48 protein-coding genes are annotated in these 54,811 nt (G+C 64.3%); 30 read left to right on the top strand and 18 right to left on the bottom strand.

Annotated features, from left to right (window positions below):
* Together ACYVHT_RS20355 and ACYVHT_RS20350 are read left to right on the top strand one after the other, a co-directional pair.
* A partial coding sequence (locus tag ACYVHT_RS20355) for a hypothetical protein (protein WP_460556474.1) occupies positions 1-197 on the top strand: 197 nt, incomplete at its 5' end.
* 98 nt (positions 198-295) lie between these two features.
* On the top strand, positions 296-715 hold the full coding sequence (locus ACYVHT_RS20350) for a hypothetical protein (RefSeq protein ID WP_460556471.1): 420 nt from the start codon (positions 296-298) through the stop codon (positions 713-715).
* Positions 716-851: 136 nt separating this feature from the next.
* On the opposite strand, the gene ACYVHT_RS20345 is transcribed toward ACYVHT_RS20350, so the two are convergent.
* Positions 852-2,579 carry a M14 family metallopeptidase gene (locus ACYVHT_RS20345; RefSeq protein WP_460556468.1) on the bottom strand — a complete coding sequence of 576 codons (1,728 nt, stop codon included), beginning with the start codon at positions 2,577-2,579 and terminating at the stop codon, positions 852-854.
* Between the two features lie 177 nt (positions 2,580-2,756).
* Here ACYVHT_RS20345 and surE point away from each other — a divergent pair, with 177 nt between their 5' ends.
* On the top strand, positions 2,757-3,614 hold the full coding sequence (gene surE / locus ACYVHT_RS20340) for a 5'/3'-nucleotidase SurE (RefSeq protein ID WP_460556465.1): 858 nt from the start codon (positions 2,757-2,759) through the stop codon (positions 3,612-3,614).
* Positions 3,615-3,699: 85 nt separating this feature from the next.
* Here surE and ACYVHT_RS20335 read toward each other — a convergent pair whose 3' ends face one another.
* The 3 genes from ACYVHT_RS20335 to ACYVHT_RS20325 all read right to left on the bottom strand — a co-directional run bounded on the left by ACYVHT_RS20335 (position 3,700) and on the right by ACYVHT_RS20325 (position 6,150).
* Entirely contained in the window at positions 3,700-3,945 is a 246-nt protein-coding gene (locus ACYVHT_RS20335) for a hypothetical protein (RefSeq protein ID WP_460556463.1), read from the bottom strand.
* 36 nt (positions 3,946-3,981) lie between these two features.
* A complete protein-coding gene (locus ACYVHT_RS20330; RefSeq protein ID WP_460556460.1) occupies positions 3,982-5,361 on the bottom strand; it encodes a sensor histidine kinase in 1,380 nt (459 codons plus the stop codon).
* Between the two features lie 108 nt (positions 5,362-5,469).
* Positions 5,470-6,150, bottom strand: coding sequence for a response regulator transcription factor (locus tag ACYVHT_RS20325; RefSeq protein WP_460556457.1), 681 nt, complete (start codon positions 6,148-6,150; stop codon positions 5,470-5,472).
* Positions 6,151-6,380: 230 nt separating this feature from the next.
* On the opposite strand from ACYVHT_RS20325, the gene ACYVHT_RS20320 reads away from it, so the two are divergent.
* Entirely contained in the window at positions 6,381-6,983 is a 603-nt protein-coding gene (locus ACYVHT_RS20320) for a phosphoglycerate mutase family protein (RefSeq protein ID WP_460556454.1), read from the top strand.
* Positions 6,984-7,092: 109 nt separating this feature from the next.
* On the top strand, positions 7,093-8,538 hold the full coding sequence (locus ACYVHT_RS20315; protein WP_460556451.1) for a zinc-binding metallopeptidase family protein: 1,446 nt from the start codon (positions 7,093-7,095) through the stop codon (positions 8,536-8,538).
* A gap of 165 nt (positions 8,539-8,703) precedes the next feature.
* Here the strand turns inward: ACYVHT_RS20315 and ACYVHT_RS20310 are convergent, their stop codons facing one another.
* Complete coding sequence (locus tag ACYVHT_RS20310) at positions 8,704-9,546, bottom strand: OmpA/MotB family protein (RefSeq protein WP_460556448.1); 843 nt, start codon at positions 9,544-9,546, stop codon at positions 8,704-8,706.
* Positions 9,547-9,690: 144 nt separating this feature from the next.
* On the opposite strand from ACYVHT_RS20310, the gene ACYVHT_RS20305 reads away from it, so the two are divergent.
* From ACYVHT_RS20305 to ACYVHT_RS20280, 6 genes are all read left to right on the top strand, one after another.
* Positions 9,691-11,499 carry a S8/S53 family peptidase gene (locus ACYVHT_RS20305; protein WP_460556445.1) on the top strand — a complete coding sequence of 603 codons (1,809 nt, stop codon included), beginning with the start codon at positions 9,691-9,693 and terminating at the stop codon, positions 11,497-11,499.
* Between the two features lie 26 nt (positions 11,500-11,525).
* A complete protein-coding gene (locus ACYVHT_RS20300) occupies positions 11,526-12,242 on the top strand; it encodes a hypothetical protein (RefSeq protein ID WP_460556442.1) in 717 nt (238 codons plus the stop codon).
* Positions 12,243-12,398: 156 nt separating this feature from the next.
* On the top strand, positions 12,399-13,019 hold the full coding sequence (locus tag ACYVHT_RS20295) for a hypothetical protein (protein WP_460556439.1): 621 nt from the start codon (positions 12,399-12,401) through the stop codon (positions 13,017-13,019).
* Positions 13,020-13,070: 51 nt separating this feature from the next.
* Positions 13,071-13,679, top strand: a complete 609-nt coding sequence (locus tag ACYVHT_RS20290; RefSeq protein WP_460556436.1) for a DUF4920 domain-containing protein — start codon at positions 13,071-13,073, stop codon at positions 13,677-13,679.
* Between the two features lie 143 nt (positions 13,680-13,822).
* Complete coding sequence (gene ligA / locus ACYVHT_RS20285) at positions 13,823-15,940, top strand: NAD-dependent DNA ligase LigA (protein ID WP_460556433.1); 2,118 nt, start codon at positions 13,823-13,825, stop codon at positions 15,938-15,940.
* Positions 15,941-16,068: 128 nt separating this feature from the next.
* Positions 16,069-16,593: a hypothetical protein gene (locus ACYVHT_RS20280; RefSeq protein ID WP_460556430.1), complete on the top strand. Its 525-nt coding sequence runs from the start codon at positions 16,069-16,071 to the stop codon at positions 16,591-16,593.
* Between the two features lie 75 nt (positions 16,594-16,668).
* Here ACYVHT_RS20280 and ACYVHT_RS20275 read toward each other — a convergent pair whose 3' ends face one another.
* Positions 16,669-17,007: a hypothetical protein gene (locus ACYVHT_RS20275; protein ID WP_460556427.1), complete on the bottom strand. Its 339-nt coding sequence runs from the start codon at positions 17,005-17,007 to the stop codon at positions 16,669-16,671.
* 12 nt (positions 17,008-17,019) lie between these two features.
* Positions 17,020-17,949 carry a polysaccharide deacetylase family protein gene (locus ACYVHT_RS20270; protein WP_460556424.1) on the bottom strand — a complete coding sequence of 310 codons (930 nt, stop codon included), beginning with the start codon at positions 17,947-17,949 and terminating at the stop codon, positions 17,020-17,022.
* Between the two features lie 129 nt (positions 17,950-18,078).
* Here ACYVHT_RS20270 and dapA point away from each other — a divergent pair, with 129 nt between their 5' ends.
* The gene (dapA, locus tag ACYVHT_RS20265; RefSeq protein WP_460556421.1) at positions 18,079-18,963 is read left to right on the top strand and encodes a 4-hydroxy-tetrahydrodipicolinate synthase; all 885 of its coding nucleotides are present in this window, start codon (positions 18,079-18,081) and stop codon (positions 18,961-18,963) included.
* Positions 18,964-19,038: 75 nt separating this feature from the next.
* Here the strand turns inward: dapA and ACYVHT_RS20260 are convergent, their stop codons facing one another.
* Together ACYVHT_RS20260 and ACYVHT_RS20255 are read right to left on the bottom strand one after the other, a co-directional pair.
* Positions 19,039-19,782, bottom strand: coding sequence for a (Fe-S)-binding protein (locus ACYVHT_RS20260; protein WP_460556418.1), 744 nt, complete (start codon positions 19,780-19,782; stop codon positions 19,039-19,041).
* A gap of 12 nt (positions 19,783-19,794) precedes the next feature.
* Complete coding sequence (locus tag ACYVHT_RS20255; protein WP_460556414.1) at positions 19,795-20,646, bottom strand: hydroxymethylglutaryl-CoA lyase; 852 nt, start codon at positions 20,644-20,646, stop codon at positions 19,795-19,797.
* 201 nt (positions 20,647-20,847) lie between these two features.
* Here ACYVHT_RS20255 and ACYVHT_RS20250 point away from each other — a divergent pair, with 201 nt between their 5' ends.
* The 4 genes from ACYVHT_RS20250 to ACYVHT_RS20235 all read left to right on the top strand — a co-directional run bounded on the left by ACYVHT_RS20250 (position 20,848) and on the right by ACYVHT_RS20235 (position 23,639).
* Positions 20,848-22,158 carry a peptidoglycan DD-metalloendopeptidase family protein gene (locus ACYVHT_RS20250; RefSeq protein ID WP_460556477.1) on the top strand — a complete coding sequence of 437 codons (1,311 nt, stop codon included), beginning with the start codon at positions 20,848-20,850 and terminating at the stop codon, positions 22,156-22,158.
* A 163-nt stretch (positions 22,159-22,321) separates the two neighbouring features.
* Positions 22,322-22,570, top strand: coding sequence for a hypothetical protein (locus ACYVHT_RS20245; RefSeq protein WP_460556411.1), 249 nt, complete (start codon positions 22,322-22,324; stop codon positions 22,568-22,570).
* Entirely contained in the window at positions 22,563-22,901 is a 339-nt protein-coding gene (locus tag ACYVHT_RS20240) for a hypothetical protein (protein WP_460556408.1), read from the top strand. Before ACYVHT_RS20245 ends, ACYVHT_RS20240 begins: the two co-directional genes overlap by 8 nt.
* Before the next feature lie 84 nt (positions 22,902-22,985).
* On the top strand, positions 22,986-23,639 hold the full coding sequence (locus ACYVHT_RS20235; protein ID WP_460556405.1) for a cytochrome c oxidase subunit 3: 654 nt from the start codon (positions 22,986-22,988) through the stop codon (positions 23,637-23,639).
* A gap of 48 nt (positions 23,640-23,687) precedes the next feature.
* On the opposite strand, the gene ACYVHT_RS20230 is transcribed toward ACYVHT_RS20235, so the two are convergent.
* Positions 23,688-25,943 (bottom strand): gliding motility-associated C-terminal domain-containing protein, encoded by a 2,256-nt coding sequence (locus ACYVHT_RS20230; protein ID WP_460556402.1) that lies wholly within the window; start codon positions 25,941-25,943, stop codon positions 23,688-23,690.
* Between the two features lie 211 nt (positions 25,944-26,154).
* On the opposite strand from ACYVHT_RS20230, the gene ACYVHT_RS20225 reads away from it, so the two are divergent.
* The gene (locus tag ACYVHT_RS20225) at positions 26,155-28,218 is read left to right on the top strand and encodes a M1 family aminopeptidase (protein WP_460556399.1); all 2,064 of its coding nucleotides are present in this window, start codon (positions 26,155-26,157) and stop codon (positions 28,216-28,218) included.
* Positions 28,219-28,295: 77 nt separating this feature from the next.
* Here ACYVHT_RS20225 and ACYVHT_RS20220 read toward each other — a convergent pair whose 3' ends face one another.
* The 3 genes from ACYVHT_RS20220 to ACYVHT_RS20210 form a co-directional block, all read right to left on the bottom strand.
* On the bottom strand, positions 28,296-28,931 hold the full coding sequence (locus ACYVHT_RS20220) for a hypothetical protein (protein ID WP_460556396.1): 636 nt from the start codon (positions 28,929-28,931) through the stop codon (positions 28,296-28,298).
* A 172-nt stretch (positions 28,932-29,103) separates the two neighbouring features.
* A complete protein-coding gene (locus ACYVHT_RS20215) occupies positions 29,104-29,544 on the bottom strand; it encodes a DUF2147 domain-containing protein (RefSeq protein WP_460556393.1) in 441 nt (146 codons plus the stop codon).
* A gap of 605 nt (positions 29,545-30,149) precedes the next feature.
* Positions 30,150-31,010 (bottom strand): C40 family peptidase, encoded by an 861-nt coding sequence (locus ACYVHT_RS20210; RefSeq protein WP_460556390.1) that lies wholly within the window; start codon positions 31,008-31,010, stop codon positions 30,150-30,152.
* A gap of 145 nt (positions 31,011-31,155) precedes the next feature.
* Between ACYVHT_RS20210 and ACYVHT_RS20205 the strand changes: the two genes are divergently transcribed.
* Both ACYVHT_RS20205 and ACYVHT_RS20200 read left to right on the top strand, forming a co-directional pair.
* Positions 31,156-32,982, top strand: coding sequence for a M61 family metallopeptidase (locus tag ACYVHT_RS20205; protein WP_460556387.1), 1,827 nt, complete (start codon positions 31,156-31,158; stop codon positions 32,980-32,982).
* A 335-nt stretch (positions 32,983-33,317) separates the two neighbouring features.
* Positions 33,318-38,231, top strand: coding sequence for a reprolysin-like metallopeptidase (locus tag ACYVHT_RS20200; RefSeq protein WP_460556384.1), 4,914 nt, complete (start codon positions 33,318-33,320; stop codon positions 38,229-38,231).
* Positions 38,232-38,312: 81 nt separating this feature from the next.
* Here ACYVHT_RS20200 and ACYVHT_RS20195 read toward each other — a convergent pair whose 3' ends face one another.
* The 4 genes from ACYVHT_RS20195 to ACYVHT_RS20180 form a co-directional block, all read right to left on the bottom strand.
* A complete protein-coding gene (locus tag ACYVHT_RS20195) occupies positions 38,313-40,271 on the bottom strand; it encodes a KUP/HAK/KT family potassium transporter (RefSeq protein WP_460556382.1) in 1,959 nt (652 codons plus the stop codon).
* A 176-nt stretch (positions 40,272-40,447) separates the two neighbouring features.
* Positions 40,448-40,891 (bottom strand): hypothetical protein, encoded by a 444-nt coding sequence (locus tag ACYVHT_RS20190; RefSeq protein ID WP_460556379.1) that lies wholly within the window; start codon positions 40,889-40,891, stop codon positions 40,448-40,450.
* Between the two features lie 267 nt (positions 40,892-41,158).
* Positions 41,159-41,785, bottom strand: coding sequence for a peptidylprolyl isomerase (locus tag ACYVHT_RS20185; protein WP_460556376.1), 627 nt, complete (start codon positions 41,783-41,785; stop codon positions 41,159-41,161).
* A gap of 223 nt (positions 41,786-42,008) precedes the next feature.
* Positions 42,009-42,143, bottom strand: a complete 135-nt coding sequence (locus tag ACYVHT_RS20180) for a hypothetical protein (RefSeq protein ID WP_460556373.1) — start codon at positions 42,141-42,143, stop codon at positions 42,009-42,011.
* 200 nt (positions 42,144-42,343) lie between these two features.
* Between ACYVHT_RS20180 and ACYVHT_RS20175 the strand changes: the two genes are divergently transcribed.
* From ACYVHT_RS20175 to ACYVHT_RS20165, 3 genes are all read left to right on the top strand, one after another.
* Positions 42,344-43,237, top strand: coding sequence for an ABC transporter ATP-binding protein (locus ACYVHT_RS20175; protein WP_460556370.1), 894 nt, complete (start codon positions 42,344-42,346; stop codon positions 43,235-43,237).
* Between the two features lie 3 nt (positions 43,238-43,240).
* Entirely contained in the window at positions 43,241-46,912 is a 3,672-nt protein-coding gene (locus tag ACYVHT_RS20170) for an ABC transporter permease/M1 family aminopeptidase (protein ID WP_460556366.1), read from the top strand.
* A 236-nt stretch (positions 46,913-47,148) separates the two neighbouring features.
* Complete coding sequence (locus ACYVHT_RS20165; protein WP_460556363.1) at positions 47,149-47,865, top strand: hypothetical protein; 717 nt, start codon at positions 47,149-47,151, stop codon at positions 47,863-47,865.
* Here the strand turns inward: ACYVHT_RS20165 and ACYVHT_RS20160 are convergent.
* The gene (locus tag ACYVHT_RS20160) at positions 47,852-48,478 is read right to left on the bottom strand and encodes a pseudouridine synthase family protein (protein ID WP_460556360.1); all 627 of its coding nucleotides are present in this window, start codon (positions 48,476-48,478) and stop codon (positions 47,852-47,854) included. The genes ACYVHT_RS20165 and ACYVHT_RS20160 overlap by 14 nt on opposite strands.
* Positions 48,479-48,754: 276 nt before the next feature.
* Here ACYVHT_RS20160 and ACYVHT_RS20155 point away from each other — a divergent pair, with 276 nt between their 5' ends.
* From ACYVHT_RS20155 to ACYVHT_RS20120, 8 genes are all read left to right on the top strand, one after another.
* Positions 48,755-49,429, top strand: coding sequence for a hypothetical protein (locus tag ACYVHT_RS20155; RefSeq protein WP_460556357.1), 675 nt, complete (start codon positions 48,755-48,757; stop codon positions 49,427-49,429).
* 175 nt (positions 49,430-49,604) lie between these two features.
* Positions 49,605-50,264 (top strand): hypothetical protein, encoded by a 660-nt coding sequence (locus ACYVHT_RS20150; protein WP_460556354.1) that lies wholly within the window; start codon positions 49,605-49,607, stop codon positions 50,262-50,264.
* Positions 50,243-51,049 carry a sensor histidine kinase gene (locus tag ACYVHT_RS20145; RefSeq protein ID WP_460556348.1) on the top strand — a complete coding sequence of 269 codons (807 nt, stop codon included), beginning with the start codon at positions 50,243-50,245 and terminating at the stop codon, positions 51,047-51,049. Before ACYVHT_RS20150 ends, ACYVHT_RS20145 begins: the two co-directional genes overlap by 22 nt.
* Before the next feature lie 34 nt (positions 51,050-51,083).
* Positions 51,084-51,758: a response regulator gene (locus ACYVHT_RS20140; RefSeq protein ID WP_460556345.1), complete on the top strand. Its 675-nt coding sequence runs from the start codon at positions 51,084-51,086 to the stop codon at positions 51,756-51,758.
* 518 nt (positions 51,759-52,276) lie between these two features.
* Positions 52,277-52,816: a phage tail protein gene (locus ACYVHT_RS20135; protein ID WP_460556342.1), complete on the top strand. Its 540-nt coding sequence runs from the start codon at positions 52,277-52,279 to the stop codon at positions 52,814-52,816.
* 41 nt (positions 52,817-52,857) lie between these two features.
* Entirely contained in the window at positions 52,858-53,397 is a 540-nt protein-coding gene (locus ACYVHT_RS20130) for a phage tail protein (protein WP_460556339.1), read from the top strand.
* A gap of 45 nt (positions 53,398-53,442) precedes the next feature.
* A complete protein-coding gene (locus ACYVHT_RS20125) occupies positions 53,443-53,991 on the top strand; it encodes a phage tail protein (RefSeq protein ID WP_460556336.1) in 549 nt (182 codons plus the stop codon).
* A gap of 123 nt (positions 53,992-54,114) precedes the next feature.
* Positions 54,115-54,811 (top strand): methionyl-tRNA formyltransferase (locus ACYVHT_RS20120; protein WP_460556334.1); only part of this gene is annotated, 697 nt, incomplete at its 3' end.

Here is a 54,811-nt window from a genome sequence, read left to right as displayed (position 1 = left end):
CGGCCGGGGAGGCCCCCGCCACGCCCGTGGCCGTGTGCCTGCGCTACGCCCAAACCGCGCTGGCGCTGGTGCCGCAGGCCCTGCCGCCCGAGGACCTGGCCCGCTGGCAGCTGGCCGAGGTGCGGGCCGCCGCCCTGGAAGCCGAAGCGGCGGCCCTGGCTGCCCTTTTGGCCGTGGGAACGGCCGTCCCAAAATAGGGCGCGGCGGTCCCAACAAAGGACGAAAAAAGCGCGGCCGTTGGGGCGGCTGCGTTCTAATTTGGCGGCTCACTTAACCCCCATTTTCAAGTACCCCTATGGCCGCAACCCTCACCTTGCTCACTACCCGCGCCGAGTGCGACGAAGCCCTGGAAAACCTCACCATCGAGCGCGAATCGTACGAGCACCGCTCCGGCAACATCGACTACGCCGACACCGTGGCCAGCCGCGCCGCCACCACCACGGCCGCCCGCCTGGCCAAAGCCACCGACGACGTGGCCCGCTACACCGCCGATGCCGCCCGCGCCGGCATCACGCCCGTCGAGAAGCGCCGCGCCCAGGCCGCCCTCATCACCGCCACCGCCACGCGCGACCGCCTGGCCCTGGCCACCACCACCCAAACCGGCTCCGAAGCCTACCTGTCGGAAGTCGATGCCGACCAGATAGAAGGACAGGTGGCCGTGCTCACCGCCCGCATCAACGAAGTGACGGCCCACCGCGCCACCCTGCCGGCGTAAGCTGGCCGCGTGCGAATGAAAAAGGCTGGCCCGGATGGGTCAGCCTTTTTTGTAGCGCGAACTTTTAGTGCGCGTCCCCATGCTATTCGGAGGCGTTCGGGTTTTCCGCTGGTGGGGCGCGGACTAAAAGTCCGCGCTACAGCTTGCCCTCGCCCAGCCAGCGTGCCACCGGGTAGCGGTTGTGGCCGGGCTCGTGGTAGGGGGAGCTTTGGTACACCCATTCCAGCTGGGCTTTGCCGTTCGATGCAAAAGCGGGGTTGTCCTTTTTGAGCTTTTCCAGGCGCTCGCGCAGGGCCGGGTCGCGGCGCAGCAGGTCGGCGGCCAGGTCTTCGAACACGTAGTCGGAGTAGTGCTCTTTCTGCTGCAGCACGCTGTCGAAAAAGCCCCAGGCGAAGAAGGAATCCGTGGCCTGCGGCTCCAGGGTTTCCATCAGGTAGCGCAGGGGCGCGCCCTCGCTGAGGTACACCACGAAGTCGCCCTGATGAAAAGTAGCCGTTTCCTGCCGGGTGCGCAGCTGTACCTGGCTGTGCACGTAGTGGCCCTCGAAGGGCCGGGGCGTGGTCTTGAAATCCTCGAAATAATAGACCTCCACCGGCACGCTCACGTCGTGGGCCAGCGGCTCCGGCGCGGCGCCGTTGCGGCGCAGAATGTCCAGCACCTCGCCCCAGGCTTTGGGAATGATATAGGCCGTGGGCCGGCTGGCCGTGGTGGTGGGCTGAAAGGTGTTGAAGTACTTCACCGGCCGCGTGAAGGGCTTGCTGCGGTCATAATACAGGCGCGGCTGCCCGCTGATGTCGCTGGGCTTGTGGCCGGCCTCGTAGCCGTGGAACTGCAGGGTTTCGTGCTGGCTGTCGTCGAGGGCCCAGGTGAGGGGAAAGGTCGTTTGGGTGGCCAGGTCGGCGGCGGCTTTGGCGCGGGCGGCGGCAATGGCGTCGGCCTGCCGGCCCACGGTTTCGAGCACGGTCAGCAGGAAATCATACGTCGAATGCACGCGGGGCGCGTAGGCCTTCAGCATGTGGGTTTCGGGCATGAAGCCGATGGTGTTGAACAGCGCCGCGTAGCCCGTGGAGTAGCGCGGCGACTCCAGAAACGCCTGCAGGCCGCTCTCCGGCGTTTCGCCCTCAAAGTCCACGTAGGGCGTCATGGGCCACTTCCGCTGCTCCATGCTTTTGTAGAGCGCGGGCAGCAGCTGCCCCTGCAAATACGTGCCCAGGGCCGGGGCCAGCTTGCTGTGCTGGGTGGCAATGAGCGTCATGGTGTACTGGTAGTCGGCCCCGTTGGAGGTGTGGGTTTCCACGAAAATATCGGGCTGCCACTTCTGGAACAGCTGCGCGAAGGACTCCGCATTGCGCGACTCCTGCTTGATGTAGTCGCGGTTCAAGTCCAGGTGCCGGGCGTTGCCCCGGAAGCCGTACTCGGCCGGCCCGTGCTGGTTCACGCGCGTCGTCGCGTTCCGGTTCAGCATCCCGTCGATGTTGTACACCGGCACCAGCACGATGGTGACCTTGTCGAGCAGCTTCCCCAGCGGCTTGTGCTGCATGAGGTCGCGGGCCAGCATCATGCTCGCGTCGATGCCCTCCGGCTCGCCGGGGTGAATGCCGTTCTGGATGAACAGGACGCGCCGGTTTTTGCGCCGGATGCTGGCCGGGTCGGTGTCGCCGTCGGCCGAAATCACCACTTCGTGCAGCGGGTGGCCGCTGTCGGTGGGGCCGGCTTCGGCCAGGTGCAGGTGCTGCGGGTAGGCGGCGGCCAGCTTCTGGTAGTAGGCCACGCACTCGGCGTAGGTGGCGGTGGTGTTGCCGGCCGGGTCGTTTTCGAAGGGCGTGCGCCAGGCCGGGGCCGGGGTGGGGGCGAGGGTTGTCATGAGCGAGGCGAGGAGAAGAGGGAACATAGTAGCGCGAACTTTGTAGTTCGCGTCCCGGAACGAGTCGTGGCTACGGCGCGGGGACGCGAACCGCAAAGTTCGCGCTACTTCTTTCCTCCGCCCGTCACCGCCCGGCCTACCTTTGCCCGCTCCCCACTTCACATCCCCCGCTTCCCTTTGAAAAAGCCCCTCATCCTCGTTTCCAACGACGACGGCATCACCGCCCCCGGCATCCGCCACCTGGTCGAAATCGTGCACGCCCTGGGGGCCGAAGTGGTGGTCGTCGCCCCCGACTCGCCGCAGTCGGGCATGGGCCACGCCATCACCATCGGCCACCCCATGCGCCTCACCGAAAACCCGGTTTTCGGCCCCGACGTGAAGGCTTACGAGTGCTCCGGCACCCCGGCTGACTGCGTGAAAATTGCCCGGCACTACGTCCTCAAAGACCGTACCCCCGACCTGGTGGTGTCCGGCATCAACCACGGCTCCAACGCGGCGGTAAATGTGCTGTACTCAGGCACCATGTCGGCGGCCATTGAAGCGGCCATTGAAGGCCTGCCCGCCGTGGGCTTCTCGCTCTGCGACTACGGCCACCACGCCGATTTCTCGCACGTAGCCGAGTGGGTGAGCCAGGTATGCCGCCACGCCCTGGCCCACGGCGTGCCCGCCGGCACGGCCCTCAACGTCAACATTCCCAAGAAGTCGGCCACGCCCATTGCCGGCCTGCGCCTGGGCCGGCAGGCCAATGCCCGGTGGCAGGAAGAATTCGACCGCCGCCTCGACCCCTACCAGCGGCCCTACTTCTGGCTGCGCGGCGAGTTCGTGAACCTCGACCCCGGCACCGATACCGACGAATGGGCCCTGGCCCACAACTACGTATCCATCGTGCCCTGCCAGTTCGACCTCACCTCGCTGGCGGGCCTGGCCCACCTCAGCACCCACTGGCAGCTGCCCCTGCCCGAGCCGGCCGAAGCGGCTGGCGTGCCGCCGCAGCCCATCGCCTCGGCCGACTACGGCGTGGCCGCGCCGGAGTAGGGCAGGCCGGAATCGGCTGTCATCCTGAGCGCAGCGTAGGATGACAGCCGATTCTGATTTGACGACCCAACGAAAAAAGCCCCGGCTAACCAGCCGGGGCTTGGTGTTTCCGGTCCTTCCGAAGCCAGAAGAACGACGGGCGGTGCCCCAGCACCGGGCGCACCGTTTTGGGCGGCATGGGCGCCGTGGTCGATTTACGCACCACCACCGGCGCGGCGGTTTGGTCGAGCGGCGGCACCGGGCCGCGATGCAGGGCCACTACCTCGGTGCCGACGGCGATTATCAGCACCAGCAGCAGGCTACTAAGCAAGATTTTCAGCAGGATACGCACGGGGAGTTGAATTACTCCCCGAAGCTACGCCCACCCCTATGAAGCCGGCATGAACCCTGCGGCCAATTTGGTGGCCGGCTGAAAATCGAGGATGAATGCCGTGCCCCGGCCCACCTCCGACTCGGCCCGCAGCACGGCCCCGTGGAAGCCGGCAATGGTCTGGGCGATGGGCAGGCCCAGCCCGTAGCCCTCCGGCGAGCCCGGCCCCGTGGCGTGGAAGCGCCGGAAGCGGTCGAACAGGTAGGGCAGGTTTTCGGGCGCGATGCCGGGGCCGCTGTCCTCCACCCGCAGCGTGTAGCCGCCGCTGGGCGTGGGCCGGCCCAGCACCCGGATGCTGCCGCCCTCGCGGTTGTACTTGATGGCGTTGGAAATCAGGTTGCGCAGCAGCGTGTGCAGCAGGCTGGCGTTGGCCAGGGGCCGGGTGTCGTCGCCGCTGATGTCCACGTCGAGGGCGATGTCGCGCTGCTGGCGGCGGTCCTCCAGCTCCTCGGCCACGTCGGCCACGGCATCGGAGAGGCGCACGGCTTCGTTGCGCAGGTACTGCTCGTTTTCGATGTTGGCGATGAGCAGCAGGGTGCGCACGGTGTTGCGCAGGCGGTAGAGCGTGCGCTGCGATTCCACAATCTGCTGGGCGTGCTGCTCGGGCAGGGTGGGGTCCTGCAGCATGTTCTCGAAGCGCGACTGCAGGATGCTGGCCGGCGTGAGCAGCTCGTGGCTCACGTTGCTCATAAACTCCCGCTCCTTGGCAAACGCCGACTGCACCTGCCGCATCAGCGAGTTCAACCGGTCATCGAGCCGGCGGAAGTCAGTGGTATCGGTATCAATGGGTTCGAACTGAAAATCCGACGGCTGCCGGATGCCCCGCAGCTTGCGCACCGTCAGTTCACGCAGGGGCTCCAGCAGGTAGTGCGCAAAGGCCGCATCGCTCAGCACGGTGAGCAGCGAGGCGGCCACCAGCACCCACAGCGCAAACGTGCGCAGCGTGTCCGTCAGCAGCTCCACGGTTTCGAGCGAGGAGCCGATTTCGACCCGGAAGGCCGGCCCGCCCAGTGCCCCCGGCGGCCGGGCAAAGCTCAGGATGCGGAAGTCCTCCACCTGCTGGTCTACCTGCCGGGGCTCCTCGAAAATGCGCTCGGGCGGCAGCCGGGCCCCGGCCGGCAGCGGCGTGAGCGTGATGTATTCCTGCTTGAAGATGTTGTAGTCGGCGTAGGTTTCGGCGCGCTCGCCGCGCTCGAAGGCCTGCAGGCCGTCGCGGGCAATGAGGGCCAGCACCCGGCGCTGCTTTTCGCGCAGGTGCTGGTCGGTGTGGCCCACCGCCACGCGCTGCACAATGGGCGGAATCACCAGGGCCCCCAGCAGCACCAGCAGCAGCTTGGAGAGGGCATTGAACAGGGCCAGCTTGGCTTCGAGACGCATGGTAGCAATGGGTGAATGGGTGAATGTGCGAATGGGTGAATGTGCGAAGGAAGCAACAAGGCCGCCATTCGCTCATTCACCCATTCATCCAATCACCCATTGGTGACGTTACTCCGCCGCGCGGTAGCCGATGCCGCGCACGGTTTCCAGGAAATCGGCCGAGCCGAACTGGGCCAGCTTCTTGCGCACGTTCTTGATGTGCACGTCGATGTAGTTCGAGTCGGAATCGTCTTCCAGCACGTTGCCCCACAGGTGCTCGCCGAGCTGCAGGCGGGTGAGCACCCGGCCGCGGTGCAGCAGCAGGTAGTGCAGCAGGTCGAACTCCTTTTTGGTAAGCGGCACTTCCTGGCCGCCGTGGCGCACGATGCGGGCGTTGGGGTCCATGCTGAAGCCCTGGCCGAAGGCGATTTCGGGCCGCTTCAGGTTGAACTTGCGGCGCGTGATGGCCTGCATGCGGCTGGTGAGCTCCAGCAGCGAGAAGGGCTTGGGCAGGTAGTCGTCGGCGCCCAGGTCGAGGCCCCGAATGCGGTCGTCGAGCGCGCCGCGCGCCGTGAGGATGATGAAGGACGCCTCCTGGTTTTCGTTGAGGCGGGCTTCCTTGAGCAGGTCGAGGCCGTCGCCGCCGGGCAGGCCCAGGTCGAGCAGCACGAAATCGTAGCTGCTGACGTACAGTTTTTCCGAAGCCTCGGCGTAGGTGTAGGCCGAGTCGACCAAGTATTGGGCTTGCAGCAGAAACTGACGCATTTCCTGGTGCAGGCTTTTTTCGTCTTCGATGAGCAGAACGTGCATGGCGGGGTGTGGTTGAGAGGGCGGGGGCGCTGCTGCCGGAACAGTTCCGGGCGGCTGGCGCCTACCGTGCCGCAACATACGGCACGGTCGTCTGAACGATGCATGAAGCGCTATGAATGGCAAGTTTCGGCATAAATATTCAGATGAAAAGCGGAAACCGCTGGTTTTGGCAATTCCGGCGTACTTTGGTGGTAAATCTTTCCATCAATCAAATTAATCCTTCCTTCGTCATGTTTTCTCGCTGCTTATTCTGCATTCTACTGGTCGTCGGGGCCCTGGCTTCGGCTACTGCCGCCCGCGCCCAGTCCAGGCCCGCAAGCTCAAAAACCAAAGTCAAGCCGCTCGTGACCACCATCTACATCGTACGTCACGCCGAAAAAGACACCACCGGCCATCCCACCGACCCGCCGCTGTCGGCCGTGGGGCAGGCGCGGGCCCTGGCCCTGCGCCAAACCTTGCTGCGCCGCCAGCCCGTGGCCCTCTTCACCACCGACACCAAGCGCACCCGCGCCACCCTCGCCCCGCTGGCCGAAGCCCTGAAGCTGGAGCCGCAGGTGTACGACCCCCGCCGGGGCCGCGACCTCACCGACCGCATTGCCAAAGATTACCTCGGCAAAACGGTGGTCATCGTGGGCCATTCCAACACGGTGCTCTCGCTCATCGATGATTTCGGCGCCATGCTGCCCGTCGAAGAAATCAAGGACAACGAGTACGACTACCTGTTCACCGTGCGCCTGACCGAAGGCCTGCAGCCCACCGTGGACGTGCGCGGCTACGGCGCCGAGCGCAAGCCCGAGCCCAGGGGCAAGGCGGCCGCCAGCACCCTGGAGTAGCCTGCCGAAACCGTGCCGCCATGGCCGCTCCTCGTGCCGCGCATGGCGCGGTTGGCGTACTTTCGCTTTGGCCCGGCACCATTGGCGGGCGCGTTCAGGTTGTAGCCTCATGCATTTTCCCCTTCAGAAATTTCTGGTTTGTGCCGGCGCTGTGCTGGCCCTGACCTCCTCGGCCGCGTCGGCCCAGCGCCGCAAAGCCAGGCCTAAGCCCGCCGCGCCCGCCGCTGCCAGCGTAGCGCCGGCCCCGGCGCCCGTATCCGACTCCGTGGCCCTGCGCCGCATCTTCGACGAGGCCCTGCTGCGCGGCGAGAGCTACGAAAACCTGCGCTACCTCACCGGCAACATCGGGGCGCGGCTTTCGGGCTCGCCGCAGGCGCAGCTGGCCGTGGACTGGGGCAAAGCCACGATGGAGAAGGCGAAGTTCGACCGCGTGTATCTGCAGGAGGTGATGGTGCCGCACTGGGTGCGCGGCAGCAGGGAGCGCGGCGAAATAGTGGGCAATAAGGACAAGGGCATCAAAGTACCCGTCTGCGCACTGGGCGGCTCGGTGGGCACCGGCGGCAAGCTGAAGGCCGGCGTGGTAGAGGTGCACAGCCTGGAGGAAGTGCGCAACCTGCCCGAAGCGGCCGTGAAAGGCAAGTTCGTGTTCTACAACCGGCCATTCAACGATGCGCTCATCGAGCCCGGCGCGGCCTATGGCGGCGCCGTGGACCAGCGCGCCCTCGGGGCGGCCGAAGCAGCCAAGAAAGGCGCCGTGGGCGCGCTGGTGCGCTCCATGACCAGCGCCCGCGACGACTTTCCGCACACGGGCACCATGCGCCCGGCCCCCATCCCCGGCGCGGCCCTCAGCACCAACGCGGCCGACAAGCTCAGCCAGCTCCTCAAGGCCAATGCCGACCTGCAGTTTGAACTGGAGATGGAGTGCATCGCCCTGCCCGATGAGAAAAGCTACAACGTGGTGGGCGAAATCAGGGGCAGCAAATACCCCGATGAAGTCATCACCGTGGGCGGCCACCTCGACTCCTGGGACCTCGCCCAGGGCGCCCACGACGACGGCACCGGCTGCGTGCAAAGCATTGAGGCCCTGCGCCTGCTCCGCGCCGCCGGCTTCCGGCCCGAGCGCACCATCCGGGCCGTGCTGTTCATGAACGAAGAAAACGGCACCCGGGGCGGCAACGAATACGCCCGTCTGGCCGCTGCCAACAAGGAAACTCACCTCGCCGCCATCGAGTCGGACGGCGGCGGCTTCACCCCGCGCGGCTTCACCGTGGAAGGCGACCCGGCCACCGTGGCCAAGCTGGCCAGGCTGGCCCCGCTGCTGCTGCCCTACCACGCCGCCGACGTCACGGCCGGCCACTCCGGCACCGACATCGAGCCCTTGCAGGAAGCCGTGCACCCCAAAGCCCTCATCGGCTACAAGTGCGACTCGCAGCGCTACTTCGACATTCACCACACCGCCGCCGACACCTTCGACAAAGTGAACCGCCGCGAGCTGGAGCTGGGCGGCGCCAGCATGGCCTCGCTGATTTACCTGCTGAGCAAGTACGGGTTGTAATTGGCAAATCTCCTGTCAGCCTGAGCGCAGCGAAGGACTTGCTCACCCTGGAATGGCTTGTGCCGACGTGAGCAGGCCCTTCGCTGCGCTCAGGCTGACAAACAAAAAACCGGCCCCACCCGCGCAAGCAGGTGGGGCCGGTTTGTGAATTCGAAAACCAATCGATTAATTCTGGCCCAGAATCGAGAACAGCTCATCGAGCTTGGGCGTGAGGATGATGTCGGTGCGGCGGTTCAGGGCCTTGTTGGCGGGCGTGTCGTTGGCCACGAGGGGCATGTACTCGGCCCGGCCGGAGGGCGTCACCTGGGCGGGGTCCATGCCGGCGGTGGTGAGCAGGCGGGTGATTTCGGTGGCGCGCATCACGCTCAGGTCCCAGTTGTCGCGGGCCCCGCTGGCGGTCTGGCCCTTGATGGGCACGTTGTCGGTGTGGCCTTCCACCAGCACGTTCACGTCCTTGTTGTCCTTGAGGGCGGCGGCCAGCTTGCGCAGGGCATCCTGGCCTTTGGGGTCCACCTTGGTCGAGCCCGACTTAAACAGCAGCTGCTCCGAGAGCGACACGTACACCTTGCCGTTTTTCACGCTCACCTGCAAATCCTGGGCGTTGAAGCCCAGCAGGGCATCCGATACGCGCTGGCGCAGGGCCTTGGTGGCGGCATCCTTCTGGGCCAGGGCATTCTGCAGGTCGGCAATGCGGGCGTTTTTGCTTTGCAGGTCGGCATCCTTGTTGCGCAGGTCCGCGTCTTTGTTTCGGAGGTCCGTTTCGGCATCGCCCAGGTTCTGATTCAGCTGGTTCACCTGCTGGTTCTTATTGAGCAGCGAGTTGCGCAGGTCTTCTTCGTTGCGGGCTTTGGCGGCGGCCAGGGCGCTTTTTTCAAGGGCCAGCTGGTCGCGCGATTTGGTGAGCTCGGCGTTTTGCTGCTGCAACGCGGCTATCTCTTTCTGATTGCAGCCCGGCAGGGCCAGCAGCGCGGCGCCAACCAGCAGGGTGGGGAGGGAGCGAAAGTTCATGCGGGGGAAAGTGAGGGAAAGAAGTGAAACAGGTCTTCGAACAGACCACTCATTAGAACGGGGCCCGTTGGCAGGGGTTACCTTTGAGCCAATTCTATGCATCTCCTTCAGTTCGTTTCTGCCATTTGGAATTGCCGGGTGCCCATGGGGCGGGCCGCTGGCCTGGCCCTGCTGCTGGGGGCGGCCGGTCCGGCGGCCGGGCAGGGGCCTGGCCCCGAGCAGCCGGCCCGCCAATGCCCTGCCCGCTACTGGGTCACGCTGCGCGACAAAAGCGGCGTGCGCTTCGACCCGGCCCGCTATTTCGCGCCCGCCGCCCGGGCCCGCCGCGTCCGCCAGCACCTCCCGCCCTTCGAGGCCACCGACCTGCCCGTGCGGGCCGACTACGTAGCCGCCATCGCGGCCCGGGTCGATACCGTGACGCTGGTCAGCCGCTGGTTCAATGCCGTGGCCTGCCGGGCCACGCCGGCTCAGGCCGCCGCCCTGAGCCGGCTGCCTGGGGTGCGGAGCGTGGAAGCCTGGCCGCAGCGGGAAGCGCAGGTGGCTGGGGTCGTCAGAAAACCAGTCCGCCACCCGCTTTCCGACTCGCCCAAGCCCATCAAGGCCAACGACTACCTGCTGGCCCGCCGCCAGACCGCCGCCCTCGACGGTGCGGCCATCCGCGCTGCCGGCCTCGACGGCAAGGACCTGCGCATTGCCGTATTTGATGTCGGATTTCGGGGCTTGAAGGACCATCCGGCCTTCCGCGAGCTGGTGGCCGACAAGCGCATCATTGCCACGCACGACTTTCTGCGCAACCGCGACGACGTGTTTCTGGGCGGCGGCCACGGCACCGAGGTGATGGGCTGCCTGGCCGGCCGCCTGCCCCTGAGCCCCACCGCCGTGCCCGGCCTGGCGCTGGGCCTGGCCCCCGGGGCCGAGTACCTGCTGGCCCGCACCGAGCAGCTGCACCGCGAGCGCTACGCCGAGGAAGAAGCCTGGCTGGCGGCCGTGGAATGGGCCGACCGCCTGGGGGCCGACATCATCAATTCCTCGCTGGCCTACACCGAGCAGCGCTACTTTCCCGAGCAGATGGACGGCCGCCGCAGCCTCATTGCCCGGGCTGCCAACCTGGCGGCCCGCAAAGGCGTGCTGGTGGTGAGCGCCGCCGGCAACGACGGCGACGACGACTGGGTCCGCATCGGCACGCCGGCCGATGCCGACTCCGTGCTGGCCATTGGCGGCCTCGACCCCGAAACCGGGCTGCACGTCGATTTCAGCTCCTTCGGGCCCACCGCCGACCGCCGGCCCAAGCCCAACCTGGCGGCGTTTGGCATTGTGCTCACCACCACGCCGGGCGGCGACTACGAGCGGCTGGAAGGCACTTCGTTTGCCTCGCCGCTGGTGGCCGGCTTTGCGGCCTGCCTGTGGCAGCAGCACCGCAAGCTCACGGCCATGCAGCTGTTTCGGGAGCTGGAAAAGTCGGCCGAGCTGTATCCGTATTTCGACTATGCGCACGGCTACGGCCGGCCGCGCTTCGCGCATTTTCAGCCTGCCAAGCCGGAAGCCGCCGCCGTGCCCACCTTCGACTTTGTGCCGCACGACACCCTGGTGGCCGTCATCATCCGGCCCGAGGCCGCCGTGCGGCCCGCCGAAACCCTGCCGCTGCTGGCCGACCAAAGCGACGCCACGCTGCCGTTTGCCCTGCCCGCGCCCGAGGCCAAAACGCCTGCCGACAACGTGCCCCGCGTGGGCCACGAGCAGCCCGCCGGCAGCCCGCCGCTGGCCCCGCTGCCCGAGCCCAACTACCCCGCCTACCTCTACTGGAACCTGGCCGACCGGCGCGGCGTGCTGCGCCGCTACGAAACCCGCGCCGTGACCCAGCGGCTGGTGGTGCAGGTTCCGCGCCGGCTGTTCAGGGGGGGCGATGTATTGAAGGTTCACTTCAAAGGCTACACGGCCACTTATTCAGAATGAGCACGCTAGCCATCCAAAATCAAAAAATGAAAATCCGCAGCGGGGCCGTGCTTGTGGCGTTGCTGCTGGCTGCCGCTGCGCCGGCTGCCCGGGCCCAGCAGGTGCTGGTGCAGGGCAACGTGGCCGAGGACACGGTGAAGAATTCCTTCGGGCCCAACCGGCACTACTTCGGGCATCTGTACCTGGGCTACGGGCTGCTGGCCGGCCCGGCGGAGGCGGGGGCCGAAATCCGTTCCGGCCCGCGCTCGGCCGAGCTGCGGGGCGGCGGCCGGCTGAAAATTCGTTTCACCCAGGCGCTGGCGGCAACGGTGGACCTGGGCTACGGCTACCTGCGCTACGACCTGGTGCAGGGCACGCAGAAGCTGGTGCCGAACCCCAGCCTGCACGGCCGCGAAACGTTGGGCCTGCACCGGCTTTACTCCGAAGCGGGCCTGCGCCTGAACGTGGGCCGCCGGGGCAACGCCGTGGGCAGCTACCTCGACCTGCTGGCCAGCGGCGGCTGGGTGGCCGGTACTTCCCACACCACCGAAGACGACCCCGCGCCCGGCATCAACTCCGTCGAAACCACCGAGTACGGCCTGCCTTATCTGCGGCGCTGGACCACCGGCGTGGGCGTGCGCCTGGGGTTCGACCGCTATGCCCTTACCGCCCGCTACCGCACCAGCGCTGCCTACGCCAGCGGCTACACGGCCTGGCCCGAGCTGCCGCGCTGGCTGCTGGGCGTAGAAATAGGCTTATTCTGAGGATGATAGATGGCTAAGGCAAACCAATTTTCAGGGCTTTGCCGTAAAAAACATTCCGGGCCCACAGCCGCTCAAATAATCGGAGAATTGCCATAGCCCCATTTTCCCACCTTACCTTCGTGCGTTCGCAGCCCGCCGCGTCGCCTTACATAGTTCATGAAAACGTCTTTTTCTGCCCTTTCCGGCCTAGCTGTCATTGCTTTAGGCCTCAGCCTGGAGCTTACTTCCTGCGTCAGCACCGAGCGCGAAGTCAGCACTTCGTCCACCGACCCGCGTGCTACCTATACGCCCCCGCCCGCCGGCAGCCGCGTGCGGGTGAATGGCAAAACGGTGCTCAACACCGTGAGCGCCACGCACACCTTTTCGAACCCCACCACGCAGGATAATTTCATTTTGCAGCTGCGCGGCCCGCGCATTCTCACGGCCCAGGCCCACCTCATCGTTACCAACAGCAAGGGCGACACGCTGCGCCACGAGGTGCTGCCCGCCCGCGCCCTGCTCAGCCACACCGACATCACCGACGCGCAGTCGGCCAGCGTGCGCGACCAGGAAATTGCCATCCTCCAGGGCATGAACAACTTCTTTGCCGACAATCATTTCACCAACCCCGCCATCCCGGCCGGCAGCGAGCAGCCCGCCGAGGTAGATGCCAAAACTTGGGCCGCCCTGCGCGAAGACCCCAGCGCCGTCGGCTTCGAGTACACCGGGGCCGGCGGCGCCGAGCGCCGCATTGCCTACGCCCGCAAGCTGGGCAAGGCCGTGGACATGGCGCAATAGCGCTTTGACGAGCCATCTCAACTTAATCACTGGTTCATTTTACCTTTTCTCATGAAATTTCTGATTTCTTTCGCCGTGGTGCTAGTGCTCATTCTGGTGTATTTCCGCTTGTTCCCCTCGGCGCCCATCAACCCGGTTTTGCCGGTGCCGCAGGGCCAGGAAGAGGTGAACGGCCACAATGCCGAAGTGCCCAAAGGCGCAACCCAGGACGAGGAAGCAGGCGAGGGCGACGAGCCGCACGGCAGCACCAGCATTGCCCCGGCCACGCCCGGCCAGACCTACGGCGCGGCCATCAGCCCGGCCGGTGCCCTGCCCATGACGGCCCTGGCCACGGCGCTCGGCACCCGCGATTCGGCCCAGGTGAAGCTGGTGGGCAAGGCCTCGGCCGTGTGCCAGGCCAAAGGCTGCTGGATGACCCTGCCCACCGCCGATGGCAAGGAAATGCGCGTCCGCTTTCGCGACTACGCGTTTTTCGTGCCCAAAGACCTCAGCGGCCACGAGGTGGTGGTGAGCGGCTGGGCCTACCGCAGCACCGTGCCGAAAGGCGAGCTGCAGCACTATGCCAAAGATGCCGGCAAAACCGACCAGGAAATTGCCGCCATCACCCAGGACGAGCAGCAGCTCACTTTTCTGGCCGATGGCGTGCGGGTCATAAACTAAGGTTAGCCGCTGACTGTGAAATTGCTGGAAAGGCCGCCCCAACGGGCGGCCTTTTTCGTTTGGGCGCGCATTATAAAACCTTGCCGTAGCTTGCGGCCCGCGTCTGTTCGAACTGTTTTCAGCCCCGGCCGGGGCCATTCCCAATGCCTGATACGCCCGCCCTCCAGCACCGCATCGAAGCCCTTACCGAGCGGCTCCACCACCTCAACCACCAGTATTACCAGCTCGATATCTCGGAAGTTTCCGACCAGGAATTCGACCAGCTGCTGGCCGAGCTGCAGCAGCTCGAAGCCGAACACCCCGACCTGGCCCTGCCCAACTCGCCCACCCGCCGCGTGGGCGGCACCATCACCAAGCAGTTTCCCACGGCGGCGCACCGCTTCCCCATGCTCAGCCTGGGCAACACCTACTCCGAAGACGACCTGCGCGAGTTCGACGAGCGGGTGCAGAAGGGCCTGGAAGGCGCGCCCTACAGCTACGTCTGCGAGCTGAAAATCGACGGCGTGGCCATGAGCCTGCGCTACGAGCACGGCCAGCTCACGCAGGGCGTGACGCGCGGCGACGGCACCCGCGGCGACGTGGTGACGGCCAACGTGCGGACCATTAAAACCCTGCCGCTGGCCCTGCGCCCCGGCCCCGACCGCCCCGACGATTTCGAAGTACGTGGCGAAGTATTCATGCCCTTGCCGGTGTTTGACGAGTTGAATGCCGAGCGCGAGCAAAACGGCGAAGCCCTGCTGGCCAACCCGCGCAACGCCGCCAGCGGCACGCTCAAGCTCCAGAACTCGGCGCAGGTGGCGGCCCGCAAGCTGCGTTTCTACGCCTACTCGCTGCTCACGCCGGGCCGGCATTTTCCCAGCCACAGCGCTGCCCTGGAGGCCCTGAGCCGCTACGGCCTGCCCGTTTCGGATACCTGGCGGCGGGCTTCGAACATCGGGGAAGTGCTGGCGTTTGTGCACCATTGGGCCAAAAAGCGCTTCGACCTGCCCGTGGCTACCGATGGCATCGTCATCAAGGTAGATGACCTGCGCCAGCAGGACCAGCTGGGCTACACCGCCAAAAGCCCGCGCTGGGCCATTGCCTACAAGTACCCCGCCGAAGCCGCCCGCACCCGCCTCAACGACGTGCTCTACAACGTGGGCCGCACCGGGGCCGTGACGCCCGTGGCCGTGCTCACGCCCGTGCCGCTGGCCGGCACCGTGGTGAAGCGCGCCACCCTGCACAACGCCAACCAGATAGAGCTGCTCGACCTGCGCCTCGGCGACACGGTGTACGTGGAGAAAGGCGGCGAAATCATCCCCAAAATCACGGGCGTGGACCTGTCGGTGCGGCCCGCCGATGCGGTGCCCATTCAGTACCCCACCGCGTGCCCGGCCTGCGGCACGCCGCTGGTGCGGCCCGAGGGCGAAGCCCATTTCCGCTGCCCCAACGAGCGCGGCTGCCCGCCCCAGCTCAAGGCCCGGCTCGAGCATTACGTGAGCCGCAAGGCGCTGAATATCGACGGGCTGGGGGCCGAAACGGTGGGCCGCTTCTTCGAGCTGGGCCTGGTGAAAACGCCGGCCGACATCTACGACCTGCCCGCCCGCCGCCCCGAGTTGGTGACGCTGGAACGCCTGGGCGAAAAGAGCATCGACAACCTCATTGCCGGCATTGAGGCCAGCAGGCAGGTGCCGTTTCCGCGCGTGCTGTTCGGGCTGGGCATCCGCTACGTGGGCGAAACCGTGGCCCAGAAGCTGGCCGCCCACTACCGCAGCATCGACGCCATCATGGCGGCCTCGGCCGAGGAAATGGCGGCCGTGCCCGAAGTGGGCGGCGTGATTGCCGTGGCCGCCGCGCACTGGTTTCAGCAGCCCGAAAACCGCGGGTTGGTGGAGCGCCTGCGCACCGCCGGCGTGCAGCTGGCCGTGACCGGCGAGGCCCCGGTGCCGGCTTCCGACCGCCTGGCCGGCCTCACGTTTGTCATCTCGGGCGTGTTCGAAAACCACAGCCGCGACGAGCTGCAGCAGCTTATTATCTCGAACGGCGGCAAAATCACGGGCTCTATCAGCAAGAAGCTGAGTTACCTGGTGGCCGGCGACAACATGGGCCCGGCCAAGCGCGAAAAGGCGCTCGGCTTCAAAGTGCCCATCATCTCGGAAGCCGACCTGATGGCGCTGCTGCCCGCCGCTGCGGCCGCCAGCGAAGCGCCTGACGCAGGTGACGCCGCCCTGCCAGCCACGCCGCCCGGGGCGGGGCCGGGGCAGCAGGGCTCGCTTTTTTAGGCGTAGCTGCCCTGGGCCGGAGCGTTGTAGCCCTCAACTGGAATATTCAGTGTTTGGAATGGAAATATCGTCGGCAAGCTTTTGGGTATCAAGAGAATTAGCGACCTTTGAAGTCCATTTTCCCATCCATGCGCGCTCAAGCCCTTTTTGCTTTCTTATTTATGCAGGCGGCCGGTGCCCCGGCACTGCGGGCGCAGTGCGTGGCGCTGGACGACCTGCTGGCCATCGGGGCCGAGCCCACGGCCCTGACCACACCCAAAGCAGTTACCGACCATCTCCCGTTTGAATGGGCCTACGTAGCGCCTACGGCCACCGCCAAAGATGCTGCCTGGACGTTTACCCCGCCCCTGGGCGAGCAGAAGCCCATTGCCCGGCTGCAAGTGCGGGCCCAGCGCCCCGGGCAGGATGTGGTGCTGAAAACCACCCAGGCCAACTGCGTCCGCGACCTGCGCAGCGAGCTCAAAAGCCGCAAGCTTGCTTCTCAACCCGTCACCTGTCCCAGCTGCGAAGCAGTGCGGTACCAGGGGCCCAATTTTGAAGCGACGATTTACAGCCAGATGAAAGGCGACTTTCCGTTTGTCATAGTCGTTCATCAGGTTCCGGCCGGAATGCCACCCGCCGCCAGCGGCGCGGGCACCGTGAAAATGCCGTAATCAGTGCCGGAACGGCAAAAAAAAAGTCCCCGCTGCCGCAGCGGGGACTTTTTTTGGCCTATGCCACGGCCTGGCTCAGCGGAAAACCCAACCCGCAACCGCCAGCAGCAGCGCAAGCGACCAGCTAATGGCCAAACCCTTCAGCACCGCATGGCGCCCGAAATGACGAAAGGCACCCACCGACACCCGCACCCCGGTAAGCACCGTGGCGATGGGCAGAAACAGCAGCGTCGTGAGCATCAGCGGCTGAAGCACGAAGTAGGTGTTGTGCAGCTGGATATCCAGCTGCGGTTTCCGGAGGTAGTCGTAGCCCAGCAACCGGCTCAGCAACAGCCACGAAAAAGCCCAGCTGCCGAGCAGCCAGGCGATTTCGATGAGGACAGTACGGCTGGCGGAAACGGGTTGTAGAGCCATTGCCGAAACGACCTAGAACGACTGTACGATGTTGTTGCGCAGCGTCTTGGGCGACCAGTAGCCGCTGGCGATGATGCGGCGGATGGTGAACAGCGGGTCCTGCTGGTCGCGCTTTTCGGCCAGGGAGAAGGCCGCCACGAAGCCGCGCTTCTTCAGCTCGGGGAAGGCTTGGGTGTTCCAGAGGCCGAAGGGATAAGCGAAGTAGTTGATTTTCTTGCCCGTGATTTCCTCCAGCGTTTTGGTGGGCTTGTCGATTTGGGTTTCCCAGTCCTTGCCCTGATACTTTTTCACGTTGTGGTGGTCCCAGGTGTGCGAGCCGATGACGTTGCCTTCGTCAGACAGCTGCTTCACCATGGCCTTGGTCATGTAGTGGGGCCGGCCCAGGCTCACGGTCATCACAAAATACATGGCCTTGTAGCCGTACTGGTCCAGCGTGGGCCGGGCAATGGTGAACTGGTCGAGGTCGGTGTCATCGAACGTGAGCATGATGGGCTTGCTCGGCAGCTTGGCGCCGGTGGTCATGTAGGCGTAGAGCTGGTCGGGCGAGATGGTGTGGTAGCCCGAGTCGGCCAGCATCTTAATCTGGGCCTTGAAGGCCGCGATGGGAACGATGTAGTCCTTAGCGCCTTTGGAGTCGCGGGCCGTCCAGTCCCGAATCTGGTGGTAGCAGAGAATGGGCACCTGCGGCCGGGCCAGAATGGCGGCCGCGTCGCCGGCCTTGCCGGCCGGAATGCTGGTGGGGTCAGGGGCCGGCGTGGCGTTGGCCTCGTCGGTCGACGTGGCGCGGGTGCCGGAGGTTTCGGCGGCGGCCGCGTCGGTGGCGGTATCGGCTTTTTCGACGGTGGCGCTGCTGGTGGCAGCCTCGCCGGTGGTGGCGGTTTTGGAGTCGCAGGCGGCCAGCGACAGGGCCGCCAGCAGGAGGGAAGCAGAGGTGAATTTCATGAAACGCGCGAAGCCCTGCTTCGCAACCGGAAAAAATGTGGTGAAGGGACGCTGCCAGGGCAATGGCCAATAAAAGCGGGGCCATCTGCTACTTTTGCAGCCCACAAAACTAACGCCCAAACTCCCGGCATGAATACTTCTGGCTCCCGTCTTCCCGCTTTTCATGGCACTGGCGTGGCCCTGGTCACCCCATTCACCCCGGATAAGGCGGTGGACTACGCCGGCTGGCGGCACCTGCTCGATTTCTGCATCGACGGCGGCGTGGAATACCTCGTGGTGAATGGCACCACCGGCGAGTCGCCCACCACCACGGCCGCCGAAAAAACCGAGCTGCTGCGCGTGGCCAAAGAGCACGTAGCCGGCCGCCTGCCGCTGGTGTACGGCATCGGCTCCAACGACACGGCCACCGCCGTGGAGCTGCTGCGCACCACCGATTTGAAGGGCATTGCCGCCGTGCTCTCGGCCAGCCCGGCCTACAACAAGCCCAGCCAGGCCGGCCTGGTGGCGCACTACCAGCACCTGGCCGATGCCAGCCCGGTGCCGCTGCTGCTCTACAACGTGCCCGGCCGCACGGCCTCCAACATCACCGCCGAAACCACGCTGCGCCTGGCCCAGCACCCCAACATCATCGGCATCAAGGAAGCCAGCGGCCTCATGGAGCAGTGCCTCGCCATCGCGGCCCGCAAGCCCAAGGACTTCCTGCTGCTGTCGGGCGATGACATGCTCACGCCCGCCCTCATCGCCTGCGGCGGCGAAGGCGTCATCTCGGTGCTGGCCAATGCCTTCCCCAGGCGCTTCTCCGACATGACCCGCGCCGCGCTGGCCGGCGACTTTGCCGCCGCCCGCGACGGCCTGTTCCGCTTCCTGACCCTCAACCCGCTCATGTATGAAGAAAGCAACCCCGTGGGCGTGAAAGCCGCCCTCGAAGGCCTGGGCGTGTGCGGGGCCGCCGTGCGCCTCCCGCTGCTCGAAGCCACCGAAGGCCTGAAGGACCGGATTCGGAAGGCGCTGTAAATTAATGATTAGTGGTTAATGATTAATTGGGGCATCTGCCATTAATCATTAACCACTAATCATTAATCCCTAAAATCACCAGCCGCTGGCCAGCGCATCGGCCACGTGCAGGCACTTGAGCGGCAGCTTTTCCTTCTTGATGTACGCTTCCAGGTGCATCAGGCAGCTCACGTCGGTGCTGATGATGTAGTCGACCCCGGTATCGAGGGCGTGCTCCACCTTCTGCTGGGCCATGGCCACCGAAATGGCTTCAAACTTCACGGCGAAGGTGCCGCCAAAGCCGCAGCAGGTCGTGTTTTCGGCCATTTCGATGCGCTCCAGCCCGGCCACGCTGTCCAGCAGCAGGCGCGGGCCGGGGCCGATGCCGCATTCCCGCAGGGCCGAGCAGGAGTCGTGGTAGGTGTATTTGCCCGTCAGCCTGGCCCCCGGAATGGCCGTGACGCCCATTACGCCCACCAGAAATTCGGTCAGCTCATGGGTACGGGTCTGCACCGCACGGCAGGCACTTTGCTGGCCGGTTTCGGCAAATAGCTCGGTGTAGCTATTGCGCACCATGCCCACGCAGGAAGCCGAGGGGCTCACGATGTAGCGCTCGGCATCGGTGGGCGGCGCGGCGAAATCCTGGAGGAATTTATCGGCCACGGCGCGGGCCTGCGGGTGGTAGCCGGCATTGTAGGCGGGCTGGCCGCAGCAGGTCTGGTTGGGGTTGTAGTTCACGTTCACGCCCACGCGCTCCAGCACCTTCACCATATTCAGGGCCGTGGCGGGGTAGAGCTGGTCAACGAAGCAGGGAATGAAAATATCGACGGTGGTGGGCATCAGCTCGGCATATTAATGAAAGGCAAAGATGCCACCGGCGGCAGCGCGGGCCTGCGCCAGGGCATCCAAATCCAACCCCGAAGGCTGGCCAACTTCGCTCAGAAAGTCAATCAGGTTCTCCGTGGCCATGTTCCCCGTCAGCTCATCGGCGGCCATGGGGCAGCCGCCGAAGCCGCCGATGGCCCCATCGAAACGGCGGCAGCCGGCCTCGTAGGCGGCGGCCACCTTCTCGCGCCAGGTGCCGGGCGTGGTGTGCAGGTGCGCGCCGAACTCAATGCCGGGATAGGCCGGAATCAGGGTTGAGAACAAGGGCGCGATGGTGGCCGCCGAAGACGTGCCCACCGTGTCGGACAGGGCCACGATGCGCACGCCCAGCGCGGCCAGCTGCCGGGTAAAGTCGGCCACGATTTCCGGGCTCCAGGCATCGCCGTAGGGGTTGCCGAAGCCCATGGAGAGGTAGGCAACCAGCGTTTTGCCGGTGCGCTCGCACAGATTGTGCATGGCGGCCACGTCGGCCAGGGCCTCGGCGGTGGTTTGGTTGGTGTTGCGCCGCTGGAAGGTTTCCGACACCGAAAGCGGGAAGCCCAGGTAGCTGATTTCGGGATGTTGGGCGGCGGTTTCGGCCCCGCGCTGGTTGGCCACAATGGCCAGGAGCTTGGTTTTCGTCGCATTCAAATCCAGGCCGGCCAGCACCTCGGCCGTGTCGCGCAGCTGCGGAATGGCTTTGGGCGACACGAACGAGCCGAAATCCAGCGTGTCAAATCCCACTTTCAGCAGGGCGTTGAGGTAGGCGGTTTTGGTGGCGGTGGGAATAAAATCGTGCAGGCCCTGCATGGCGTCGCGGGGGCATTCGATGAGCTTCATGGGGAGAGGGGACGGGGGTGGGAATGGCGGCGCAAAGGTAGCAGCCGGGGCGCAGCGCCGGCTTTGGGAGGAACAGTGCGGCGTGCTAATGCCGAACTACGTCGGCCCGGCTGGTGTTCGGAAGGCATGCTTTTTAAGTCGGATTTTACCTTTCCACGGCCCTTTGCCCGGCCGCTTTTCGCATGCCTGTGGCCCTTGCTGGTGGGTCTGCTGCTGGCCGTCAGCGGCTGCAGCAAGCAGCAGACCCTGCAGGCGCTGTTTCAGAAATCGACTCCGCACCAGGCCTACGCCCGCCAGCTCGCCCAGGCCGGACTGGACCGCCGCCCGGCCGGCCGCGCCTGGCTCGCGGCAGCCGACGAGGCCCTGCGCGATTCGCTGGTGGTCGGCCTGCCTTTTGCCGAAACCGGCTATTTCCGCCCCGAGCGGCCCTCGGCCGCCAGCTACCGCTACGCCGTGCGGGCCGGTGAGGTGGTACACGTCAGCCTGACGCTGGCGCCCGGGGCCAATGCCCGGGTTTTCCTCGATGCGTTTGAAGCCGTGCCCGGCCGGATGCCCGCGCCGCTGGCCAATGCCGATACGCTGGTGCTGGATTTCCGCTACCGCGTCGAAAACGACGGCCAGCACCTGCTGCGCGTGCAGCCCGAGCTGCTGGCCGCTGGCCGCTACACCCTGCGCGTGGCCCGCGAGCCCAGCCTGAGCGTGTTCCCGGTGCTGGGCCGCACCGATGCCGCCGCCGGCAGCTTCTGGGGGGCCGACCGCGACGGCGGCGCCCGGCGGCACGAGGGCATCGATATTTTTGCCCCACGGGGCACGCCGGCCATTGCCGCCACGGCGGGCACCGTCACGCGCACCGGCGAAACGCCGCTGGGGGGCCGCGTGGTGTGGCTGGCCGATGCCGAACACGGCGAGCACCTCTACTATGCCCACCTCGATAAGCAGCTGGTAACGCCCGGGCAGCGCGTGCGCCCCGGCGACACGCTGGGCCTGGTGGGCAACACCGGCAATGCCCGCACCACGGTGCCGCACCTGCACTTCGGCATCTACCGCAGCGGGCGCGGGGCCGTGGACCCGTTTCCGTATGTGCAGCGGGCGGCGGCGGTGCCCGCGCCGCTCCACGGCCCGGACCGGCGCGGCGAGTTTGTGCGCCTGAAAGTAGCGGCGGCGTTGCGGCCTTCGCTGGCGATTGGAAAAATTTCTGGCCAGCCCAAGGCAAGTCTGTTGTCCGGTCAGCTGCCGCTGCTGGTGCTGGGGCAGCAGGGCACCAGCCTGCGCGTGCAAACGCCCGATGGGCGCACCGGCTACGTTTCCGCGCATGCGGTGGTGGGCGCCAGCGGCCATCCATTGCGAAAGCTGGTGCTGCCCGCTGCTACCGAGCTGCTGGCGCAGCCGGCGGCCACGGCTCCGGCCGGCGAAGCCCTGGCGGCCCGCACCACCGTTGCCGTGCTGGGGCAGGCCAGGGGGTTCAGCCTGTTGCGCGGGCCGCAGGGACAAACCGGCTGGGCGGCTATTTGAACAGGTCGAAGCGGGTGAGGTAAATTGGAATCCGGGCCGGCGCAGGTCGTAACCTGAGCTTTTTGCTTGCGTTAGCAGGGCAGGGCCTTACTTTGCGGCCTGCCGGAGCGTTGGCTCTCCGCGTGCCCGGCTTCTGCTTCCAACCCCAAACACCCGCACAATCATGGCTGATACTTCCTCTGCTAACTGGGCCGACATGGCCGCCTCCCTGCTCGGCAAGCTCTCGGGCGGCGTCGAGCTCAGCTGCGCCTTCGACCAGATAGAGCTGCAAATGCCTAACCCCCAAAACCCCAACGGCCCCGCTACCACCTGGAAGCTGAACGGCTCGCTCCGCATCCGCACCCGTGGCGAGCAGCCCGCCGCGCCGGCTCCGGCCCAACTCCCCGCCAGCCGCCCCGAAGCCGGTGCCTAGCGCGCTCGAAATCGACGCGCAGCTGGTCATCAGCTGGAACGGCCACCCCTTGCAGCTGGCGGCGGCCGGCACCTACCTCATCCTGAACATCCCCAGCCAGCAGGTGCTCGACGAGCTTACGGCCGGCCCGCCCAAGGCTCCCGGTGCGCCCAAAAAGCCCAAAGCCGAAGGCCCCGACCCGCTGCAGCAAATCAACGACCTGATGCGCCGCCTGGGCTGGGTGCTCGACCTGCGCGTGGGCGGCAAAACCTACGTGACGTTTGGGGTGCAGCGCACGCCCAAAATCACGCTCAATGCCGTGCTGGGCAAGATTGGGTCGTTTTTCAAGTAGGGAAACTTTCGGGCGAAATTCGCGGCCGGTGCAACTAATTCCGGCAGGCTTAGTTTGGTAGGTACACGCACAGAGTGCTGCCTCATGAACTCCGAATTTGAACGCAGAAAGCAGGTCGGCAACCGCCGGGGCTCGTCGCCCATGAGGCGCTTCGAGCGCCTGCCGCCGTTTATGCTGGCCGGGTACCTGGCAATAGTCGCCATCGCCGTCATGTTTGTGATGCTGGTGGTGGCTTACGTGTTTACCCGGCTGCACAGCGGCGTGCCCACCGGCCTGCATCCGTTGCCGCGCTACTTCTCGCTCAGCACCATTGTGCTGCTGCTGAGCAGCTACACCCTGGCCCAGGCGCCCCGGCTCTATGCCGCCGACGACCTCGGCAGCCTCGCCCGCTGCCTCCTGGCCACGCTGCTGCTGGGCTGCGTGTTTGCCGGCCTGCAAATGCTGGGCTGGCACGAGCTCACCCGCAACGGGGTCACGTTTCAGGGCGATACCAGCAGCAGCAGCGGCCAGTTCATCTACCTGATATCGGCCCTGCACGTGGCGCACCTGCTGGGCGGCATGCTGTTTCTGCTGGCGCTGCTGCTGCGCGTCGGCCATGCCGACCGCGACGCCGTGCGTTCACTGGTGTTTATTCGCAACCCCTACCACCGCCGCCAGCTCCAGCTGCTCGGCACGTACTGGCACTTCATCGATGTGCTGTGGGTGGCCCTGTTCGCCGTGTTTCTGTTTCTGTATTAAGCAGCTTCGCCCGTTATCCTGAACTCAGGGCAGGAGGCCGGGCGCTTTTTACGGCTTCACTTCCAGCCAGCCCTTGAACTGACGGCCGTCGGTGTACGTGACCAGGTAATAATAAATGCTGCCGGTGCCCTGGCCCGGCCAGCTGAATTCCCGGTTGCTGGCCTCGTACACCAATTGTCCCCAGCGGCTGTAAATCCGGATGTTGGCAAACTGCTCGTCGCAGAAATTCAGGGGCAGCTCGGGCAAGTGAAACTCGTCGTTCACATTATCGCCGTTGGGCGTGATGATGTTGTAGAGCCTGAGCTCCGGCGAATTGGGCCGAATGACCTCAAAGCGCACCGTCTGGCGCTGGGGCAGGGGCCGGCAGGTGGCATCCACCAGCTGGAAGGTCACATCCAGCGGGCGGTGCAGGTTCACAGCCGCGCAGCTCGCGTCCCAGCGGAAGGTGCCCGTGGCGGTGCCCGTGCCATTCTGGGCCGTGAAGCGCATGCCGGCATCGGCCAGGGCAAAGCTCTCGCTGGCGGCCGTCATCGTCAGGCCGTCGCGGTCGGCATCAGTGCCCGTGAAACCGACCGTGTAGGTGTCGCCCAACGACAGCCGCACCACGGGTAGCTCGCCCGGGGCCGTGGGCAGCGGAAAGGCCGGCGCGGCCACCAGCACGGGCGCTCTGTTGGCGTAGCGCACAATGATGGGCACCGTGGTGGTGACGGCCTGCCGCTCGCTGCACGGCGAAGTGGCCGCCGTGAACTGAAAATTGTAAAGCGAATCGGTGCCCACGGCCCGGCAGTCGATGCGCCAGGAAAAGCGGCCGCGCTGCTGCGTGCCGCTGCTGCCTTGGGTAAGGGTAGCGCCCAGGCCTGTAGGGCTGAAATTCTGCCCCGTCATCTCCAGCTGAATCGGGTCATTATCGGGGTCGGTACCGGCAATGTCGAAGGCCACCACATCGCCCACGCGCACCACCAGGGGCAGGCGCGGCCCGGCCGTAGTGATGAGCGAAGGCGGCGAGTTGGGCGGTGGCACCGAGGTGAAGGCCACGCGCACCGTGTCGCGCTTGGGCAGGCTGCAGCCATCGTCGCCCACCACCACATCCAGCAGAAACACCCGGCCCCGCGTGTTGATGCACTCCGGAAAGCACAGCGTGGCCGTGAGGGTATCGGGCACGCCGGGGCCGCGCACCGAGCCGCTGGTGGCGGTGGTGAAGCTCGGCAGCAGGCCCGAGAAATTTACCGGGCTCAGCGAGAGCGTGAGGCGGGAATTGGGGTCGGGGTCGGTGAAGCGCAGGCGCACGCAGTGGTTGCCGCCGGGCACCAGGTGCAGGGTGTCGCGGCCGGGGCGATAGGTTGCCCGGCCGGTGGGCGCGGGCAGCAGCACCATGCTGGGCTTGGTGTTGACGGGGCAGTTCAGCACCATGAGCTGAAAGTCGCGGCGCGCCTCGCCAATTTTTTCGCCCCGCCGGTACTCCGAACAGCTTACCCCAAACACAAACAGCCCCAGGTTGCTGGGGCGCACCGTGAGGCGGCCCGTGGCCCGGTTAATCTGGAGGGTGGGAGCGCCCGGAATCTGGTTCAGCGTGCTCAGGCCTGCATTCCAGATGATGGGCGAATATGGCGCCGGCGCGGCCGTGGCAGGCTTGGGCTGCGTGGCAATGGCGTGGCCGTTGAGCGGCGTCACCAGGTCGTACACCAGCGAGTCGCCGTCGGCATCCTGCCCACCGAAGTCGTAGTAAAACAGCTCGTTGCGGCAGGCATAGTCGGCCAGCGGCGGAAAGATGCGGGGGGTGGAATCGTAGAACGGCTGGCCCCGGCGCACCACCGCCGGAAACTCCAGGTAGAAGGTCTGGGCCGCGTCGCCGGGGGCCACAATGTTGCTGATGGAGTTGTTGCGACAGCAGCGCTCCACGGCCACGTAGTAGCCTTGCGAGCTGGTGAAAGTGTTGGCCGGCAGCGAAATAACCTTGCTGTATACCAGCTTGCGGGTGCTGAGCGTGGGCTTGGCGCAGGCCGGATTGGTGTAGTTGACGAAAGTGTTGCTGGTGAGCGGCAGCAGCACGTTCATCATCCGGTTATTATTGGCCTTGTCGAAGATAGACGCCGTCAGGTCGGCATCGAGGGCGCTCGGACTGCCATTGTAGGCATCAAAGTACAGGTTGAGAATCAGCGTGTACAATTCGCCGGTGCCGTGCACCAGCTCCATCTCGCCGCCCACAATGTGCGTGGCCCGGGCCGGGCCGGCCAGCAGCAAGCCGCACAACAACAACAGGATAGCTACCCGAGAGGAGCAGTGCAGCCAAAAGCGGGTGAGCATGGGGTAGCGGAAAAAGCGCATTAAATCCTTAATAAGCCGAAATATACGCTTCCGCCTCCCAATGCCCTGTCCGGCCGCCACCGGCCCGGAACAGACCGGCCCCGGCAGCCTGCCCTGGCACCTTTTGGCTTGCTGCCCGTATCTTCGAACCGGGCCGAAGCTGTTTGCTAACCGCTACCCTAACCAATAAGTTGCCATTATCCGTTTTCCTATGCGATTCCTTTCCAAAGCCCTGATTATGGCGGGCTTACTTGCCGGCTCCGGCAGCTTGCGCGCCCAGCCGGCCGCCACCGGCTCCGTGAGCGCCACGGCCCTCGACGCCGGCCCGATATGCGCGGCAGCCCACATCAAAACCGCCGCGCGCACGGCCACCACGTCCATTGCGCACCGGGCGAAGATGAACCGCTACGACGTGAAGTATTATAAGCTGGACTTGGCGATGGAAAACACTTCGCTGAACGTAGCCGGCTCGGTCTGGATGCGGGTGCGGGTGGGCAGCCAGGCGCTCGACTCGCTGGCCTTTGAGCTGTACCAGGCTCCGGCCAACTCGCCCGCCGGCACGGCCACGCTGCTCATCGACTCGGTGGTGGTGAATGGCCGGCGCTCGCCGGGCATTCGGCGCGTGGGGCAGGATGCCACCGCAGCCCTGGCCCAGCCCGCCGCTGCCAACTCGCTCACCGATGCCCGCATCTACTACCACGGCACGGCCCCGAGCGGCAACTCGGCCGCCATCGGCAACGGCCTGAGCAACCGCAGCCAGGCCCAGATTGGCTTCAACACCACCATCCCGTACAACATCACCTGGAGCTTGTCGGAGCCGTTTTCGGCGCACGAGTGGTTTCCGTGCAAGCAGGTGCTCACGGATAAAGCCGACTCCAGCGACGTGTGGGTGACCACTACCTTGCCCAACAAAGTGGGCTCCAACGGTGTGCTGGCCCGCACCGTGACGCTGCCCAACAACAAGGTGCGCTACGAGTGGAAGTCGCGCCATCCCATTGACTATTACCTGATTTCGGTGGCTGTTGCGCCCTACGTGGAGTACGTGAACTACGCGCACCCCACGGGCGGCCCCACCATTCCCATCGTCAATTACCTCTACACGCCGGCGGCCCAGAGCTACTACCAGACCGAGATTGACCGCACGCCGGGCTTCATCGAGAACTATTCGAACCTGTTTGGCCTCTACCCCTTCGCCAACGAAAAGTACGGCCATAGCATGGCCCCGCTGGGCCTGGGCGGCGGCATGGAGCACCAAACCATGACCACGCAGGACGGCTTTTTCTTTAATCTCACCGCCCACGAGCTGTTCCACCAGTGGTTTGGCGACAACGTGACCTGCGCCTCCTGGGAAGACATCTGGCTCAACGAAGGCATGGCTTCCTATGGCGAATACCTTTCCTACCAGGCCTTTGGCGCGCCCGGCGATGCCCGCTCCTGGATGGATACGGCCCACAACTCGGCCCAAACCTCGTCGGGCAGCGTGTACGTGCCCGATACCACCAACGTCAGCCGTATTTTCAACAGCCCGCTGACCTACAAAAAGGGCGCGGCCGTCGTGCACATGCTGCGCTACCTGCTGAACGACGACACCAAATTCTTCCGCGCCCTGCGCACCTACCAGAGCACCTACCGGGGTTCCACGGCCCGCACGGCCAACCTGCAGACCATTTTCGAGGCTGAGGCGGGCCGGCCGCTCGGGTACTTCTTCCAGCAGTGGTTTCGGGGGCAGGGCTACCCTACGTTCGTCGGCCGCTGGAACCAGATTGGCAGCAGCGTGGTGCTGCGGATTAATGAAACGGCTTCGGTGCCCACCGTCACACCGTTTTTCGACACCGATGTGGACTACCGTCTCACTTTCACCAACGGCAGCACCCAAACCGTGCGCCTGCACCAGACCCAGCCTACCCAAACGTTCCAGTTTGCCGCTACCGGCACCGTGGCCAGCATCGCCGTCGACCCCGACCAGTGGGTGCTCGACCTGCCCACCAGCGCCCCCGTGCGCGACAATACCCTGGTGCTGGCCGTGCGTGCGGCGGGCCCCGCGCCGCTGCTCACGCTCTACCCCAATCCCTGCCGCGACCAGCTGCAGCTGAACGGGTTGCCGGCTGGCCGCCTCACCGCCGAAGTGCTGGATGCCACCGGCCGCCTCGTGCTGCGCCAGCCCATGCAGGCCCCGCAGCTCGACACGCGCGCCCTCACGCCGGGCCTGTACTACCTGCGCCTGCTGGGGGCCGATGCGGAGCTGCTGGGCCGGGGCCAGTTTGTGCGCGAGTAAGGCTGACAACCCACGTAATGACGAAAAAGGCCGCTTCCAGCACTGGAAGCGGCCTTTTTCGTTGGCGCAGGCGTCAGCTAAAACCGGTCCTGATACTCACTTATCAATGCCTGGGTGGCGGGCGTGGGCGACGGCGCGTGCAGGAGCTGTTTCAGCAGCTCATCGAACGTGGCGGCCGGGGTGAAGCCGGGCTGGAGCACGGCGTTGCTGGCAATGCGAATGAACATCGGCTGTCCGTTCACGGCCACCAAATCGATGGTAACCAGGCCGAAGCGCTGGTTGCAGTCGCCGGTTTTGGGGCAGTCGGTGGGATTGGGCTTGAAAAGCTGCTTGAGCACGGTTTCGGCCAGCTGCTGCTTGCGCCGGGTGCAGCGGTCGGCGCAGGCGCGGTGATAGCCAAAGGTGAGCAGGCGCTCGCCGAGGTGCTCGTAGAAGTGGCGAAAGTTGCCGGGCCCGATGCTGGAATCGTAAAAAAACAGCGCGCCCTGCCGGCCGGGCTCCTGCAGCAGCTGCACTTTCAGGCCCCGGCTGCCGGCGGCCCCGCCCTTGCGCAGGTGGTAGGCTTTAAAGTAGGGTTCCAGCCAGTTCAAAAACACCTGCTGCTCAACCCAGCGGGCGTGCCGCTTTGCCTGCGCCGACGACAGCGTCACGGCGTGCCACGCAGCCGCGTGGGCCGCTTTGGGGCGAAACAGTTTTTGAAGAAAATCGAACAAGGCGTGGGAATTTAATGAAGCCGAAACACGGGCTGCGGCAAATAGTTTCTGGAAGCAGGGCCAGGCGGCAAGGCTTTTTGCCCGGCCTGCCGCCGCCGATACCGATACCGTGCCATAAAAAAGGCCGGCCCCTGGTGAGGGGCCGGCCCAATAGCCCGGCGGCGTGCGACGGCTACTTTACCCGCGTCCAGGTCTGCGATTTGCCGATGAGCGAAAAGCCGATGTAGCCCTTCACTTCCATGGTGTTGGCGCTTTCCATTTTCATGTAGCAGGAGTAGGTCTTGCCGCTTTCGGGGTCGTAGATTTTGCCGTCGTCCCACTTGTTGTCGTCGTCGTATTTGAAGCCCTGCATGAACACCAGGCCCAGTCGCGGGCGGCTGCGGAGCTTGGGGTCGGGGTTTTGCGAGTCGGTTTTGGGCTTGCCGGTGGCGGGGTCGTTGGGCACGGTCAGGGTCACGATTTTACCGCACAGCTTGTCGCCACACTTATAGATTTCAAACGTGGCTTTTTTCTCCGAGTTGGTCCAAATCCCGAGTGGGGACATGGTCTGGGCCGAGGCCAGGCCAGCAGCGCCCAACACGAGGGCAAACAGGAGGAGCAAGGTTTTTTTCATTTCTGAAGAGTGCGTGAAGGTGGGTTTGAGGGGGAAAAGTAAGCGAAATTTCTCAGAGCTGGCAAGCAGCGCTGCTTCGGGTGGGGTATGGCAAGTTTGCAGCCAGATTTGCGGCAAACGGCTGGCCGGACAAAACCGCTGAAAATTGCTAAAAATAATGGGCCTGACTATCAGTGCGAAATCCGTATTAATGCCCGATTATCCCAAAAAAATGCCGCTGCGCTTTGAACCTTAGCCCCCGCTATTAACTTTACCGCACAGTAGTGAGTGCTACGACCCCGCTCAAGCAGCCCTAAGGTGCTGGGCCGCGCGAACGGGGCAATGTCGAACGTAAAGAAAGGAGGTACAAAATGTCTAGTAGTCCCAAACAAATCCTGCCAAGCCTGTCGAATGTCGTACGCTTCACCGCAGTGCGCGCCTAACAACAGCTTCGTGGGGTAGCTCCTAAGGCTGCCCACATTCGGCCAGGTCTTATCTTTGAAGACGCCGGAACTGTACCCCAGTTTCGCCGCTTGGTAAGATTTGAAGGATTAGATGCCCGGTTTGCCCAGTCGCCCTTCAGTGGGACGGCAAAGGCAGGCCGGGCATCGCTGCGTTGTAGGGGGTCAGCTTTTGCGTTTGGGCGGGCTGGCGGCGTGCTTTTTGGTCGGCACTTTACGCGTCGCCGGCAGCGAGGCTTTCTTTTTCAGGGTGTTGGTTTTTACAGGGGCTTTCTTATGCGTTGCAGCCGGGCGGGCCGCGGGCTTCGGCAGCTTTTTCGGAGCCAGCCTGCGCGGCAGCGGAGCAACCGGCAGGGCGGCTTTTTCGATGGCCACTGCCCGGGCCTGAATGGGCGCTACGCGGGGCGTGCTGGCCGGCGCCGGATACTTTGGCCGGGCCGTGGCCACAATGCCGGTGCCCGGCCCCAGCACCCGGCGCACCTGCATGAAGCGCCGCTCGTAGTCAGAATCCTCCACCTGGCTCACTTTCACAAACGGCTCACGGCGCGACGACGAGGCGTGTACGAAGCGCAGCGGCACCTCGCCCCGGTGCGAGATGACGATGCCGGCGTGGCCGGGGGTGGTGCTGGTTTTGGCCGTGCCGGTGAATACCACGATGTCGCCGGGCTGGGCTTCATTCCGGGCCACGGGCCGGCCCACGTCGATGAGCAGCGCGGTGGAGTGGGGGACCGGCACCCCAAAATGAGCAAAGGTGTACATGATGAACCCCGAGCAGTCGAAGCCGGTGAGCGGCGAGGTGCCCGCGTACACGTAGGGCGTGCCCTGCTGGGCCAGCCCGAAGGCCACAATGCTGTCGGCCCGGCCCGTGCGAGCGGCGGTGGCGGAGCGCAGCGAAGCCGGGCGGGCCACTGGTACGGTTCGGCCAGTGGCCGGTGGAGCCGGAGCTTTGGGCTGCCGGCTCAACCGGGGCAGCACCGCCACCATTGCCACCAGCAGCCCCGCAAAAATCATCCAGATAAAACGCATAAGAAAATCGGAAATGAGGCGCAGCCGTGCCGGGTAAGCGCCGCGCTAGCTCCTAACGACAGGGCCACCCGCTAGGTTGGAGGCAACCCGTGGGGTTTACTTTGTGCCTTTGCTCCCATCTTATTCCGTTCTCATCATTTTCCGAATGCATAGAAAGACAAACGCATTGCTTTGCAGCGCGGCCCTGGCAGGGCTGCTGATTTCCGCCTCCGGCCCGGCCCGGGCCATGCGTCCGGCGGCCACCGTGCCTACGCTGCGCTACACGCTCTCGATGCCCGCGCCGCAGTCGCACTACTTCGAAGTGAAGATGGAGCTGGGCGGCTTCACGGCCGACTACACCGATGTGAAGATGCCCGTGTGGGCGCCGGGCTCGTACCTGGTGCGCGAGTTCTCCAAAAACGTGGAAGGCTTCCAGGCGCGTACCAGCGGCGGGCAGGCCCTGGCGGTGGAGAAAATCAGCAAGAACACCTGGCGGGTGAAGCACCCCAAGCAGGCCAGCTTTCAGGTGAGCTACCGGGTGTATGCGTTTGAGCTGAGCGTGCGGACTTCGTTCATCGATGCCGACCACGGCTACCTGAATGGCAGCAGCGTGTTTATGTATCCGGCCGATAACAAGATGCTGGGCAGCACCGTGGTGGTGCAGCCCGCCGCCGGCTGGGAAAAGGTGAGCACCTCGCTCAAGCCCGGCTCCGGCAAGTTTACCTACCAGGCCGCGAGCTACGACGAGCTGGCCGACTCGCCGATGGAAATCGGGAACCAGAAAATTCTGGAATTCACCGCCAACGGCACCCCGCACCAGGTGGCCATGTACGGCACCTACCAGGCCGACGACGCCAGGCTGGTGGCCGACATGAAGCGCGTGGTGGAGGAAGCCCACCGCGTGGTGGGCCAGAACCCGCTCGACCGCTACGTGTTCATCGTGCACAACCTGGAGCGCGGCGGCGGCGGCCTCGAGCATCTGTTTTCAACCACCCTGGAAGTGAGCCGCACCGCCTACGGCACCGACGCCGGCTACAAATCCTTCATGGGCCTGGTGGCGCACGAATACTTCCACCTCTGGAACGTGAAGCGCATCCGGCCGATGGCGCTGGGGCCGTTCAACTACGACCAGGAGAACTACACGCACATGCTGTGGGTGAGCGAGGGCATGACGGAGTATTACTCCAAGCAAATCGACCAGCGCGCCGGCATCATTAGCCGGGAGGAGTACCTGGGCAAGCTGGGCAATGCCATTGGCGAGGTGGAAAACACGCCCGGCAACCGCATTCAGTCGGCCGCCGAGTCCAGCTTTGATGCCTGGATTAAGTATTACCGGCCCAACGAGAATGCCATCAACACGCAAATCAGCTACTACTCGAAGGGCGACCTGATTGGCACCTGGCTCGATTTGAACATTGCCCAGGCCACGCAGGGCGCCAAGCACCTCGACGACGTGTTCCGCCTGCTCTACGATACCTATTACAAGAAAGCCGGGCGCGGCTTCACCGACCAGGAATACCAGGATGCCGTGGCCACCGTGGCCGGCCGCCGCTTCGACGACTTCTTCCAGAACAGCGTGTACGGCACCAAGCCCATCGACTTCGCCACCGCGCTGGGCTATGCCGGCCTGAGCCTCACCAACACCCCTGCCAGCACCGAGGGCACGCTGGGCGCCAACTTCTCGAACCGCACCGGCAAGCTGCTGGTGGCGAGCGTGCTGCGCGACGGCGCGGCCTGGAACACCGGCCTGAGCGCCAACGACGAGGTGCTGTTCATCAACGGGGCCGCGCCCAGCGAGGAAACGGTGAAAGCACTGGTGGGCGGCCCGGCGGGCAGCGAAGTGACGCTGCAGGTGCGCCGCGACGGCCTCACCCGCGACATTAAATTGAAAATGCTGCCCAACCCCGACCGCAAGTTCACCATTCAGCCGGTGGCTAGCCCCACGGCGGCCCAGCAAAAGGTGCTGGCCAAGTGGCTGGGAAAGGGCATGTAGCAGAAAGCAACGCTCACTTGTAAAACGCTCCCGGCCAAGCCGGGAGCGTTTTTTTTTACGCCATACTTTGAATGAGTGCCGCTTTTTGACACCAGATGGGGTGAGAGCTTGGAAGCCTGAAAATTTGTGCTTAGTAATAACAAGCAAATATAATTTTGGATTTATTCGGTAAGACAAAGTCAGGCCGCTATATTTATCGCGCATTAATAACCCACCCTTACCAACCCCATTTTGTTATGAAGCATGTGTATGCAGTGGCGACTTCGCGTCGTATTCGGGCCTTGAGGGCCAGCGCTTTCTGGCGGTTGCCAGCCGGACTGGGAATGCTTCTGGCATTGTTGACCACCCTGGGCGCGCAGGCCCAGCAGCAGCGGGCCGCCCAGCTGTTCCGGGAGGATGCGGCGGCGCGGAGTGCGGCGGCACAGTCGCCGCTGGCGGCTTCGCTGCGGCAGTCGCGCCCGTTGACGATTGATGCCATGGGCATGCAGGCGGCGCTGGCCACCGCGCCGCTCGAAGGGCGGGGTGCTGCGCCGCTGCTGTTTGCCATGCCGATGCCGGATGGCAGCACCGGCACCTTCCGGGTAGTGGAGTCGCCGGTGATGGAGCCGGCATTGGCGGCGCAGTTTCCCGGCATTAAAACCTACAGCGGCGTGGGCGTGGACGACCCCACGGCCAGCATCCGGCTCGATGTGACGCCGCTGGGCTTTCACGCGCAGGTGCTGTCGGCCAACGGCACGGCGTACATCGACCCCGTGAGCCGCACCGACCAGCAGCACTACCTGAGCTTTTACCACAAAGACATGGCCCTGAGCCAGTGGAACTGCGGCGTGAGCACGCCCAGCGGCAGCAGCGCCGCCGCCCAGCGCGGTGGCACGGCCCAGCGCACCGTGGGCACCTCCTACCGCACGTTCCGGCTGGCGGTGGCGGCCGATGGCGAATACACCGCGACCAAAGGCGGTACCGCGGCGGGCGGTTTGTCCGGCGTCGTGACCAGTGTGAACCGGGTAGTGGGCGTGTACGAAACCGAGCTGGCCGTGCGCATGGTGCTGGTGGCCAACAATAACCTGATTATCTACACCAACGCCAGCACCGACCCTTATTCAAACACGAGTCCTTCGGCGCTCCTGTCGCAGAACCAAACCAACCTCGACGCGGTGATTGGAGCGGCCAACTATGACATCGGGCACGTGTTCACGACGGGCGGCGGCGGACTGGCGGCGCTCGGCGTAGTGTGCCGGGCCGGCGTTAAAGCCCAGGGCGAAACCGGCTTACCCAACCCTGTGGGCGATGCCTACGACATCGACTACGTAGCCCACGAGATGGGCCACCAGTTTGGCGGCAACCATACCTTCAACAGCTCGACCAGCAACTGCGGGGGCGGCAACCGCAACGCCGGCACGGCCTACGAACCCGGCTCCGGCTCCACGATAATGGCGTATGCCGGCATTTGCGGCACCGACGACCTGCAACCGCACTCGGACCCGTTCTTCCACGTGGTGAGCTTCGAGGAAATCCAGACCTACCTGGGCACCGTTACCTGCGGCACGACCACCACCACCAGCAACGTACCGCCGGCAATTGCGGCCTTACCCGCCAGTGGCAAGGTCATACCGGCCAGCACGCCTTTTAAGCTGACCGCCAGCGCAACCGATGCCAACGGCGATGCGCTTACCTACAACTGGGAAGAATACGACCTCGGGCCGAGTGTTGCGCTTGGGGCCGTGCAAACGGCTGGCCAGACGCCTCCGCTGTTTCGCTCGTTTGTGCCCACGGCCAGCGGCACGCGCTACTTCCCGCGCCTGACCGATTTGGTGAATAACACCACGGTAGCTGGGGAGCAGCTGCCCACCGTATCCCGTAACCTGAACTTCCGGGTGACGGTGCGCGACGGCCAGCGGGGCGTGAACAGCAGCAGCACCGTGGCGCTAAGCTCCACCAGCGCCGCCGGTCCCTTCGTGGTGACGGCCCCCAACACCGCCGTGACCTGGGCTGGCAACTCCAGCCAGACCGTGACCTGGAACGTGGCCGGCACCACTGCCAATGGCATCAACTGCGCCAACGTCAACATCCGTCTCTCGACGGACGGCGGCCTGACCTACCCAACCGTGCTGCTGGCCAACACCACCAACGACGGCTCCGAAGCCATTACGGTACCCAACGTGGCTACCACCACGGCCCGCATTATGGTAGAGGCGGCCGACAACTACTTCTTTGATATCTCGAACGCCAACTTCACCATCACGGCGGCGACGACGGTCACGGCCGTATCGAGCGTGAGGACGAGTGCCTCGCCCACTACGGCCAGCAGCGTCGGCTTCACCGTCACGTTCTCGGGCGCGGTTACCGGTTTGTCGGCTAGCAACTTTGCCGTGCTGACCACGGGAGCCGTGAGCGGGGCCAGCGTGGCCAGCGTATCGGGCTCGGGCAACACTTATACTGTGACGGTGAACACCGGCACCGGCAACGGCACCGTGCAGCTGCAGCTGAATAACTCGACCGGGGTTACGCCCACGGTGAGCAACGTGCCGTTTGTGGGCGACAGCTACTCCATCAACCGGACCACGCCGACGGTGACGACATCGCCGGCTAGCAACATCACCTACTACAGCGCGGTAGTAGGCGGCGAGGTAACCGACGACGGCGGCTCGCCCGTGACCCAGCGGGGCATTGTGCTGCGGGGGGCGGGGTTTTCTAGCAGCGGCTACATCGTTAACATAGGCAGTGGCACCGGGCCATTCTCCACTACCGTCACTGGCCTGAGGAGTGGCTCCCGATACGACGTGCAGGCTTTTGCCACCAACAGCGAAGGCACGAGCTATGCCGTGTCGACAACCTTTTCGACACTACCATCGACAACGGCTGTATCGAGCATGCGCATGAATGCGTCGCCCACAGCGGCCGCTACCGTTGGTTATAGCTTTTCGTTTGCGAGCCCTGTTACCGGTCTGTCGACCAGTAACTTTGGGGTGGTGACGACGGGCGCGGTGAGCGGGGCCAGCGTGGCCAGCGTGAGCGGCTCGGGCAACAACTACACCGTGATAGTGAATACCGGCACGGGCAACGGCACGCTGCAACTGCAAATTGTCAACTCGAACGGGGTTACGCCCGTTGTCACCAACTTGCCCTTTGGGCAGGACATCTACACCATCAGCCGGGCCACCGCCACGGTTACGACATCGGTTAGCAACATCACCACCAACAGCGCCGTGGTGGGCGGCGAAGTGACCGCCGACGGCGGTGCGGCCGTTACCGAGCGCGGCTTCGTGTTCGTGCTGGGCACGGGCGTGCCTACCACCAGCAACAGCCCAACGTTCAACCTGGGCAGTGGCCTGGGCGTGTTCTACACCACTTTCGGCGGCCTAAGCAGCAACACCACTTACACCGTGCGGGCCTACGCCATCAACAGCGAGGGCACCAGCTACGGCTTGCCGATAACCTTCACCACCACGGCCGCTACCACCGCCGCGCCTGTGATGACCGCACCGGCCAGCAACAGCTTGCTCACCACCACCACGCCCACCTACTCGGGCACGGCCCCGGCCGGCAGCACCGTCACGGTGTATGTAGATAATGTCAGCATCGGCACGACGACGGCTACCGGCGGCAACTTCAGCCTTATGCAGCCTTCGGCGCTGGGGCAGGGCACGCATTCGGTGTACGCCACGGCTCAGCTTAGCGGCCAGACCGCGAGTGGCAGCAGCAACACCAACAGCTTCACGGTGGATACGGTGGCCCCGACGGTGACGCTGAGCAGCACCGCCGGCAATCCCACCAGCACCAGCCCCATCCCGGTAACGGCCGTGTTCTCGGAGTCGGTGGCCGACTTTGTGGCCACCGATGTGACCGTGAGCAATGGCACGGTGAGCAATTTCAGCGGCAGCGGCACCAGCTACTCGTTCGATGTGACGCCCACCGCCAGCGGTACGGTGACGGTGAACGTGGCTGCCAATGTGGCCCACGACGCGGCCGGCAATGGCAATACCGCCGCCGCGCCGCTTACCCGCACGTACACGCCGTCGACCACGCCAGGTACTGTGCAGGTGCTGTATCAGAACGACGAGCAGCCGAACCAGCCCCTCAACAATGCCATCCGACCCAACCTGCAAGTGGTCAACAACAGCACCGTGGCCATCCCGTACTCGGAACTGACCGTGCGCTACTGGCTGACCGTTGAAAACTCCTCTACCCTGACCACGTCCGTCAACTGGGCGCAGATGGGCACCTCGCTGGTGCAGTCGCACTACGTGCTGCTGGCCACGCCCCGGCAAGGCGCTACCGGCTATGTAGAATACACCTTCTCGGCCGGTGCCGGCACGCTGGTGCCCGGCGGCAACTCCGGCGTTATCCTGAGCAGCGCCAACAAGCCCAACTGGACGAACTTCGACGAAACCGACGACTATTCCTTCGCTTCGAACAGTACTTACCTGCCCACCACGCGCATCACGGCCTACCGCAACGGTGTGCTCATCAGCGGCATCGAGCCGCCGGTGGTGTCCGCTGCCCCCAGCCTGAAAGTGTATGCGGAAAACCAAAACACGTCTGCTACGGCCCAGCTCATCACCACGGTAGCACAGGTTGGCAACGTGGGCGCTGTGCCGGTTAACTACGGCGACCTGGCCGTGCGCTACTGGTACACGCCCGACGGCCCCTCGCCGGTATCGGGCAGCGTCGACTACGCCCAGCTGGGCAGTTCCAACATGACGCTGACCACCGGCCAGCAGGGCACCCAGTCGTATGCCGAGCTGCGCTTTGCGGCCGGCCTGGGAACCCTGGCCCCCGGCACGACTACCGGCGACATCATCTTCCGCCTGCACATGTACAACTACTCCAGCTTCGACCAGTCGAACGACTACTCGTACCGCCCCGCTGCCCCGCTCACCGAACACCCGAAAATGACCATCTACCGGGCCGGGGTGCTGATATACGGCACCGAGCCTGCTGGGGCCCGCGCCGTTGCGGCTCGCCCAGGTTCGGCCGATGAGGTGGCACTGACCACCACGCTGGAAAGCTACCCCAATCCCTTCGGCGGCACGGTGCGGCTCGATTTCTCGCTCTCGCTGGCCGGCAAATACACGCTGGCCGTGTATGACTTGCAAGGCCGCCTGGTCGAAAAACTGGCTGCCGGCACGGCCCCGGCCGGCGAGCGACAGCACGTGAAATGGCAGGCTGCGAATTACGCATCCGGTTTCTACCTCGTACGCCTCACCACCGACGCCGGCGTGCATCAAATGAAGCTGGTGAAGCAGTAGAACAGCTTCCCTGGTCTACAGCAAAAAGGCTCCCCGCACATTGCGGGGAGCCTTTTTTACTTGAAAGCGAGGCTACTAAGGTTACTTAATCCGCTTCAGCGCGACCTCGCGCACCGGCGCAATCACCAGCGGCACCTTCTCTACTTTCACCGAGGAAGTGTCGAGGCCAAAATACTGGTCTTCAGAGGCAATGAACTGACGGATGTAGAAATAAGCCTGCATCACCAGCTTCTCCACGGTGGGGAAGTCGTTCTCGACGGAGAGGAATTTCTCCAGCACCACGAAGCGGAAGTCCCCGGTCACGTGCTGCTTGTTCAGCGACTCGTAGCGCGAGGTAATGTCCACTTCCTTGTTGCGCACCAGGTCCTCAATCACCTTCCTGAAATACAGGTTGATGCGCTGCTGCACCCGGAAGCCCAGCCGGAAATTGATGCGGAACACGTCGTCCTTCGCCACCTCGGTCACCTTATACTCCATGGTATAGGGTTCGTCGGTGGTTTCGACGTGGATAAACCAATAGATGTCAGCGCGTTTGGGGCGCTTCTGGAAGATGGAGTAGATGATTTTCTGCTCGATTTCCGAGCTGCGCTCGGCCGAAGTCAGGAACACCAGGTGAGTCGAGTATTTCGGGATGGAATCGTCGTCGCTGAGCTGCTTGAGGGCATCCACGTAGGGCTCCAGGCGCACGAATTCCGTGAGGCGGCGCTTGATGTAGTACGACTTCAGCCACACGTACATCACGCCCATCAGCGTCGAGCCAATGGCCAGCGACACCCAGCCGCCGTGCGGGAATTTCACCAGGTTGGCCACCAGGAAGGAGCCTTCGATGATGCCGTACACCACGGCGAAAAGTATAATCAGCGGCAGCGCCACCTTCTTCATCTTCAGCCACATGGTGAGCAAAATGGTGGTCATCAGCATGGTGAGCGTGATGGCCAGCCCGTAGGCTGCTTCCATGTTGGTCGATTCGCGGAAGTACAGCACCACCCCGATGCAGCCCAGCAGCAGCAGCCGGTTCATGCTGGGCACGTAGAGCTGGCCCTTCACGTCGGTGGGGTAGTTTAGCTTCACTTTCGGCCACATATTCAGGCGGATAGCCTCGGCCACCAGCGTAAATGAGCCCGTGATAAGCGCCTGCGAGGCAATAATGGCCGCAATGGTGGCAATGCCAATGCCGATGAGCAGGAACCACGACGGCATCAGCTCATAGAAGGGGTTGCGGCCGTCGAGCTGCTGGCCGAGGTGGCTCAGCAGCCAGGCGCCCTGGCCCAGGTAGTTGAGCAGCAGCGTGGTTTTCACAAAAGTCCAGCTGATGCGAATGTTGCCTTTGCCGCAGTGGCCCAGGTCGGAGTATAGGGCCTCGGCCCCGGTCGTACACAGGAACACCGAGCCCAGCAGCCAGAACCCGCCGGGGTAGTGGGCCAGCAAATCGTAGGCGTAGTAGGGGTTGACGGCCTTCAGAATGCTGGGGTTCTGCACAATCCAGGACACGCCCAGCACGCCCAGCATGGTGAACCACAGCAGCATAATGGGACCAAAGGCCTTGCCTACTATCTGGGTGCCAAAGCTTTGCAGCAGGAACAGCCCCGCGATAATTCCGATGACGATGTACACCACCATGTCCTGGGTGAGGTGCGGGAACACCGCTTTCAGGCCCTCCACGGCCGAGGAAACCGAAATCGGCGGCGTAATCACGCCATCGGCCAGGAGCGAGGCCCCCCCAATGATGGCCACGGCCGAAAGCCAGGCCCCGCGCCGCCGCACCAGGGCGTAGAGCGAAAAAATGCCGCCTTCCCCGTTGTTGTCCGCATTCAGCGTGAGCAGCACGTACTTCACGGTGGTTTGGAGCGTCAGCGTCCAGATGACGCAGGAGATGCCGCCCAGAATCAGGTGCTCGTCAATCAGGTCGGGCACCCGGCCGCTTTTCAGGATAGACGACATTACGTAGAGCGGCGAGGTGCCAATGTCGCCGTAGATAATGCCCAGGGCAATAAGCAGCCCCGCCCCGGAAATGGCGTTGTGCGAGTGTTTAGAATCCATGCGAAAGGGTAAAGACTAATCCAGCCGATTTGAGCTACAAATGAATTACGGGGCGCGAAGGTAGCAGCCAGGGCGCCGGAATGTGCTTACGGCAACGGCCCAAGAAAGTAACTTTAATTGAAATTCAGCGGGTTAATATTTGTTTGCTCATCTGCTTCTGCAGCCATTTGGGCCGCCTAAGCGGCCAGGGCGGCCTGCCGGGCCGCCTCATCGGCGGCGGCGAGCGCGGCGGCGGCTTCGCGGGCGGCGTGGTCGTGCAGGCGGTAGATGCGGCGGTTCACCTCGGCCATGAAGCGCTGCCAGGGCGCGGTTTCGCCGGGCAGGGCAAAGTTGACTACCTCGCGGCCCAGCCGGTGCAGGCGCAGGCGGTTGGTGCCCCGGTGCCCGTAGGCCAGGAGCAGGGCCGTGAGGGCCATGCCCAGCATGGCCGGGCCGGTGTGCAGCCAGTTTTGCAGAAAGGCAATCATCACGAAGGCCAGCCCCAGCGCGCCCAGCAGGTACCACAAAATCCACTTCACGGGCGTGATGTCAACCCGCTCCAGCTCCATCAGCAGAAACTCGCGGCCCAGCACGGTCAGGGTTTTGTCGGTGAGCCGGACGCGGCCATCGTCACTGGTCACGGGTGGGAGCGGGGGCAGCTCAGGGAAAGGCTCAGGGGGTGGCAAAGCACTGGCTTCCAGTGCATAGGTGCCGGGGCCAGCGGCTGCCGGGAGCAAAGAAGCCCCGGAAATGGGTTCCGGGGCCACGTTGGGCGGGTCAGCTTGAGGCTGGGCTTCGGGAGTGGTCATGGGCGCAGCAACAGCCGGTTGGGTAAGGGTCGGGCGCGACCAGGTGGGCGCGGCCGTAGTCGTTGGGGCGAAAGCCTTGGCCCTCGCCCCAACAGTCCCTCAGTTGTTCACTTTCAGCAGCTCCACGTCGAAAATCAGCGCTGTGTCGCCGGGAATGTCGCGGCCCGCGCCGCGCTTGCCGTAGGCCAGCTCGGAGGGGATGTAGAGGCGGTATTTCGAGCCTTCGGGCATGAGCTGCAGCGCTTCCGTCCAGCCGGCAATCACGCCGTTGACGGGGAAGGTGGCGGGCTGGCCGCGCTGGTAGCTGCTGTCGAACACGGTGCCGTTGATGAGCGTGCCGTGGTAGTGCGTGGTCACCGACGAGCGCAGGGTGGGCTTGGGGCCCGTGCCTTGCGTGATTACCTCGTATTGCAGCCCGCTGGGCAGGGTGGTAACGCCGGCTTTCTGGGCGTTCTGGGCGAGGAAGGCTTCGCCTTCGGCTTTGTTGTTCATGTTGTTGGCATCTTGGTTGGTGTCGTCTTCAGCGCCGCCCATCTGCTCCTGGAGCTGTTGCATGGCGGCCTGCATCTGCTCTTGCGTTAGGCGGCTGGGGAGGCCCTGCAGGCCTTCTTTCAGGGCGCCGGCCAGCACGTCCACGTCCAGCTCGAGGCCCTGCTGGGCAAAGTTGCGGGCCAGGTCGCGGCCAATGATGTAGCTCACCTGAGCTTGGTGGGAATCGAGGTTCATAAAAACCAGGGTGTGTAGGGGCTGCGGGGGCGGGGAGCCCGGCCGGCAGCCAGTGAAAAAATAGCTCAACGGGGTACGCCGTTGCCGGAGCAAGGTTCCAAAAGCCGCGCCGAACCGCCGGGGCCGGTCGGAATGGCCGAATCCTTAAACAAAAAGCCCGGCCAAACGGCCGGGCTTTTTGCAAAAATAGTGGGAACAGTAAGCAGATGAGCAGAAAATGCGCTTAGCAATAGTGCGCGTGGTCGTCGTCGCCATCGAAGAAGAACGTCAGGTCCAGGTCGGCCAGTTTGGCAGCCAGGAAGCTCACGCTGCCCAACAGCAGCAGCGAGGAAAGCGAGAAAGCAGTGGTCTTTTTCATATAAATCGGGGAGTGGAGTTTAGCGGATAGGTCGAGGGGAATTCTGGCGCAAAGATACGCACGGCAGCGGAAATATGTTAGGCATGCAGCATAAAAAGCGTGCGTATGTTACAAATAAGAATGAAAAAGGGCTATTTTCGAATGTATAGCATCCGGAATAGCGCCACTTTTGCCAAGTCATTCTATAACAGTTTCACGGTATGAACCTTTCGATACAAAACCTCTCCAAAACCTACAGCAACGGCGTGCGCGCCCTGCGCGACGTCTCGCTCACCATTCCCAACGGCATGTTCGGCCTGCTGGGCCCCAACGGCGCGGGCAAAAGCTCGCTCATGCGCACCATTGCCACGCTGCAGGAGCCGGACAGCGGCAGCATCATGCTGGGCGACATCAACGTGCTGACCGAGAAGGATGCCGTGCGCCGCGTGCTGGGCTACCTGCCGCAGGAGTTCGGCCTGTACCCGGGCATCTCGGCCGAGGTGCTGCTCGACTACTTCGCCGGCCTCAAGGGCATTCGGGACGGGGCCGAGCGCAAACAGGCTGTGGAAAGCCTCTTGCAGCAAACCAACCTGTGGAATGCCCGCAAGAAAGCCGTGGGCGGCTACTCGGGCGGTATGCGGCAGCGCTTCGGCATTGCGGTGGCGCTGCTGGGCTCGCCGCAGCTCATCATCGTGGACGAGCCCACCGCCGGCCTCGACCCGACGGAGCGGAACCGGTTTCTGGATTTGTTGTCCGAAATCGGTGAGAATGTGGTGGTTATTCTTTCAACGCACATCGTGGAAGACGTGACCGAGCTGTGCCCCAACATGGCCATTATTGCCGGCGGCGAGGTGGTGGCCACCGGCTCGCCCAACGACGTGATTGGCGAAATCCGCGGCAAAGTGTATCGCACCAAAACGGAGAAAGCCGCGCTGGCCCAGCTCAAAGCCGAGTACGAGGTGATTTCCTCGAAGCTGGTGGCCGGGCAGCCCATCGTGCGGGTGTTCAGCGAGCAGCCCATCAACGGGCAGTTTCAGCCGGCTGAGGCCACGCTGGAGGACGTGTACTTCCACCGGCTGGCCCGGCGGGAGAAGGCAACCATTTCAGCTGCCTAGGCCATGTTCGCACACATTTTCCGTTTCGAGCTGCGCTACCGGTTCACCCAGCCCAGCACGTACTTATACTTTGGCGTATTTGCGCTGGCCGGCTTCCTGTCGCAGACGGTGGAGGACTTCGGGTTTGCCAGCGCCAAAGTCCACGTCAACTCGCCCGATGCGCTGGCGCAGCTGCACCTCATTGCCTCCATTCTGGGCATGTTCGTGACGGCCGCCATCCTGGGCACGCCCATCTACCGCGACGACAAAGACGGCATGACCGGGCTGGTGTACACCACCTCCATTACCAAGCCGGCCTACCTGAGCGGGCGCTTTCTGGGCTCGCTGCTGGCTATCTGGTTCATCATGAGCGGAATATCGGTGGGGGCCTTGCTCGGCATGCTCATGCCGTGGGTGGAAGCAACCAAGCTGGGCCCGGTGATGCCGCTGGCGCTGCTGGCCCCGCTGGTGTTTGGGGCGTGGGTGAACGCGCTGTTTGCGGGCTGCATTTTCTTTGCCGCGTACCTGGCGTTTCGTTCGCCGCTGGTGGTGTACCTGGGTGGTATCGTGCTGTTTGTGCTCTACCAGCTGTCGTTCACGTTTTCGAGCCGCGTAAGCAGCGACCACCTGTTTTCGCAGCTCGACCCGTTCGGACTCGCGGCCAAGAACATCGATGCCAACTACTGGACCATTGCCGAGCGCAACACCAGGGTGCTGAACTACTTCGGCGGCGAAATCGTGCAGAACCGCCTGCTGTGGGGCAGCATCGGGCTCGTTATTCTGGGCGTGGCCTGCGCCCTGTTCCGGCTGGGGCAGCCCAAAACCCGGGTCAAAAAGCCGGCGCCCGAGGCTGCCCCGGTGGCCGTGAGCGCCGGCGGGCTGCGTCGCTCGCCGCAGGCGTTTGGCAACGGGCTGGGGTTCTGGCAGCTCCGGCAAATGGCCCGGGTGCAGGTCCTGAACGTGGTGCGGGCCTGGCCGTTTCGGGTGCTGGCGCTGCTGGGCGTGGTGTTTGTGCTGTTCAACGCCTACTACACCTACCAGGACACGCGCGGCATTCAGCTGCCGGTGACGTACCTGATACTGAAGATGCTGAACGATAACTACACCTTGTTTCAGCTGCTTATCATCACCATCTACGCCGGCGAGCTGGTGTGGCGCGAGCGGGACACGCGCCTGCAGCTGGTGTTCGATGCGCTGCCGTTTTCTACCTGGATTCCGTTTCTGAGCAAGCTGCTGGCGTTGTTTGCCGTGCAGGTGGTGCTCACCGTGGTCATGGATGTGGTGGGCATCGGCATTCAGCTGTACCGGGCGCCGGCGCTGTTCGAGCCGCTGCTGTACCTCAAGGACTTTGCCCTGCAGATGACCAACCTGGCCGTGCTCTGCACCCTGGCCATGATGGTGCAAACCGTGGCCAACAACAAGTACGTGGGCCACGCCGTGATGATGGTGTACTACGGCGTGGTGTTTCTGCTGGCCGATGCGCTGGGCCTGCACCACGCGATGCTAAAGTTCGGGGCCTCAGTGCCCTACACCTACTCCGACATGAACGGCTACGGGCACATGGTGGCCCCGCTGCTGGCCATCAATGCCTATTACCTGGCCGGGGCACTGCTGCTGGTGCTGCTCTCGGGCCTGCTCTGGGTGCGGGGCAACGACACCAGCCTGCGGGCGCGGGGGCGGCTTTTGGGCCAGCGTGCGCAGGCCCCGGGCATGCGGCCGGCCCTGATGGCGGCGCTGCTGCTGCTGTTTGGGGCCGGCGGCTGGGTCTTTTACAACACCAACGTGCTCAACCAGTACGTGACGCCCAAAGCACTGGAAGCCCGGCAGGCCAACGCCGAGCGCGCATACAAGCGCTACGAAAAGCTGCCGCAGCCCAAGATTGTGGCCGTCAAGCTGAACGCCGACCTCTACCCCACAGCTGCCCCGCGCGGCTTCCGCATGACGGGTGCCTACACGCTGCGCAACAAGGAAACCCGGGCCATCGATACCCTTTTCATTAACTACGACGCCAGCCCCAGCATCAACAATCAGCTGGACCTCAGCCGGGCCGCCCGGGTGCTGCACGACGACCCCGTGGCCGGCGTGCGCCTCTACCGCCTGGCGCAGCCGCTGGCCCCCGGCGACTCGCTCGACCTGCGGTTCGACGTGGCGTACCGGGCCCGGGGCTTCACCTCGCGCCTCAAGGGCAACGGCGTGTTCGACTGGGCCAACATCTCGCCCGAAGACCGCCTCACCGCCAACGGAACCTTCCTCAACGACCCCGGCCTGCACGTCGGCTACCAGCCCGGCTCCGAGCTCGATGACGACAACGTGCGCCAGCGCAACGGCCTCAAGCCCAAAGAGCGCGCCCTGAAGCTGAACGACCCGCGCGGCCGCAACCAAGCCGATTTCGGTCCCGATGGCGACTACATCCGCTACCAGGCCACCCTCAGCACCGACCCCGACCAGGTGGCCATCACGCCCGGCTACCTGCAAAAAGAGTGGCTGCAGAACGGCCGCCGCTACTTCCGCTACCAGATGGACCAGCCCATGATGCCCATGGTGTCGGTGCTCTCGGCCCGCTACCAGGTGCACCGCGAAAGCTGGCAGCCGCCCACCGGCGGCCCGCCCGTGGCCATCGAAATCTACCACGACCCCCGGCATGGCTACAACGTGGCCCGCATGGCCGAGGCCCTGCGCAAGGCCCTGCCGTACTACACGGCCGCTTTCGGCCCGTACCAGTACCGGCAGATTCGGGTGCTGGAGTTTCCGCGCTACAAGTCCTTTGCCCAGAGCTTCCCCAACACGGTGCCGTTTTCGGAAAGTGCTGGCTTTATCGATGATTTGCGCGACAAGACCAAGCCCGACCTGGCCTTCTTCATCACCAACCACGAGCTGGCGCATCAGTGGTGGGGCCACCAGCTGGTGGGGGCCAACGTGCAGGGCAGCAGCATGCTGGTGGAGTCGCTGGCTGAATATTCGGCCATTATGACGGCCAAGCACGAATTCACGCCTGAAAAGATGCAGCAGTTTATGCGCCGCGAGCTGGACAATTACCTACGCGGCCGCCGCCAGGAGCGCAAGAAAGAGCAGCCGCTCATGCTTTGCGAGTCGCAGCCCTACATCCATTACTACAAGGGCGGCATGGTGTTCTACGCCCTGCAGGACTACATCGGCGAGGCCAAGCTGAACGGCGCGCTGCACGCTTTTCTGGCTAAAAACCGCTACCAGACCCGCCCGTACCCCAACTCGGCCGACCTGATGACCTACCTGCACCAGGCCACGCCCGACTCGCTGCAGTACTTCGTGCACGACATGTTCGAAACCATCACGCTCTATAAAAACGAGCTGAAAACCGCCACCTACACCCCGCGTCCGGATGGCAAATACGACGTCAGCCTCACCATAAAAGCGGAAAAGCTGCGCGCCGACAGCCTCGGCAACGAGAAATCCATCCCGATGGCCGACTACCTCGAAGTCGGCGTTTTCGGGCCCGACAAATCAGCCGGTGAGGCCTGGGATGTGCGCGGCAAGGCCTTGTTCCTGAAGAAAATAAAAATAACCAAGCCCGAAACCACGTTCCATTTCGTGGTGAATGAGAAGCCCGCCAAGGCCGGGGTCGACCCGTATCAGAAGCTGATTGAGCGTTATTATTACGACAACGTGAAGTTTGTGGACGAGCAGAAGCCCGGCTCGAAGCCGGTGGCGGTGAAATAATGTACTTTATGACTTTGTTCCTGTTTGCAATGAATCGAATTGCCAGCTTCGCAAGCCGCCAACTCCTTCTTTGGCTGCTTCTTATTCTGCCCGGGCTTGCGCAATCCCAAACAGCTCCTGCTGACTACCCCGGCCTGGTGCAACCCGCTGGTGCGCCAATACCCGTGTACTGCACCCTTGGCACTGAAGCGCGGGCCACCGCCATGGCCACCCGTTGTGCCGCTGCCTTGGCCTGGATGAAGCAACCCAGCCAGCTGGGTTTTGCGCCCCGCGTCACGATGCTGGTGCTGGGGCCCGATGATTGGAAGCGCTACGCCGCGCCCGGCCAGGTATACGGCATGCCTCACACCAACGGTCCTACCACCCTGGTGGTGGCCGGGGCCGAAAATGAGTTCTGGCAGCACACGCTGCCACCCACCGACCGCCTGCCGGCCGACCTGGCCCGGGCCGTGGCCACCATTTACCGCACGGCCGACGGCCAGCCCTCGCTGGGCAAAGTGTTCGACTTGTTAGCCTTGCATGAAGTGAGCCACCTGGCTTACCGGCAGGCCGGTCTGAGCCGCCCGCGCTACTGGCTGGAGGAGTTTTTCTGCAATCTGTTGCTGCATACCTACATCGCAACCCAGGAGCTGGCCAGCCTGCCCGTGCTCGAAACTTTTCCCGAAGCCGTGGTGAAAGGCACCGATGCTACCAAGCTGCGCTACACTACATTGGCCGATTTTGAGCGGCTGTACGGCAAAATGGAGCGCGAGGAACCCGTGAACTACGGCTGGTACCAGTGCCGGCTGCACCGGGCTGCCGCCCGCGTATACGCCGCCCCTCCGCCGGGCGCGCTGGCGCGGTTGTGGCAGGCGTTGCGCACCAATAAAGCCAGCTATACCGACGCCGAGCTAGCTGCTTTTTTGAGCAAAAAGGTGAGCCCCGAAATGGCCCGCGTGCTTACAAACTGGTAACTGGCAGCTCAGTCTGCTCGCCCAGCCCAAAATCCGCCACTTCCCGTACCTCGCCGGCGGCTAAGCCGCCCAGCGACATGCTGCCCACCCGCACGCGCACCAGCCGGAGCGTGGGAAAGCCCACGGCAGCCGTCATCTTGCGCACTTGCCGGAACTTGCCCTCGGTGAGGGTGATGGAAACCCAGGACGTGGGGCCGTGGCGGTCGTCGCGGATTTTGCGGGTGCGCGGGGCGAAAGCAGGCGCGGGGGCGAGCCGGTGGGCGACGCAGGGCGTGGTCTGGTACTTCACGCCGTGGATGCCGATTTCGACGCCGGCCTGCAGCTGCGCGATGGCCGCGTCGGTGATGAGGCCATCGACCTGGCAGTAGTATTCCTTCTCCACGTGGCGGCTGCGCACCCGCTCGCTCATGCGGCCGTCGGTGGTGAGCAGGAGCAGGCCCTCGCTGTCCTCATCGAGCCGGCCAATGGCCATGATGCCTTCCGGAAAATCGTGGAATTCGCCCAGCTTTTTCTTCTTGGCCTCGCCGGCAAACTGGCTGAGGTAGCCGTAGGGCTTGTGGATGAGGAAGTGCTGGTGCGGCATAAAAAGGGTGACAATGAGGGATATGGCCATCGGATGAGGCCGGCAGAAGCAAAGGGCCGGACAGGTATAAATAGCGGTTTTAAAAACCAGGTATTTATACCTGTATGCGGGCAGGAAAAAAGGCAGTCATTTGCGGCAGAAAACGGGGCGGCACCTGCCCGATTTGACGGGAGCAGGCCCCGGCTTCCGGCCGGGGGCCAATGTTAAATCATCTGCTGATTCCGCCAAAGCTATCGACTTTTTCTGCTTCGTTTCGGACGGAATTCTACCTTTGAACCACTCATTCACCTTTTTCAGCTTCCTTCTATGACAAACAATTCCCCGTCGGGCATCATCAGCCAGGCCGTTTTCGATGAGTATGCCGCCAACTGGCTCACCGTGGTCGGCAACAACGATGCGCTAAACCAGTGCTTTCAGGCGCCTGCGGGCGGCAAGCTGCTGGCGGTAAGCTTCACGATGAAGCAAATCCAGCAGCTGGTATCGGTGGTCGGCGCGCACTACATCATGTCGCGGTTTCTGGTGACGAATGATGGGTCGAAGTTCACGCTGACCTTGTTTGCGACGGATGCGGAGCGCAACAAGCTGTCGTCCTTCTACATAGCCGGCAACCTGGAGGAAACGCCCGGCCTGCCCGGCGCGGAAGTACCCGATGTGCTGGCCGAGCAATGGCTGAACAGCTGGCAAGCCGCCGAAACGGTGACGGGCGATATGTTTACGAGCTGCCTGGCCGGAGTGCCGCTTAAAGGCTACACCTTTGATATCAGTGACTTCCTGGCCCTGTTCTACGGCCTGCCCACCATCGATGGCGAAAACCTGCTGGTGCACTTTGGCCTGCACGAATACTACACCGCTACCGCCGAGGGCGACAAGCTGACCCAGACCTTTGGGCTGGTGCTGCAGCGGGGCGGCGACGCCGGTGGCGACGACCCTTACTACGATATGTCCTCGCCCTGCCCGCCCATCTGCTGGCCGCCGAAATAGCGCCGGCGGGCGCCCCGGGGTCGCCTGATAATTCCTGTTTCCTGACGCTACTCTGACCAAAGGGGCGGCGGTTGCGTTGCGGATGCCGGGCCTGCGCCCGGCCCGTGGCGTAGCCGCCGTCCTTGTCTGGTTGCCTGAATAGTCCTCCCATTTCGGTTTCTAACGCCTTTCCCCGATGCCCGCTGCTACGAACATGACCGCCCAATGGCTCCTGATTCAGGGGGCCCCGGTAACGGTTTTGCTCGCCTTCGTTATTGGCCTGGTGCGGTTTCGGCGGCTGACGCGCGGACTGCGCTATGTGGTCGTCCTCGCCGGGTTTGTGCTGGTGCTCGAAATCATCACCCACGCGCTGATGATACTTGGCCGGGAAAACCTGTTTCTGATGCCGGTTTATACCGTCGGCGAATTTTGCCTGCTGGCCCTGGTGTACCGCGAAGCCCTGCAATCGGCCTTTTTTTCGCGGCTGATGCCCTGGCTGGTTGGGGTGTTTACCGCCTACGCGCTGTTCGATAGCCTGCAAACCACGCTGCTCACCCAGTTCCGGCCGGGCCAGCAAATCGTGCAAAGCATTTTGGTGCTGTTGATAGTTGGGGCGTACTTTCGCAAGCTGCTGAACGAGCTTCGGGTGCGCCACCTGGAGCGGGAGCCCATGTTCTGGGTGTCAACCGGCCTGTTTATCTACTTCCTGGGGTATGTGCAGATTGCGCTGTTCAGCAACTACCTGCTCCGCTACTCCCAGCAGCTAAACCTGACCATCTGGGTCATTCACGCCCTCCTCTATATGTTGCTCTATAGCTGCTACAGCCTGGCCCTATGGATGCGCCCGCAGAAGTAGCCTTCGGCCAGCTGCTGCTGGGCGGCATTGGCTTCATGCTGCTTTCCGGGGGGACGCTGCTGATGTTCCTGGTCACCTACCAGAAGCGGCTGCTCCGGCAGCAGCTGCACCAGCGAACCACCGAAGCTGCCTTTCAGCAGCAGCAGCTCACGGCCGTCATCGAGGCCCAGGAGCGGGAGCGGGAGCGCATCGGGCGCGACCTGCACGACGGCATCGGCTCGACCATTGCCATGGCCAAGATGCTGGTGAATCGCCTGGATACCAACGGCAATCAGGCCGAGTCGGCGGCCCTGCTGACGCTGGTGAAGGAAATCATGAGCACGGCGGTGCAGGACGTGCGCAGCGTGTCGCACAGCCTTTACCCGGCCGTGCTGGCCCGTTTCGGCCTCGCCGATGCCCTGCAGCACCTGGTGGATGTGTGCAACGAAACCGCGGCCCTCGCCATTGAGCTCACGGTGCTATACCCCCGGCCCCTGGCCCTGGCGCAGGAGCTGGCCTTGTACCGCATCTGCCAGGAGCTGATTCACAATGCCTTGAAGCACGCCCGGGGCGCCACGCTGCTCACGGTGCACTTGCACCAGGCCGCCGCCCTGCTCACCCTGGTGGTCGAAGACAACGGCTGTGGCTTTGCCCCGGCCTCGCCCGACGGGCCGCCCCTTGAGGGCATTGGCCTGCGCAGCATTCAGGTGCGGGTGCAAATGCTACAGGCGCAGCTGCGCCACGAGCCGCTGCCCGGCCAGGGCACCCGCATGGTCATCGAGCTGCCGGTTCCTATTCGTACTTAGCGCCACCTTTTCAGCTTGCCTACCGCCTTCTACTATGTCTTCTGCCATCATTTCCCCGGTTCGGATAGCGCTGCTCGACGACCATCCCATGTTCCGCCAGGGGCTCCGCTACATTCTCAGCGCCTTGCCCTACGTGGAAGAGGTGATTGAAACCGCCACGCTGCCCGAGCTGCTCGTGAGTTGCCGCCAGCGCCTGCCCGATGTGCTGCTGCTCGACCTGCAGATGCCGGGCATGGACGGCCCCGAAGTGGCCAAAGTGCTGCTGGCCGAGTTTCGCGACCTGAAAATCGTGGTGCTCTCCATGCTCTCGGCCGACAAGTTCATTACCCAGATGATGCGGCTTGGCGTGCGCAGCTACCTGCCCAAAGATGCCGACCAGGACGAACTGCGCCAGGCCATCGAAGACGTGCTGACAACCGGCCACCACTTCACGCCGCGCATTTCGCGGGCCCTGATGCGGGGCGTGCAGCAGCCCTCGCGCCACCCCGCCTCCAACCGCCTGCCCGACCTGATTGAGTTTACCCCGCGCGAGCACGAAGTGCTGCTGCTCATTTGCCAGGGGCGCACGGCCTCCGAAATCGCGGAGCAGCTCTGCATCAGCCGCCGCACCGTGGAGGGGCATCGCCAGAAGCTCCTCGAAAAGACCAGTGCGCCAAACTCGGCCGGCCTCGTGGTGTTTGCGGCCCGGCACGGCCTGCTCGAATCCTGAGCATTTCAGGGGGTATATCCAGATAATCAGGTGATTATGTGTGGGGTGTGGCCCGGGCAGAACCAGGTATAAATACCTGGTTTTAAAACCAGGTATTTATACGCTGAAACACCTCGCCGGGAAGCTGCTATTTCGCATCATCGGAGACGTCCTTCCAGGCTTCCACACGCTCCGGTCTGTTCTACCCCCTTGGCATGGTTCGGGGCTTTCCGGGTCCACCGGCCGCCTTTCCCGCCTCTTCATCTGGTAAAGCACCGGCCTGGGTTCCGGCTGTTTTATTGATACGCGCACTCATTTTTTCGGGGCATCGCTTCGCCCCCTGTGGCGAAACGGCTTGCAGGTAGCCTGCTGCTTCGTGCCAACGCCTGCCCGGCGGCTCCCGCCAGAGCCGTGCGGCTGTTCGGTGTTGGCTTATAAACCAGCTGGCTTTCAGGGCAAAGCTGCCGGTTTTAGCCGTGTATTCATTCCGGTGCCGGCATGCTGCCGATGCCTTCTTCTCCCTTTTTTCTTTTATTACCATGGACCCTTTTGTCGGAGAAATCCGCCTGATGGCAATCAATTTCCCGCCGCGTGGCTGGGCCTTCTGCCAAGGGCAACTAATGTCTATCAGCCAGAATGCGGCGCTGTTTTCGCTGCTTGGCACCCAGTACGGGGGCGATGGGCGGAGCACGTTTGGGCTGCCCGACCTGCGTGGCCGGGCGGCGCTGGGCGTGGGCCAGGGGCCGGGCCTGAGCACCTACACGCAAGGCGAGCAAACGGGCACCGAGAGCGTGACGCTGCAGGGCCCCGAGATGCCCGCCCACATCCACGCCGTAACGGGTTCGGTGGCGGCCAGCTCGGCGGTGGGCACGGCCACCGTGCCAGCCAATGGCTACCTGGCTTCGGCGGCCAGCCCGCAGTATAGCGAAAACCCCGGCGGCGGGGCCGCCATGGCCGACGACCTGGTGAGCGGCCAGACCAATACCGTGGGCAGCAGCCAGCCGCACGAGAACCGGATGCCTTTCCTGGTGCTCAACTACTGCATTGCCCTGCAAGGCGTGTTTCCGCAGCGGCCTTGAGCCCCGGCGCTTTCCCTCATCGTTTTCCCATTTCCGAAACCATGTCAACTCCTACTATTGGTGAAATCCGCATTGTGGGCTTCACGTTTGCCCCCGTCGGCTGGGTGCCGTGCGCGGGCCAGTTGCTCCCTATTTCCGAATACGAAACGCTGTTTCAGCTGCTGGGCACTACCTACGGCGGCGATGGCGTGAGCACGTTTGCCGCCCCGGATTTGCGCAGCCGCGTGGTGGTGGGCACCGGGCAGGGCCCGGGCCTGTCGGGCTACAGCGCCGGCCAGCTGGGCGGCCTCGAAAGCGTGACGCTCTTCACCAACAACTTGGCGGCGCACGGCCACACGTTCACGGGGCAGCTCAGCGGCACTACGCAGGGCACCGGGCAAAACGACCCGGTCGGCGCGTATCCCACGGCCAGCAGCTCGGGGTTTTATGCAGCTGCGCCGGCGGGGGCCGGGCTGGGCGGCGGCGCGGTGAGCGGGCAAACCACGCCGGCCGGGGGCAGCACGCCCCACGCCAACATTCAGCCCGTGCTGGCACTGAACTACATCATCGCCACGGAAGGAATCTATCCGTCGCAGCAGTAGCGTCCGGTCGTCCATTTCCATTCACTCTTTCGCACCTGCTTTCTCATGAATGAATCGTATCTCGGCGAGCTGCGCCCCGTCGGCTTCGGCTTTGCCCCCAAGGGATGGATGCTTTGCCAGGGCCAGACCCTGCCCATCAACCAGAACCAGGCCCTGTTTTCGCTGCTCGGCACCACCTACGGCGGCAACGGCACTACCACCTTCAACCTGCCCGACCTGCGCGGCCGCATTCCCGTGGGCCTGGGCCAGGGGCCCGGCCTGGCGCCCTACATCCTGGGCCAGACCGGGGGCGTGGAGGGCCAGACCCTGACAGCGGACCAGCTGCCGGTGCACGGCCACGCCGTGCAGGCAACCATGAAGCCCGACGGGGCCGTCGACAGCAATTCGCCCGGGGGCGAGTACATCGGCCCGGGCTCCCTGAATCAATACAGCAAAAAAGGCCCGACGGTGAGCAAAAACGTGGTGATGGCCGCCAACGCCGTGACCGGAACCGCCAGCCCGGTGGGGGGAAGCCAGCCGCACGAAAACCGGCAGCCCTTCATTGCCATCAACTACGCCATTTGCCTGCAGGGGGTGTTCCCGTCCCGCAGCTAGCCAGTGGCATGAAGACCCGCAAGCCCTTATAAGACAACGATTCCCAAGGTCAGAACGGCTTTGGGAATCGTTGTTTGGGGGCGGCGGGCATTATTCAATCTCCCGAATATAAACCTGTTAATTATGCGCTTAGCCGTCATCATCAGCAGTAAAATGGGCCTGCCGCTGCTGCAGGACCTGGTGGCGCAGGGCGTGGTGGCCGGGGTGGCCCTGCCCCGCACGGGCCACCCCGAAACCGGGGAGCTGGCCGCGCAGGTAGCGGCGCTGGGCCTGCCGGTGCAGTGGCTGGCGCGGGCCGGGCTGGGGGCGGCCCTCACGGCCTGGCAGGCCGCGCTGGCTCCCACGGCGGTGCTGGTGCTCATGTTTCCGTGGCGCGTGCCGGCGGCGGTGCTGGCGCTGCCGCCCCAGGGTTTTCTGAACATGCACTTTGCGGCGCTGCCGGGCTACCGGGGGCCGGAGCCGCTGTTCTGGCAAATCCGCAACGGCGAGGCGGCCGGGGCCGTGACGGTGCACCGCATGGACGCCGATTTCGATACCGGCCCCGTGGTGCTGGCCGAGCCCGTGCCCATTGGCCCGCGCGATACCTACGGCCTGCACTACGGCCAGCTGGCACTGGCGGCGGTGGGCGTGGGCCGGCGGCTGGTGGCCGCCCTGCGCGGCGAAGGCCCGCCGCTGCTACCCATCCGGCAGGCGCCGGCCCAGGCCCGCTACTGGCCCCGGCCCGGCCTGGCCGATGTGTGCGTGCGCTGGGAAGAGCCCGCCCTGGACCTCGACCGGCTGGTGCGGGCCGTGAACCCCTGGAACCGGGGCGCGCTGGCCC

This window comes from Hymenobacter daeguensis (assembly GCF_054780555.1).
Note: the sequence above shows the minus strand (reverse complement) of the source record. Positions and strands in the feature narration are given on the sequence as shown.

Excerpts from the sequence above, each read along its gene's own strand:
- ACYVHT_RS20310 (WP_460556448.1), bottom strand. The coding sequence starts at position 9,546 with ATGAACTTTCGCTCCCTCCCCACCCTGCTGGTTGGCGCCGCGCTGCTG.
- ACYVHT_RS20270 (WP_460556424.1), bottom strand. The coding sequence starts at position 17,949 with ATGAAATTCACCTCTGCTTCCCTCCTGCTGGCGGCCCTGTCGCTGGCC.
- ACYVHT_RS20150 (WP_460556354.1), top strand. The coding sequence starts at position 49,605 with ATGCCCGCTGCTACGAACATGACCGCCCAATGGCTCCTGATTCAGGGG.
- ACYVHT_RS20320 (WP_460556454.1), top strand. The coding sequence starts at position 6,381 with ATGTTTTCTCGCTGCTTATTCTGCATTCTACTGGTCGTCGGGGCCCTG.
- ACYVHT_RS20175 (WP_460556370.1), top strand. The coding sequence starts at position 42,344 with ATGAACCTTTCGATACAAAACCTCTCCAAAACCTACAGCAACGGCGTG.
- ACYVHT_RS20290 (WP_460556436.1), top strand. The coding sequence starts at position 13,071 with ATGAAATTTCTGATTTCTTTCGCCGTGGTGCTAGTGCTCATTCTGGTG.
- ACYVHT_RS20295 (WP_460556439.1), top strand. The coding sequence starts at position 12,399 with ATGAAAACGTCTTTTTCTGCCCTTTCCGGCCTAGCTGTCATTGCTTTA.
- ACYVHT_RS20195 (WP_460556382.1), bottom strand. The coding sequence starts at position 40,271 with ATGGATTCTAAACACTCGCACAACGCCATTTCCGGGGCGGGGCTGCTT.
- ACYVHT_RS20325 (WP_460556457.1), bottom strand. The coding sequence starts at position 6,150 with ATGCACGTTCTGCTCATCGAAGACGAAAAAAGCCTGCACCAGGAAATG.
- ACYVHT_RS20125 (WP_460556336.1), top strand. The coding sequence starts at position 53,443 with ATGAATGAATCGTATCTCGGCGAGCTGCGCCCCGTCGGCTTCGGCTTT.
- ACYVHT_RS20180 (WP_460556373.1), bottom strand. The coding sequence starts at position 42,143 with ATGAAAAAGACCACTGCTTTCTCGCTTTCCTCGCTGCTGCTGTTGGGC.
- ACYVHT_RS20145 (WP_460556348.1), top strand. The coding sequence starts at position 50,243 with ATGGATGCGCCCGCAGAAGTAGCCTTCGGCCAGCTGCTGCTGGGCGGC.
- ACYVHT_RS20275 (WP_460556427.1), bottom strand. The coding sequence starts at position 17,007 with ATGGCTCTACAACCCGTTTCCGCCAGCCGTACTGTCCTCATCGAAATC.
- ACYVHT_RS20230 (WP_460556402.1), bottom strand. The coding sequence starts at position 25,943 with ATGCTCACCCGCTTTTGGCTGCACTGCTCCTCTCGGGTAGCTATCCTG.
- ACYVHT_RS20280 (WP_460556430.1), top strand. The coding sequence starts at position 16,069 with ATGCGCGCTCAAGCCCTTTTTGCTTTCTTATTTATGCAGGCGGCCGGT.
- ACYVHT_RS20260 (WP_460556418.1), bottom strand. The coding sequence starts at position 19,782 with ATGCCCACCACCGTCGATATTTTCATTCCCTGCTTCGTTGACCAGCTC.
- ACYVHT_RS20165 (WP_460556363.1), top strand. The coding sequence starts at position 47,149 with ATGAAGCAACCCAGCCAGCTGGGTTTTGCGCCCCGCGTCACGATGCTG.
- ACYVHT_RS20140 (WP_460556345.1), top strand. The coding sequence starts at position 51,084 with ATGTCTTCTGCCATCATTTCCCCGGTTCGGATAGCGCTGCTCGACGAC.
- ACYVHT_RS20185 (WP_460556376.1), bottom strand. The coding sequence starts at position 41,785 with ATGAACCTCGATTCCCACCAAGCTCAGGTGAGCTACATCATTGGCCGC.
- ACYVHT_RS20330 (WP_460556460.1), bottom strand. The coding sequence starts at position 5,361 with ATGCGTCTCGAAGCCAAGCTGGCCCTGTTCAATGCCCTCTCCAAGCTG.
- dapA (WP_460556421.1), top strand. The coding sequence starts at position 18,079 with ATGAATACTTCTGGCTCCCGTCTTCCCGCTTTTCATGGCACTGGCGTG.
- ACYVHT_RS20210 (WP_460556390.1), bottom strand. The coding sequence starts at position 31,010 with ATGCGTTTTATCTGGATGATTTTTGCGGGGCTGCTGGTGGCAATGGTG.
- ACYVHT_RS20155 (WP_460556357.1), top strand. The coding sequence starts at position 48,755 with ATGACAAACAATTCCCCGTCGGGCATCATCAGCCAGGCCGTTTTCGAT.
- ACYVHT_RS20315 (WP_460556451.1), top strand. The coding sequence starts at position 7,093 with ATGCATTTTCCCCTTCAGAAATTTCTGGTTTGTGCCGGCGCTGTGCTG.
- ACYVHT_RS20235 (WP_460556405.1), top strand. The coding sequence starts at position 22,986 with ATGAACTCCGAATTTGAACGCAGAAAGCAGGTCGGCAACCGCCGGGGC.
- ACYVHT_RS20160 (WP_460556360.1), bottom strand. The coding sequence starts at position 48,478 with ATGGCCATATCCCTCATTGTCACCCTTTTTATGCCGCACCAGCACTTC.
- ACYVHT_RS20300 (WP_460556442.1), top strand. The coding sequence starts at position 11,526 with ATGAAAATCCGCAGCGGGGCCGTGCTTGTGGCGTTGCTGCTGGCTGCC.
- ACYVHT_RS20305 (WP_460556445.1), top strand. The coding sequence starts at position 9,691 with ATGGGGCGGGCCGCTGGCCTGGCCCTGCTGCTGGGGGCGGCCGGTCCG.
- ACYVHT_RS20345 (WP_460556468.1), bottom strand. The coding sequence starts at position 2,579 with ATGACAACCCTCGCCCCCACCCCGGCCCCGGCCTGGCGCACGCCCTTC.
- ACYVHT_RS20170 (WP_460556366.1), top strand. The coding sequence starts at position 43,241 with ATGTTCGCACACATTTTCCGTTTCGAGCTGCGCTACCGGTTCACCCAG.
- ACYVHT_RS20225 (WP_460556399.1), top strand. The coding sequence starts at position 26,155 with ATGCGATTCCTTTCCAAAGCCCTGATTATGGCGGGCTTACTTGCCGGC.
- ACYVHT_RS20255 (WP_460556414.1), bottom strand. The coding sequence starts at position 20,646 with ATGAAGCTCATCGAATGCCCCCGCGACGCCATGCAGGGCCTGCACGAT.
- ACYVHT_RS20245 (WP_460556411.1), top strand. The coding sequence starts at position 22,322 with ATGGCTGATACTTCCTCTGCTAACTGGGCCGACATGGCCGCCTCCCTG.
- ACYVHT_RS20350 (WP_460556471.1), top strand. The coding sequence starts at position 296 with ATGGCCGCAACCCTCACCTTGCTCACTACCCGCGCCGAGTGCGACGAA.
- ACYVHT_RS20215 (WP_460556393.1), bottom strand. The coding sequence starts at position 29,544 with ATGAAAAAAACCTTGCTCCTCCTGTTTGCCCTCGTGTTGGGCGCTGCT.
- ACYVHT_RS20130 (WP_460556339.1), top strand. The coding sequence starts at position 52,858 with ATGTCAACTCCTACTATTGGTGAAATCCGCATTGTGGGCTTCACGTTT.
- ligA (WP_460556433.1), top strand. The coding sequence starts at position 13,823 with ATGCCTGATACGCCCGCCCTCCAGCACCGCATCGAAGCCCTTACCGAG.
- ACYVHT_RS20135 (WP_460556342.1), top strand. The coding sequence starts at position 52,277 with ATGGACCCTTTTGTCGGAGAAATCCGCCTGATGGCAATCAATTTCCCG.
- ACYVHT_RS20205 (WP_460556387.1), top strand. The coding sequence starts at position 31,156 with ATGCATAGAAAGACAAACGCATTGCTTTGCAGCGCGGCCCTGGCAGGG.